Origin of the sequence: Staphylococcus sp. OJ82 (assembly GCF_000294465.1) — a bacterium.
GTDB lineage: Bacteria > Bacillota > Bacilli > Staphylococcales > Staphylococcaceae > Staphylococcus > Staphylococcus equorum.
Genome location: NZ_ALPU01000010.1, coordinates 1 through 57,671, shown reverse-complemented (window position 1 = coordinate 57,671; position 57,671 = coordinate 1). Strand labels below are relative to the sequence as shown.

Here is a 57,671-nt window from a genome sequence, read left to right as displayed (position 1 = left end):
TGTGCATGGGCTAAACTCACAGGTAAATCACTAAATAGCTCTGAGAAATAAATAAGCATCACAACAGGTTGTGGATATTTTATTATTCGAAGGATTCGATGACAGTTTGCACCATTTTTTAATTCTTCTTCAATTAATACAGTTACATTAGATGATTTAACTTTAATATGTTTTAATAAAAACCTAAAGGCTTCAGAAAGTGTAAATCCATGTTCTAGTAAATCTTTCAATCTTATTAAAAGTTCTATTTGATTTTTTTCTGCTATTATCTTTTGTTTGGGTATTTTAAATATAGCGATCAACAGTTTCTTCACAAATAACACCTGCTTTAGACATTTGCTTTAAATGAAAGGATAAATTATGAAAATGGTTTGGTAATGTGTAATCATTATTTAAAAAATAACTTATATCGTGTTGTAGTAACTGTTCATAAATTAATTTTCTTTCACTGTTATATATTGTGATTAGTCTTTGGTTTAACACACTCAAAATAGATTGTTTAATTTCTTGTTTTGTTATGCCCATTTCTAATAATCTTAATAACGCGCCCTTACAATTGTTAGCATGTATTGTAGTTAGTACTAAGTGACCACTTAAACTTGCTTGTATAACGTATTTTGCTATCGTAGGATCTCTAACTTCTCCAATAAGTATAATGTCTGGATCACACCTTAGTATTGCCTTAAAAGAACTCTCATAATTAATACCTGCCTTTTCATTGATAGAAACTTGAGTAACACCCTCAACTAATTGTTCCACCGGATCTTCTACAGTTATGATATTTAAACCTAACTTTTCCTTTGCATACATAACCATTTGATACATTAAAGTACTTTTACCAGATCCAGTTGGACCGCTAAATAGTATTAAACCTTGCTTTTTATTCATTAATGTATACAGTTTTTCAATATCATGAGTGATATTTTGCTTTTGAAAATATTGAGGAATGATTCTTACAACACAACTTTCATTACCGAGAGACAATGGTAACGTAGAGATTCTTAAATAAAATATTTGTTTTAGTTTATATATGTATCTTCCACTTTGTGCCGAATTATGTTTTGATACATCTAATCCAGCTTGATATTTCATATAAGTAAGCAGCTTTCTATAAACATGTGTCTGAATTGATTCAATAAAAGTTAAATCATCCTGAATTCTAAATTTGATATACACTTCCTTTTCAGAGGGTATAAAGTGTATATCAGTAGCATTTCTCTGAATTGCTTTCTCAATTATGTTGTTAAATAATAGCTTCAAAAAAACACCTCCTACTTATAAACACGTAGGAGGTGATAGAATTACTTTACCTATTTTATTTTCAATCGTTTTTATAACCCTTATTTACATGATGATATATTAACCATGTAAATAAGGATTTAATTGCTCATCCTCTACTGTAGTGTGCGGCCCATGACCTGGGAATAGTGGTAAATCAGCGTCTAATTTGAACAATTTATCTAATATTGAATTAACCAAAGTTTCATAATCACCTTTATATAAATCAGTTCTGCCTATACCTTGATTAAATAATGTATCACCAACAACTGCAAATTCATTAAAGACGAATGATAAACTACCTGGAGAATGTCCTGGCGTGTGAAGCACTTCGAAATTAAAGTCAGCAATTTGTGCTTTACCCTCTTTAAGTTCTGTTGGTGTCGCTTTACTTTTTATAATTGGCATGCCGTATTGTTTGAATTTTTCAGAACCATTTTTTTCTGTATTTGTTAAAAAATCAAATTCTGATTTATGCATATAAACTGGCACATCATATTTTTTTATAATATCATCTAAAGCACCAATATGATCAAAATGTGCATGTGTTAACAATACCGCTTTTAGTGATTTATTAATTTGATTTAGTTTTTTAATAATTAACTCGCTATCACTAGCAGGATCTACTAAAATGACTTGCTTATCATTTTCAATAAAATATGTGTTAGTATCAACTAAACCTAAGCTTAAACTCGAAATCCTCACCCTAGTTGCCTCCATTTTCCAAATGATTTTGGACAGCTTTTACCTTATCATTCATTTTGCGAGATTTATCACGACGATCATCAATCCTTATATTCGTACAGACACGGTCTAAACCTTTATCAAAAGGTAATTCATGAATTGCTTGAACAACCTCTAATAGATCTTTTAAGTCACCTTCGATTAATGTGTTCATAGGTGTCAATTGATAATCTATTTTGCCTTGTGCTTTATATTCTTTTAATTTTGTTTGTATTTCTGCAATATATTTACTAACACTCGGACCATCTGTACCAACTGGTATAACAACTACATCAACAATAGCCATTATTTAACACCATCCTTTTCAATTATATAAGTATAAATTAACCCGGCTGCTCCGGTAATGCCAGCATCATTTCCAAGTTGTGCTTGAACTATTTCTGTACCTTGTTGTGCTGGTGTAAATGTTAAATTATGATACTCTGTTTTAATATTTTCAATTAATATCAAACCAGCTGTCGACATGCCTCCACCTAAAACAATATATTTAGGGTTACTTGTAACGCTAATAATACTACATAAGTAGGCAATATAATTTGCTACACGTTCCGTAATGAAAATACAAAATTGATCTCCAGCCTTAGCCGCATCAAATACTGCTTTTGCACTTACTTCATTATCTTTAATTAACTGCAAAATTGATGATTTAAACGTTAATTTAGGATAATAAAAATTGACCAAATTAACTACACCAGTTGCAGACGCTACGGTTTCAATACAACCTGACTTGCCACAATTACAACGGAAACGCTGATCATGATCTACTCTAAAGTGTCCAATCTCTGCACCAGAACCGTTATGACCGTGAACAATTTCTCCATTAGAAATAATACCACCACCTAATCCGGTTCCTAGTGTTATAGCCACAACATCATCTGAACCATTTCCAGCGCCTTTATGTTTTTCACCTAAGGCTGCAACATTCGCATCATTATCAACGTAAACTGGACAATCTACAAACTGTTGGAATATATGTCGCACATTAACACTTTCAGTCCAATATAAATTAACTGCTCCATTTACTTCGCCCGTTTCGAAATTCACTGGACCTGGGACACCTATGCCGACACCAAGGACGTTTGAAAAAGTATATTCAGATTCATCTATGTAATTTACGAAAGAATCATAAACCTTTTTTAATAGTAAATAGCCAGTAGCATCAGACGTATCTGTATCAATTGACCATTTTGCTAAACGATCAAGTTTTTCGTCAAAAGCACCTAATTTACATGTTGTTCCACCAATATCTGCTGCTAATATGATTTTATTCATTAATTTATTCATCCTTCTCTGTTTTTTTGAAAGGGTATGCTATCTTTCACTGTAGTTCAAAAATGCTTATATATCAAGGGTTTTGGAGATTTTACATCAATAAGTACTTCATATTTTTTTAGTGTTTTTAAAATAATACGTCCTTTTTACCCTTAAAATATTACTAGATATTTCCTTATATACATTTTAATCTTAATCAATTATCAATTGCAATTATAATGAACAATAAACCCCTGTTTATCTAGTTAGGACTTTACTAATATTTATCTAATTTCATAAAACCTGATTATAATTTTATATTGTGGTGACTTCTAAATAGAAAAAGGCAACACACATACGTGCATCATCCAATTAAGCCCGTTAAAAAAACCGTGGCATTATTCTTAAATTATATACTTAATAACCATCGAACCTACCTAAGTTAGCGATGGTTATTTTACTAAACTAATGGTTTATAACACAACCATCAGCATTTCATAATCAGTCATGCTAGCCCTTTCTAGGAGTAAGATCTAGCATGAAATTTTGGTCTTTTTAATCCTCAAAATAAATTTCCCCTTGTAAACACAAATGTTATAAGGGGGAAATTTTATTTATTCATTCTTCTTTGATTAATAATTAATATACATTTCAAATATTCATCATTTGTTAATAATTTATAATCGTATAATGATTTTATTTCTTGTTCCATCATTTCATACATATCATTTTTGTCTTTAAAATATATAATAAAGCCAAACTTTTTTAAAAGCTGAAGTACATCATAAAAATTATTAATCTTTTGGTTCACTATTATCGCTCAATTCTTTATTTAAATTAATATAATCATTATTGCTAGGGTCTGCCTTTAACGCAGCTTTTATATATTTTTTTGCTTCATCATCATCTTCAAGAGACCTACTTGCAATCGCTAGTTGATAATTTAATAGACCAGAGTCAGGAAAATACCTTAAGCCCCTTTCCCAACTTGCTACACCTTCAGATTTTGAGTTTAAGGTTGCATTAATTAGTCCATGCAGATAATATGTTTCATCATCTGCATAGTTCTTATCTATCGTATCTTCAACCATGTCTTTAGCCTCATTATATTGACCTTGCTTCATTTCATTTGAAATAATTGTATTATATATATTATCTTCATTAATCGTGAAAATACGAATTTGTGCTGCAATAAATAATACAAGAATTAGAATTAATAAGAACCAAAATCTGTTTTTATTCGCTTTAAAATAATAGCCGATTAATGTAATTAATAGACCACCTACAAAGCCACCAATATGTGCGACAATGTTAATATTTTGCATAAATAAGGATAATCCTATCATTATTACAAGAACAATTAGCAACTGACCAATAAGTTTACGATTAAACTGTTTACCTACATACATAAATCCAAATATTGCACCAATCAAACCGAATATTGCACCGCTTGCACCTGCAGAAACAGTGTCAATATTGAATGACAATGATGCAAAATTACCAAATAATCCAGCAACAATGTATATGACAATCATTCGCCAATGACCTACGATTGATTCCACAATTTTACCAAAAATGAACAAACTCAGCATATTCATTAAAATATGTTCAAAATCGTAATGTAAAAATATAGATGAAATCAATCTATACCATTCACCATGCACAACATTAAAGTGCACAAGCCCTCCTACATCTAACATTTTCAAATCTGAAAATCGATTTAAAAACAGCACCATTGCAAGCCAGATGATAATGTTGACTGCAATTAATGTGTAGGTTATAGGAGAAAACTTTAACATATGTTTCTCAATGGGATTATTATTTAACGCACGTTGTTTATATTGATATTTTGTAAGTTTAGTATCTCGATTATAAATTTTCTTCATTATGAAATTTGGCATTATTCTTTCAGCGTGACTTGCTTCTCTAATAATTTTCACTTTAAATTTCAGTGGTTGTATTTCATTCAAATTTTCATCAGTAAAAGTTTTATCAGTGAATATATATAATTCATAATTTTTAGGTGAAAAATCTAAAAATGAAACGATATTTTCTTCGTTTTCTTGAATTCTACTTTTAGCAAATCTAACTTCTTGAGTGGAATTAGCACCAAATTCAAAGATAGCAACAGACTGTTTTTTCTTGTTTGCTAACCAAATTTCACTATCATCTTGATTACGATGAACAACATGATAATTAAAATATTTAATCCAAGTGTAGATACACTTCCAATAATGTTTTTCTGTAATCATTTTTGCCTCCATAATTAAGTTGTTGCTATTATTAATTTTTCAACGGGCTGATCATGTGATTCAACCTCAAAGTCACCAAGTTGGAAGTCATAAAGTAAACTTATCGTCGGTTGTGTATTTTGACTTAAAAACTTATCAAAATATCCCCCACCGTATCCAATGCGATATCCACTATGATTAAAGACCACGCCAGGAACAATTAATAAATCTAATTGATTTGAAATTTCTGTATCAGCTTCGACATGATTAATACCTTTATCATCTGGTCCGATATGATCAAGACTATCTACATGTTTAAATGCCATTTCTTTACTTTGATAGTTTGTTTCAGGTACAAAAACAGTCTTACCTTCATTAAGCATTTGCTCAATGATAGAATATGTATTTACTTCATGTGGCATAGATAATACAATGCCTACACGCTTTGCTGATTTATATTCACTTGTATCAAATAAATGATTTGCAAGATATTGATCTGAAAATTGTTTTTTATCATTTGACATAAAAGATTTCATTAATTCAATTTTATCATGGCGTAACGCTTTTTTACTCATAACATGCACCTTCCCGTTAATTATACTCTTATTATTATAACGTTAATGAATTACAATGTCATTAAACTGCAATTTTAAAAGATTGGTCAATTTAATTTTCATAAAAAAATAACCAGATTCTAATAAAAGAATCTGGTTCAAAATATAAATTATTTTGTTTCACGGTGCATAGTGTGTTTGTTGTCACGAGCACAATGTTTTTTCATTTCTATACGTTCAGGATTAGTACGTTTATTTTTTGTAGTAATGTAGTTTCTTTCTCCACATTCAGTACAAGCTAGAGTTACGTTTACGCGCATGCTAATTCCTCCTTACCTTTTCAAAATACGACCTACTAATCATACCATTTAGTTATAAAATTGAAAAGTATTAATTTTTCAATAAACACCACTATGTCGGTATTTTTAATAAATAGTACCTTAAAATGATTTAATCTTTGTCTTTTTCTTTAAAATAATAATTTATAACATCTTTACCTAAATCTCCGCCGTTTAACCAAGGTTCAGGTACAGGTTGGTTGGTATATACGATTGAAAATGCTAATTGTGGATTTTCAATTGGTGCATAGCCAACATATGTTGCATTTACTTTAGGATCGCCATCTTGGAATACTTCTGCTGTTCCTGTTTTACCTGCAGAAGGCACTTCAGTATCATTAAAGCTTTCATAGCCTGTTCCTTCCTCTTCATTAAAGGCCATTTCAAATCCTTCTTGCACTTGGTTAACTTCCTCTTCAGTGTTATTAACCTTATTAAGTACATCACCTTTGAATTTCTCTTTTACTGGACCAAGAGTGTCTTTATTAGTAGAATCTCTTACTTCCAAACCGATATGCGGTTGTACTCTATAGCCATCATTAGCAATGGTAGAAACGTATTGTGATAATTGTAACGGTGTATATGTGTCGTACTGACCAATTGCTAAATCTAAAAAGTTACCTGGATTATCAGTTAATGGTTCAATTTGTCCACTTGTCTCATTAGGTAAATCAATACCTGTTTTAACGCCTAATCCAACTTGGTTTAAACCTTTACGTAATTTTTGACCTGCTTCTGAAATATCTGATGGCAATGTCATATTTGGTGTATAAGCAGATCCAGCGATTTTCAATGCTGTTTTAAACATATAAACGTTAGAAGAATGCATCAATGCTTCTTTATCATCAATAGTCACTTTACCATCTTGATTAAAGTAAGAACTTTTCTTAAGTCCGCCAGCAAATTCTAATGGTTGGTCGACCATCTCATCGCCTACATCAATTGCATCGTTTTGGTATCCGGCTAACAGTGTACCACCTTTTATAGAAGAACCTACTGCATATTGTGAAGTAAATGTACCGATATCATAATCTGTTAAATCACCATTCTTATCAATTTGTTTACCTGCCATTGCTAAGATATCGCCATTGTTTGGATTTTGGACTACAATCATTGCATTATCCATATCTTTAGCACCTTCACTGCGCAATTTGTAAATTTGTTTTTCTAGATACTCTTCAGTTTTTTTCTGGAGTTCTATATCAATACTAAGAACTAAATCATCACCACGTGAGCCTGGATTTATAACTTTCGAGTCAATAACATCTCCAGATTTATCTGTAGTATATTTCATTTCTTTCTTCTTACCTTTTAGAATGTCATCATATTGATATTCTAAATAAGATTTACCTACTCGATCATTACGTGAATACCCTTTAGATAAATACTTTTCTGTTAATTCTTTTGGTATGCCTTCTTCACTTGTAGAAACGTCACCAAATATACCTCTCAAGGTATCATCATATGGGTATTTTCTATCCCAATCCATTGTAGTATTGACTCCTGGCAATTCTGATAATTTTTGAGATACTGCTGCATATTCTTCGTCACTAACGTCTTCGTTTTTAATCATTTGTGGATCTAAAGCTGATCCAGACATCATTTCTCTATAAATAGATAGTATCTGCAAATCTTCATCAGTTAATGTATCGGTTTGTTTAGCACCAATCTTTTTATATAATGCTTCATCATAGTCATCTTGAGAAATACTGCCATCTTCTAATAACGCTTGCTCTTCTTTCATCAAATCTTCAGCTTTATTAGGGTGAATTTGAATCCAATAATCTTGCTTGTCTCTATCTGTAATTTTATCTGTATCCATTTCAATTAAGCGAGACAAGTCTTTAGCAATTTTTAAAACTTCTGATTGGGATGTTTTTCTGCCTCTTGCATATGTAATCGCCTTTTTAGATGCATTATCAATGAGAACTTTACCATTTCTATCTAAAATTCGGCCTCTTGGCACAGCTTCATTAACAGTTAAATTTTCACTATTTTTAATAAGTTGCTCATAATGAGATCCTTCAGCAATTTGTAAATAGCCCAATCTTAAAACAATTACTGCGAAAATGAATACAATAACACCAAAAACAAAACTAATTCTTTTATTCATTGTATTTCTAATCTTTTCATCATTTGATTTTTCTTTTAGTCTTTTTAGCAAAACAACATACCTCTATTCAAAAGTTCTCACTACAAATGATATATGAAATCAGACAATATTTCTATTATTTTAGTTAAAAAAAATGACGACCTTCGAAAAGGCCGTCATAATCGACTGTTTAATTATTTAGCAGCGCTATATAATTCGTCAACTTTTTCCCAATTTACAACGTTCCAGAAAGCACTAATATAGTCTGGACGTTTGTTTTGGTATTTAAGGTAATAAGCATGTTCCCAAACATCTAAGCCTAGGATAGGTGTTTTACCTTCAGTTAATGGGTTATCTTGATTAGGTGTAGTAACGATTTCCAATTTACCATCGTTTACAACTAGCCATGCCCAACCTGAACCGAAACGTGCTGCAGCTTGGTTAGCAAACTCTTCTTTGAATGCATCTAAAGAACCCCATTGTTCTTTAATTTTATCAACAACAGTACCTTTTTCTTCAGAGTTTGGAGTTAATAATTCCCAGAATAATGAATGGTTTAAGTGTCCTCCACCATTATTGCGAACAGCTGTTTGAATGTTTTCTGGTACACTGTCTAAGTTTGCAACAATTTCTTCGATTGATTTAGATTCTAAATCAGTTCCTTCAACTGCTGCGTTTAATTTAGTTACATAAGTGTTATGGTGTTTGTCATGGTGAATCTCCATTGTTTGTTGATCAATGTGTGGTTCCAATGCATCAAAACCATAAGGTAAGTTTGGTAATTCAAAAGCCATAAATAATCATCCTCCTAATTAATCTTAAATAAAGCATAACAAGTTATATTAATGACAACAATTAATATGCTTGTGGAAGCAATTAATAGTCATAAAATAATATTTGTCATCTTTAGTTCCTTTATTAGTATATCTCAAATCAGACCTATTTAAACATATTTGACGAACTATTTTAAAAATTCAATTTAATTCATACTAATGACCTATGCTTAATTATCTCATTTTTAGTAGAAAGAATTATTTTGTGGTGATTTACAAGTTGTAAAGAAAGGTTTTTGTGTACTTATCTATTATACAACTTATTCATGCATGTTTACTTAGTACTTAAATAAGTAGTCCATTACATTTATATAAAACAGCTTAATCTGTTAATTTTAAACATAAAAATAAGCCAAACGTGTTTATGAACGTCGGCTTATTTTATATGTTCTGCGCTTAGTTGAAAAGAACTTAAGCTTTTTGGCATAATTCACAAACACCATAAACCTCTAATTTATGTGTATGAATATCTACTTGTGGTAGAAAAGCTTTAATTTGTTCAATTGGGCAAAAATCAATCACTTTAGTATCACCGCATGATTCGCAAATAAAATGATGATGGTGATGATCTGTACAAGCGATCCTAAATTTCATTTCTCCATCAAGTTCTGTACCTTCCACAATTCCTAAATCTTTAAAAAGGTGTAGGTTTCGATATATTGTATCAAAAGAAATACCAGGATAATTTTCATCCATTTTTTGTTGAATATGCTTTGCATTAATATATTTATCTTCAGCAACAAAAATATCTACCATTTCTCGTCTTTTGTTTGTATATTTATGACCGTTTGCTTTGATTATGTCAATAGCTTCTTCAGTTTTCATTTTTAACAGCCCCTTTTACCGCTCTTATTTTAAATTTCTGATACATCATCGTTATTGCGAGAATAAGCACTAGTAATACTACAATCACACCACCAGGAGAAATGTTCATATAAAACGCTAAGACCAATCCACTGATAACTGACAGTTCTCCAATAACAACACTTAAGATGATTAACTGTTTAAAACCTTTCGTCATGCGCATTGCGATAGCTACAGGTAATGTGATTAATGCACTTACCAATAAGATGCCTACAACACGCATTGAAGCTGATATGACCATAGCCACAATAATTATAAATAGAAACTGTATCCATTTAGGAATGCCAATGACTTTACTGTACTCCTCATCAAATGACAATATAAATAATTCTTTATAAAAAGATAATATAAAGGTAATCACAATGATCACAATAACGATAATAGTAACTAGATCACTTTCAGTTACTGCACTAATCGAACCAAAGAGTAAACCAACAATCTCTTGATTAAAACCATCGGCAAGAGATATAAAAATCGCACTCAGTGCTATACCTGCACTCATAATGATAGGAATCGCAATTTCTTGATAATTACTGTAAGAAGATCTAAGGTTTTCAATTAATAGTGCTCCTATAATAGCAAAAAGAATACCAAACCACATAGGATTTATAAATGTGAAGGCTGGTATAATTGTAATGACAAACATACCAAATGAAATACCACCTAAAGTGACATGACTTAATGCATCAGCAATAAGTGATAACCTTCGTACAACAATAAAAGCACCGATTAATGGTGCAATAAGACCAATAAGTACACCACTAATTAAGGAGTATCGCATGAAATCAAAATTAAGTAATGCTTCTATCATGATGAACAACACTCCCTACTATGCTGGTGATCTACAAATTGGATAGGGTGTCCATATATTTTCGATATTTCAACTTCATCCAGTGATTTGAAATCTTCAGTAGAACCATGAAAATGTAAATGCTTATTCAAACACGCTACTTCAGTAGCTGTATCAGCAACAACACCTATATCATGTGTCACTAAAATTATTGTTACACCTTCATGTTTAAGTGTTTCTAGTGTTTCATAAAATTCACTTACATGCTTGGCATCGATACCACTTGTAGGTTCATCTAATATCAACACTGATGGCTCGCTAATTAATGCTCTAGCTATTAATACACGTTGCTGTTGTCCTCCTGAGAGCTCAGCTATGTTTTTATCTATCAAGTGTTCAATATTCAATCTTTGTAATACTTTTTTCACTTTTCCTTCATCGATTTTATTAAACCATTGAATCATTTTTTTACGTTTAGTTAGTCCACTAATTACGACCTCTTTAACGCTTGCTGGAAACCCAGCTTTAAAAGCTTGCGCTTTCTGGGAAACATAACTGATTTTTAGCATAGATTGTTTTCCATTGTAATCTTTACCATCAACATAAATTTGTCCTTTTTGTATAGGCAATAATCCAAGTATAATTTTTAGCAAAGTTGATTTACCTGCCCCATTTGGGCCTACGATTGCTAGAAACTCCCCACGATTAATTTTGATATTTATATTTTCAAGTACTTGTTTATTGTCAAAATAATAATCAATATTTTTTAATTCGAATACTGGCGTAGACATGTTTTCACCTCGTTTTATACTATACAACGTAGATGTCATTATGTAAATAGTAATCTTTACGACTTATCAAAAAAAACGAACACTTTTTATTTATAAAAAGTGTTCGTGCTTCATATTAATTTTATTGATTTAAAAGTTTGTTTTGCAATTCAGGATCAAATTGTTGTTGCTTTAACATTTCAATCTCAAGTTTGTAAGGTGGCTTTTTACTTTTCTTATCTTCCCCTACGAAAGGCGTTTCTAAAATCTTAGGAACGTCTTTAAAAGTATCATGATGAACGATGTAATTTAAAGCGTCAAATCCGATATAACCAAAACCAATGTTTTCGTGTCTATCTTTATGAGCGCCAATATCGTTTTTACTATCATTCACGTGAACAACTTTAATTCTATCCACACCAACTATTTTATCAAATTCATTTAGTACACCATCAAAATCTTCTTTAACATTGTAACCTGCATCGTGCGTATGGCAAGTGTCAAAACACACTGATAATCTTTCATTATGATTGACGCCATCAATAATTCGAGCTATTTCTTCAAAATTTCTTCCGATTTCTGAACCCTTACCGGCCATTGTTTCTAATGCGATTCTTACATTATTATCATTAGTTAGCACTTCGTTAAGGCCTTCAATAATTTTTTTAATACCTACGTCAGCGCCTTCACCCACATGTGACCCAGGGTGAAGTACAATATCTTTTGCACCCAACGCTTGTGTACGTTCAATTTCACTTTGTAAGAATTCCACACCTAAATCAAAAACATGTGGTTTTATAGTATTAGCAATATTAATAATATATGGCGCATGAACAACAATATTTGAAAGGCCATGTTGTTCCATAATTTCATGACCTTTTTCAATATTTAATTCTTCGATGGGCTTTCTTCTAGTGTTTTGAGGCGCACCTGTGTAAATCATAAAAGTAGATTCGCCTAATTTATATGCTTCTTCTGCTGAACCTTCTAACATTTTTTTACCATTCATAGATACATGAGATCCCAATAACATAGTAGTCACCTATCCTTTTTTATTTTTCCTTTGTTGTCGACTTTGTTGTTTACTATATTGTTTACGTTCTTTTAATTTTAAATCATCTAAATCACGTTTGAATTTCTTTTTATAACCAGGTTTAACTTTTTTCTTATTACTTTTTACTTTATGTTTTAATTCATTTGTTAAATGATCATCTTTATTTCTACGTTTTCGACGGGTATTGTGTGCTTTTACAGCTTTTAATTCACCATCTTTGATGTCGACATTTTCAAATTCATAACCACGTTGTTCAATCAAAGTAACATTTTCTTCTTCATCCGGACTATATAATGTAATTGCGACACCTTTATATTGACCACGTCCAGTACGTCCAACACGATGGGTAAAGAAATCAATATCTCTTGGCACATCAAAGTTAATTACATGGCTCACGCCATCTATGTCTATACCACGTGAAGCTAAGTCACTCGCTATAACAAATTGGAATTCTAAGTTTCTAACACGTTTCATTTGTTGTTTACGTTCTCTTGGTGTTAAACCACCATGAATCATCCCTAATTTCAATCCAGACGCAGATAATTGTTTTGCTAATTCGTCTGCACTATCGCGACTATTACAGAAAATAATACATAGATAGGGATTTAAAATATCAATAAGTTTTAAGGTTTTTTCAACTTTCGCTTCACCTTTTGTTGGAATTAAATAGAACTCTATATTCTTTTTATTTTTTTGAGTATTTTCGATTTCAACATACTCGGGATTTTCTAAGTATTTGTTTAAAAATGGGTGCAATGATTTTGGTATAGTGGCACTGAAAACTGCAATATGCGCATTTTCATCTAATCTTGTAGCCACATAATCTACTTCTTCGATTAAACCTAAATCAATCATTAAATCTGCTTCATCAATAACCAAATAAGAAGCTAAATGAACATGTAAATCCCCATTTTTAGCTAAATCATTTATGCGTGTTGGCGTACCAATAACAAGTTGTGGTTGGTTTTTCGCTCTATTACGGTCTTTTTCTATATCTGTACCACCAATAAATAGCTTTACAGAGACTTCGTTTTTAAATTTGGCTAAGTGACTAGCTACATCAAATAATTGTTGTGCTAGCTCTCTTGTAGGGGCTACGATAATTGCTTGTGGTTCTTTATATTCTGTATTGATTGCATTCATTAGTGGTAATAAAAATGCATGTGACTTTCCTGTACCAGTCTGTGATTGACCTATTAAATTTACCTGCTTCATTATTTTTGGAATTACTCGACTTTGTATTTCAGTTGGTTGAGTAAAATTCAAATCCTTCACAGCGTCTAATAGACTTGGTTCTAAATTAAATTTCTCAAATGGGTGATTCGCCATGTCTTGGCCTCCTTAAATCTTCATCTTATCTATTATAAAGCATTAGCTTATAATTTTGAACTAAATTATTTAATCATATTGCATATCGCATTCATTCGTTGTAAATAATAATAACTCGAACCTACCTGTCATAAGTAAATTCGAGTTATTCACGTATTATATATATTCAAATGGGTCTGTATTTAATTGAGATGCATTTATGTTGAAATCAATTTCTTCATCGTCTAACCATGTAATTAAAAGTTGACGCAACCCATCTTTCATCACATATTCGCTATAATGGTTAATATCTAATAAATTAATACCTGCAATTTTAGCGTCTAAAGCATCATGATGCTTAATATCTCCAGTTACAAATATATCTGCGCCTTTTTTAGCTGCAGCATACTCAAAACCAATACCGGAGCCACCAATTACAGCAACCGTTTTAACCTGTGAGTTTAAGTCACCAGTAAATCGAACACTAGGCATATGCAATTGTGTTTTAACGTGCTTCACAAATGAATCTGCTGACATAGATGCTTTAAGTTCACCAATCATACCTAAACCATAATTTGATTCTTTTTCCATTTTTATAAAATCATAGACAGGTGTTTCATATGGATGATGTTGCGTGATTAATTGTTGCGTTAAATCGCGTTGATTGGCTTCTATCATAAATTCTAATTTATACTCTTCAACATGTTCTACAGAACCTAATTCTCCAATATGTGGATTTGCATGACCTACAGGTTTAAATTGTCCGTTACCTGGGCTTTCAAAGAAGCAATATTCATATTCGCCTTCTTGTGCTAATTCTGCTTCACTCAGACGTTTTTTGAAAGTCTCTAAATTTACTTTTGGAATAAATACTTGGACTTTAAAATATGGAATTGTTTCTGGGTTTAAAATATGTTGATTGTGTAATTCGATTTTATTAGCGAGCATCGCATTAACACCTTTTGGATAAACATCTAAATTTGTATGCAAGGCAATTAGATTAATGTTGTTTTGAATTAACTTACGTATGATAGCACCATAGCCATCTTGTTGTGTAATGTTTTTAACCCCTTTAAATATAAGCGGGTGATGACAAACTATTGTATTACATTGATTCGTCATTGCTTCCTCAACTACATCATCAGTACAGTCAAGCGCAGTCAAAACGCCTGTAACTGTAGAAGATGTATCACCAATAAGTAAGCCTACATTATCCCATGATTCAGCCGTATTCAATGGTACATGCTTATTAATAATGCGAAGTAATTGTTCGATATTCATTTATATCACCTCATTAATTAAATTAATTTCATTATTGATTTCATTTAAGCGTTCGGCGTGATGTTGTGGATTTAAATTCTGTTGTATTTTATATAATGCATCGCGTTCGCGTTCCCATTTTTTGAAAAATAAATTATTTTTATTTTTCAATAATTCAGGACCAAATTTTAATGCTTGTGATGATAACGGTTCAACATCTTCTAAATAATCTGCAACAATAATTTCATATATATGACCTTTTTCTTCTAATATATCCTCAGCTATAATATTGTAATTCATTTTCACAAGTTGTTTTCGTATGGCACCAGATTGGATGTTACTTTGCAAAATCAGTCTTGGTTGATTTGTTAATTTTTCAGAACCCTCATCCAGTATTTTAGCAATTAAAGGCCCGCCCATACCACAAATAGTAATCGATGAAATATCATCACTATTTTGTATGACAGATAAACCATCACCGAATCTAACATCAATAACTGAATTTAGTTGTTGATCAATGACATTGCGCTTTGATGCTTCAAAAGGTCCTTTGATCACTTCACCAGCAATTGCCTTTTGCGTTAAGTTGTTTTCAATTGCAAAAATTGGTAAATATGCATGGTCCGAACCGATGTCCGCTAGACAATCGCCTTGTATATAAGTACTTACTTTTTTTAATCTTTGATTTAATGTAATCATAAAAAGTTCTCCTCTATATATATGTAAAAAGCTCTTTTGTACATCGTTGTACAAAAGAGCTAAAAAGTTAGTCCATAAAGTCTTTTAGACGTTTACTTCTGCTTGGGTGTCTTAATTTTCTAAGTGCCTTAGCTTCGATTTGACGAATACGTTCTCTAGTTACACCAAACACTTTACCAACTTCTTCTAATGTACGAGTTCTACCGTCATCTAATCCAAAACGTAAACGTAATACATTTTCTTCACGGTCAGTTAGTGTATCTAATACATCTTCTAACTGTTCTTTTAACAACTCATAAGCTGCATGATCTGATGGGCTTTGGGCTTCTTGGTCTTCTATGAAGTCACCTAAATGACTGTCATCTTCTTCACCAATAGGTGTTTCTAAGGAAACTGGCTCTTGAGCTATTTTCAGTATTTCTCTTACTTTTTCAGGTGGTAAATCCATTTCTTCACCAATTTCTTCTGGTGCTGGATCACGGCCTAAATCTTGTAATAATTGTCTTTGCACACGAATTAATTTATTAATTGTTTCAACCATGTGAACCGGAATACGAATCGTACGTGCTTGGTCAGCAATCGCACGCGTGATAGCTTGACGTATCCACCATGTTGCATATGTTGAGAATTTGAAGCCTTTATTGAAATCGAATTTTTCCACGGCTTTAATAAGTCCCATATTACCTTCTTGTATCAGGTCAAGAAACAGCATACCGCGTCCTACGTATCTTTTGGCTATACTTACTACAAGACGTAAATTCGCTTCAGCTAAACGTGATTTAGCAACTTCATCGCCTTTTTCAATTCTTTTAGCCAATTCAACTTCTTCTTGTGCGTTTAATAAATTTACTCGTCCGATTTCTTTTAAATACATACGGACTGGATCATTTATTTTGACACCTGGAGGTGCACTTAAATCATTTGGATTTAATTTTGAATCTTTGTCTGAACTATCTTTTTCATTAACTAAACTTATATCATTATCTGTTAATTGGTCAAAAAGTTCGTCCATTTGATCAGAATCCATTTCGAAGTTTTGCATTTTTTCAGCAATTTCTTCATGACTCAAGTGTCCTTGCTTTTTACCTTTTTCAATCAATTGTTTTTTTACATCTTCTAAAGTTAGAGATGGGTCGATGGTTTGCTTTTTAACTTTAACTTTATTTCCAGACATGAAAAGGCCTCCCGAATATATAATATCAACTTGATACCAAAATATTTTATAGTCAAAATTTATAAAACTGAATTAAAATAACATTCTAGTATACAGGCTGTTAATCCTATTAATATACACATACATTCATTATTGAATTAATTCATCCTATTTTTATTATGATTTACAATTTTTTCTAAATAATATTTTTGCAATTCTAAATCACCTAACCTCGAAGCCTCCCGTAGCTTATGATTAAGCGATTCTATCGTTTCTTCATTTCTATTAGATGTTAGTGTATTTACATAGTCATCAATTTCATATTCAAATGGTTCTTCATTTATCATATAGTTATCTAATGATATAAATGCTTCCTTGATTTCATTGGAATCAATGTACTGTAAAACGTCACTAATATTAAATGTATCATGCTCAGAGTAAAACTGGTGTAAAACATTAAATATACGCTTAAAATACTCATTTGTAAAGTCTTCTACTTGAAGTAATTTGTGATAATTCAAGAAAGTGTCTTTATCATTCATAAAATGTTTTAATAAAGCACGTTCTGCTTTTTCGTTTTTGTTTAAGTTATTAAATTGTGGGACTGTTGGTAATTGGTAGGATTGAGGTTGATAATAATCTTGTTGGTGTCCTACTTCATTATTTAGACTATCCAAGCTAACTTTAAACAATTCCGATACTTCTTGCAATATCTTTTTACGAAGTATTGATGACTTCATGAGTGATATATCATTCGTTATCTCTTTTAAATATCTTTCATAAGATAAATCATTATTGTCTATTTCATCTTGATGTATATGCACTTTATATAAAATATATGATTTCTTTTCATGTTCTACATAATAGTTAAATGCATCGGCGCCGTGTTTACCAATATATTCATCTGGATCCATATCTTTTGGGAGTTGGACCACAAATACATTAAATCCTTGTTCCAATAATGCTTGGCCTGATTTTAATGTTGCTTCACTACCTGCAAAGTCACCATCAAACATTAAAGTTACATTAGATGTGAGTTTCTTGATGAAGGCAATATGTTCTTGTGAAATTTGTGTACCCATGCTGGCAACGACTTGTTTGATTCCAGCTTGATCAACTTTAATGACATCCATAAATCCTTCTAATAATATAATTTCATCATTTTTTCTTATCGATTTTCGCGCCTTATCAACATTGTATAACAATCTTCGTTTCTGAAAGATGGGCGTTTCAGGACTATTAAGATATTTGGGCTCTTGATTTGTATAAGTTCTACCGGAATACCCTACAGTTCTACCTTGAGCGTTCATCAGTGGAAACATAACTCGATCTCGAAAGCGATCATAGTAACTAAAGTTCTCTTCATTTCTTGACAATAAACCCGCTTCATAGGCTAATTGAATGTCGTACCCTTTCTTTTGTAAAAAATCATGGCAAAAATGAGAATTCTTTGGTGCATAACCAATTTTTCTGGCATCAATTAATGCATCTGTAAAGCCACGTTCTTTTAAATAAGTTAAAGCTGCTTCACCTTCAACTGTTTTCTTCAATGCATAGTGATAATATTCTTGCATAAGTTCATGCATTTCAATCATTTGCAAATCTTCAGATGCGACTTGGTGTGTATCATCTTGCCCTGAAGCACTTTGGTCAGTTTCAACTTCAATATTTACACGTTCACCTAATTCTTTTACTGCTTCTGTAAAAGATATATCTTTTATTTCTTGAGTAAACTGAAAAACATTACCACCTTTTTTACAACCAAAGCAATGACAAATTTGTTTATCTTCTGACACTGTAAATGACGGTGTTTTTTCATCATGAAAAGGACACAAACCAATATAATTGCGTCCCCTTTTTTCTAATTTGACATACTCGCTAACTAAGTCGAGTATGTCAGTCTTATCTTTTATTTCATTTATTGTGGATTGTTCTATTCGCAACTTAATCACCTATTAGACATTAATTACAATATTATAGCTTTTTTCATTGATTTTTGAAACTATTTTGCTCAATAATGCTAATAATATCATTTGCAGTTTCTTCTATCGCTTTATCAGAAACATCAATAACTGGACAACCTATCTTATCCACAAGTTCATGGAAGTAATTTAATTCTTCTTCAATACGTTGTTCAGTCGCATATCTTGCACTGTCACCTAAACCGAGTTGTTTCAAACGTTCTTTACGAATACGGTTTAGCTTTTCTTCACTTATTTTTAAGGCAATGCATTTTGATGGATCAACACCAAATAAGTCGTCTGGTGGTGTTACTTCTGGGACAATAGGTATATTCATCACTTTATAACTTTTATGTGCAAGATATTGTGAAAGTGGGGTTTTTGACGTTCTAGAAATCCCTAGTAATACGATATCTGCTTTTGATAAGCCTTTAGGATCTTTACCATCATCGTATTTTACGGCAAATTCAATTGCATCAATTTTTTTGAAGTAAGCCTCATCTAATTGATGTACTAAACCTGGTTCGAAATAAGGCTGTTCATCAATTTTATCTAAGAGAATATTCATCAATGGTCCCATGATATCTACAGATTTGATTTCATACTCTTTAATTTTTGCTTCCATATATTTTCTTATTTCCGGTTTAACTAGTGTGTAAACAACAATAGCTTCTGTATCTTTAGCTACTTGGATAACTTCATCTACGTTTTCTAAAGCCTCAATATATGGATATCTATTAATTTCACTATCGCATTGATTTGGATTAAATTGTGAAATACATGCTCTTGCAACAAGTTCGGCTGTTTCTCCTACCGAGTCTGATGCGACTATAATTTTTATATTTTCCATAAGTTAAATACCACCTATTCGTTTAATAATGAGACAAAGATTTTTGTAATTGTAGTTTTTGATATCCGTCCTTTGACTTCATACTTGCCATTTTCTTTTTTTGTTACGATGGGTAACGAATCAATCTCTTTTTCAATCATTAAATTCGCTGCAAAAACGACTCTTTCATCTTCAAGAATAAAGCTTAAATTCGGCATGCGTGTCATAATAATATTTACAGGCATAGTGTGTATATCCTCACCAATCATAGATGCTCGTAATAAATCCTTACGTGAACAAACACCAATAAAATCTCCATTACTATTGATTACGAATAATGTACTGACATCTTCTAAAAATATTGTACATATTGCATCATAAACTGACATTTCATTTTTGACCACAACAGGATGTGATGCATAATCTTTTACTATATATTGTTTTAATTGATCAGCTAATAATTTATTCTTTGGTTTACCAGAATAATAATAACCTACACGTGGCCTAGCTTCTAAAATACCGGACATTGTTAAAATAGCTAAGTCAGGTCTTAATGTGGCACGTGTCAAACTAAGTCTTTCTGCTATATGCTCGCCAGTTATAGGACCGTTGTTTTTGACAATTTCAACTATTTGCTGTTGTCTTTTACTTAGTTCTATTGGACTTCACCCCTTCACTCATTCTTCTTAATTATACATGGAATTTTTAATTGCTACAAATACATATAATTACTTGCTAATAAACGCACAATACATTAATATTGAAATTAAAGCGAGTTGGGGATAGTGAAAGCCTAACAAGAACTATTGGCCACAACTAAATGATAGACAAAAGCGAGTGTACACACTAAGTTGGGTGGAACCGCGGGTTATCAAGAATAATTTAAATAAGCACGTATTTTTTATATGTGATTAAAATGATTAACTCGTCCCAAGACAATGATTAAGTTTTTTTGGCTTTTTCTTTGTCTTGGGGCGTTTTTATGTTAAAAAGGAGAGTTTTTTATGACAAAAGATATGGAAACAATTGTCTCATTAGCGAAACATAGAGGTTTCGTATTCCCTGGTAGCGATATTTATGGTGGTTTATCAAATACATGGGATTACGGTCCACTTGGTGTAGAATTAAAAAATAATATTAAAAAAGCTTGGTGGCAAAAATTCATTACTCAATCACCCTATAACGTTGGTATTGATGCAGCTATTTTAATGAATCCAAAAACTTGGGAAGCTTCAGGTCACTTAGGTAACTTTAATGATCCTATGATTGATAACAAAGACAGCAAGATTCGTTATCGTGCTGACAAAATTATTGAAGATCACATGGCAAATGTTAAAGGCGACGAAAACTTTGTAGCTGATGGCTTAAGTTTTGACGAAATGAAACGTATTATCGATGAAGAAGGTATTGTTTGTTCTGTAAGTGGTACAGCCAATTGGACTGATATTCGTCAATTTAACTTAATGTTCAAAACGTTCCAAGGTGTAACAGAAAGTTCTACAAATGAAATTTTCCTACGTCCAGAAACTGCACAAGGTATTTTCGTTAACTATAAAAATGTACAACGTACAATGCGTAAGAAATTACCATTTGGTATTGGCCAAGTTGGTAAATCATTCCGTAACGAAATCACACCTGGTAACTTCATTTTCAGAACACGTGAATTTGAACAAATGGAATTAGAATTCTTCTGTAAGCCTGGTGAAGAAATTGAATGGTATAACTACTGGAAAACATTTGCAAGTCAATGGTTAAAAGATTTAAACTTAAGCGAAGAAGCTACACGTTTACGTGATCATGACGCAGATGAATTATCTCACTATTCTAATGCTACAACAGATATTGAATATCGTTTCCCATTTGGTTGGGGTGAATTATGGGGAATTGCAAGTCGTACAGACTTCGACTTGAAACAACACAGTGAACATTCAGGTGAAGATTTCCAATACCACGATCAAGAATCAGGCGAAAAATATATTCCATATTGTATCGAACCTTCATTAGGTGCTGACCGTGTTACATTAGCTTTCTTATGTGATGCATACAACGAGGAAGGCGTTGAAGGAAGTAAAGATTCTAGAACTGTACTACACTTCCACCCTGCTCTAGCGCCATATAAAGCGGCAATCTTACCTTTAAGCAAAAAATTATCTGGCGAAGCTATCAAAATATTTGAAGAACTAAGTGCTAACTTTGCAATAGATTTCGACGAATCACAATCTATTGGTAAACGTTACCGTCGTCAAGATGAAATCGGCACACCTTATTGTATTACATTTGACTTTGATTCATTAGAAGATCAACAAGTTACAGTACGTGACCGTGATTCAATGGAACAAGTACGTATGCCAATTTCAGAACTAGAAGCATTTTTAACTGAAAAAGTAAAATTCTAATCTTTTCTTAAAATATACATCTACGATTTAACTAATAATTAAGGCTGAGACAAAATACATGTCTCAGCCTTAATTATTAAAATTGAAATAATCCATATTATTAATATAAAAAGAGTGCACCTTGAATTTAAAATCCAAGATGCACTCTTTTTTTGAAATATACATTATTCTATTACCCTATTACCCCAAATCATTAAAGATTACTATCTAACCTATGTAGTTGGTTAATTAACTTTTGACTTTTAAAAAACATACCTGCATATTCACTATATAACATAATCATTAACTCTGACATTTCATCTACCACATCATCATGAATACTCAAAGAACTCATTTGACTAATTGGCAATTTTTGCAATATATCCAATAGAAAAAGAGTTTTATTCATTAAAATGAATGCATGTGGATCTTGATGTCTCACATTCGCAGAAATAGCACCATCAAATTTAAAACTATAACCAATTAAACGAGATTGATCGTCATTATCTGTGATTACACATTTATCAAAAATTGCATTAAAGCCAAACTTTGTCATACATTTCAATAAAACAACGACTGACATGAGTTGGGCAGATACACCGTCTTTAATTTTCGACAATACAAAATGTAATAAATCATAACTATATTGAGAAATTTCATCACTTTCAATCGAGCGGTCAATTGTTTCAGCACTTAAACTCGCAAAACTACTTTCATAAATGTCTAAACGAAGGTTGTAATTTTGGTCTATTACATCCACAGAACTCAGTGTTCCCATACCCTTCCATTTAGAATAAATAAATAAGCCATACACAAATAATTGTGTATTAGCTTGTAAACCACTTTTGCTTTTTTTAGCTCTTCGTACCATAAGCGGCACTTTTGCACCATGTTCATTTAAAATTGTGATAATTTTATCGGATTCGCCATAATCAACCGTTTTAATAATAATACCTTTTTGCTTGATTAACACATTAGCTCACCGACTCCCAAATTAATCTCTATCTTCTAAATAACCCATTTGACGAATAAAGTTAACTTTATTTCGCCAATCTTTTTGGACTTTTACCCAAAGTTCTAGGTATACTTTAGATCCTAGTAACATTTCGATATCTTGACGCGCACGTTTACCAACTTCTTTAAGCTTTTTACCGCCTTTGCCAATAACAATACCTTTTTGTGAATCTCGTTCAACAAATATTGTTGCTTCAATTCGAACTCTGTCTTCATCTTCTTTAACCATGCGATCTACATTTACACCAATAGCATGAGGGATTTCTTCACTCGTTAAATGTAAAATCTTTTCACGAATTAACTCGCCTACAACAAATTGTTCTGGGTGATCAGAGATTTGGTCGTCTGGATAGTATTTCGGTCCTTCTGGTAGATAAGATTTTATTACATTTATAAAATGATCTACATTTAAGCCTTCCAGTGCTGAAATCGGTACAATTTCAGTGAAATCCATATATTTTTTGTATTTTTCAATTCTTGGCATAAGTTCATCTGGGTGTACTAAATCAATTTTATTTAATACTAAAAAGACAGGTGTTTTAATTGTTTTAAGCATATCCATAATATACTCATCACCACGACCTATATCTTCATTTACATTTACCATGAACATAATAGCATCTATTTCAGATAACGTGTTCGTAGCGACACGCATCATGTAGTCGCCTAATTTATGTTTAGGTTTATGAATACCAGGTGTATCTAAGAAAATGATTTGAGCATCTTCTTGTGTCATAACGCCTTGAATTTTGTTTCTTGTCGTTTGTGCTTTATCAGACATAATAGCTATCTTATGTCCGATTACACGGTTAACAAATGTAGATTTCCCAACATTGGGTCTACCTATAATTGATATAAATCCTGATTTATGTCCTGTCATTAATTTAAATCCTTTCCAGAAAATCCTAATGGTAATAAGTCTTTTACGGTTGATTCTATCATATCGCCCTTATGATTAGTCATATATACTGGCATATCATCATCGCATAGTTCTTTTAACACCTGACGACATTCGCCACAGGGTGAAGATGGCGCATCTGCATCAACAGTAACTGTAATTGATTCAAAATCACCTGGTTTATAACCATCTGATATTGCGGCAACCAAACTTGATCTCTCTGCACAAATAGCCATTGAGTATGCTGCGTTTTCAACATTTGCTCCATGATAAACTTTACCGTCTTTCGTTCTTAAATATGCACCAACTTTAAAATTACTATATGGTGAATATGAATTGGCTTGAGCATTTCTTACTTCTTTAAAATAGTGTGGTTGATAAGCCATAGTTAACACGCTCCTATTCAATATTAAGTGTTATTAAAAAAATCCACTTTATTATCTGTTTAATTACTTTGTTCTTTAAGTATAAACAAATTCTATAAAATTGCACTACAATTTAGAACACATATGGTAAAAAAACCACGAGTCCAATTGCAAATGCTGTAATAGAAGCTAGCACAACACTAAAAGCAGCGATATCTTTAGCCTTTTTGGCTAATATATGATAATCACCTGTAACTAAATCAACCACATATTCTACTGCTGTATTGATAGCTTCAAAAGCAAGTACAATACCTATCGCTATAATAATAAAAAGCCATTCTAATTGACTAATACCAAAAACAACGCCACAAATAACAGTGGCAAGTCCTAATAAAAGATGCATTAAAAATTTGCTGTCTTTATTTAGTAATACTAACATACCTTGAAAAGCGTATTTAAAACGTTTCATGACTACCTCTAATCTCTTGTTAAACCATAAGCATTTAGAATTTGATCTTGTCGCCCAAACATTTCTTTTTCGTCTTGTTCATCTATATGATCATAACCTAATAAATGTAAGAAACCATGGAGCGCAAGGAAGCCTAATTCTCTTTCAAAAGAATGACCATAAGAATCAGCTTGTTCCTGAGCTACGTCAGTACAAATAATAATGTCGCCTAATACTCTTGGCATATCAAGTCCAATAATTTCTGGTTCATCTTCTTCTAAAGCAAATGATATAACATCTGTTACTTTATCTTTATCGCGATACATTTTATTAATTTCTTGTATTTCAGTTTTATCTACAAAAGTTACAGATAACTCCGCATCGCTAGCAATTTGTTCTTGTTCTTTTGCAAAAGTGAGGAGTTTGTCAATCTGAGTTAACCATTCACTTTTAACTATCTCAGTATGATCACTAAAGTCTATTGTAAACATTTACTCTTCTCCTTCATAACGGTCAATAATTTTACTTACTAATGGGTGACGGACAACATCACTTTGATCCAGATAATGCACACTTAAGCCTTTAACTTCTTTTAACTTTTTAACAGCTTCTTTAAGACCACTTTTAACTCCTTTTGGTAAGTCTACTTGAGTTTGGTCTCCAGTAACTACCATTTTCGAATCAAAACCTAGTCGAGTTAAGAACATTTTCATTTGTGCTTGTGTAGTATTTTGTGCTTCATCTAATATAACAAAAGCATCATCTAATGTTCTACCGCGCATATAAGCTAGAGGCGCAATTTCTATGATACCTCTTTCTATAAAGCGAGCTGTTTGTTCTCTTCCTAGAACAGTATTTAAACCGTCATACAGAGGTCTTAAGTATGGATCTACCTTTTCCTTTAAATCTCCTGGCAAGAAGCCTAGTGACTCTCCTGCTTCCACTGCAGGTCTTGTTAGCACAATACGCTTAACATTGCCTTTTCTTAACTGTTTCGCAGCATACACAACAGCTAAGAAGGTTTTACCAGTACCAGCTGGCCCTACGCCAAATACTAAATCATTATGATACATAGCATTTACATACATACGTTGACCCATTGTTTTTGCACGGATGGTCTTTCCGTATGCATCTTTAGTTATTTCTTCATCATATAAATCTAATAAGTATTGAATCGTACCATTATTTGCCATTTTCACTGCTGCTTCAACATCTTTTGAAGAGATTGAAATACCTTGTTGAATGACTTTCAAAAGGTTAATGAGTACTGATTCTGCTTTTTTAACATGCTCTACTTGCTCTCCTTTTACGGAGATTTCTTGACCTCGAGCATGTACAATGACATCAAACCCTTCCTCAACTAATTTAAGGTGTTCATCGTTATTTCCAATGAGCGCTTGAGCTTCATTGATGTCATCTATTTGAATAATTCCAGGCATATAGGTGCTCCTTTACAAATATATTCGTTTCATCTTATTTTATCCTATTAGATTTTAACTTACAAAAATTATTATCGTTCATTAAATTATTTTAAGCATTTAACAAATCAATCATATAATGATGATTACACCATCATTATATCACGAATTAACTATATATTATTTCAAAGTGTATTAAATAGAGACTCATTTATCAAATTTTACATGATGTTTACATTCTTATTAGTCGTAAACTATTAGTTTAATTTATTATGGTTATTTATTCATTGAAATTATTGCAAAAGAAACACAAAAACGCCTTACAGAGTCATTATATATCGACTCCATAAGGCGTTTAATTCATAGACTATACTGCGCTATAATCTTTTGGGTCTTTCTAATACTTCTGACCAAATAATACCATTTACAACTTCATCTTCTGCAAACCTGTATTTTTCATTACCAACTGGACTCTGAATTGCCTGTGCGTCCATTAACTGTTTTAAACGGAAACGTTTTGTTCTCTCAGATAAATATTTATCTGAAATAATAGCACGTGCTCTTCTTTCAGTTCTCTTCAGTTTTTTCTCGTTTTCACGATCTATTTCTGTACGCACATCTTGTAACTCGCTCATTAAATCTGCTTCAAGTTCTTTCTGCAGTTTATTCTCTTCTTGCTCTTGCGAACGTTTTAATTTTTCTGCTTCAGTCTCGTTGTCTGTACGCATTGTTCGAGTCGATTGTTGAGGATTAGGCGATTCCATTTTTTCAGCTCTAGTTTCAACTGGTCTTGCAGGTTCTGTAGTTTTTTGCGGTTGCTGTTCAATATCTTTCCTCGTTGGTCCTTCATTCATTTGTTGTTCTATTTCTTTGAATGCTTTACCAATTTCATCTAGGAAACCGCCTCTTTTAGGTTGCTCACCATTTCGGTTAGGTTGATTGTTTATTGGTGGTTTTTGGTTTTTTCTATCTTTATGGCTATTATCGCTAATAGCGCTGACTATTGTAACAATCACAGATGTTACAAAGATAATAATAGCTATATTCATTTAATCACCCCTAATTAATTTTCCGGTGATTCATCATCTTTTTGGTTCGTACGTTCATTGATTGAATTTCTCATACCTGTATCTGCTTCAACATTTTTAAGATTATAATAATCCTTAACGCCTAAGTTACCAGAACGTAAAGCTTCTGCCATAGCAAGTGGAACTTCTGCTTCTGCTTCAACAACTTTAGAACGCATTTCTTGAACTTTAGCTTTCATTTCTTGTTCTTGAGCTACAGCCATTGCTCTACGTTCTTCTGCTTTAGCTTGTGCAATGTTTTTGTCAGCAAGCGCTTGTTCAGTTTGTAAGTCTGCACCAATGTTTTTGCTAATATCAACGTCAGCAATATCGATTGATAAGATTTCAAACGCTGTACCAGAATCTAAACCTTTGCTAAGTACTGTTTTAGAAATATTATCTGGATTTTCTAGAACTTGTGTATGGTGTTCACTAGAACCAATTGTTGAAACGATACCTTCACCAACACGTGCAATAATTGTTTCTTCACCAGCACCACCTACTAAACGAGCGATGTTAGCACGAACAGTAATACGCGCTTTAGCTTTTACTTCGATACCGTTCATCGCAACACCTGCGATAAATGGTGTTTCTATTACTTTAGGATTAACAGACATTTGAACAGCTTCTAATACATCACGGCCAGCTAAATCAATAGCTGCACCACGTTCAAATGGTAAGTTGATGTCCGCTCTTTGTGCTGCAATGTTAGCATCAACTACACGGTCAACGTTTCCTCCTGCTAAGTAATGTGATTCAAGTTGGTTTGTTGTTAAATTCAAACCAGCTTTATGTGCCTTAATTAATGGTGAGATAACTTTTCGTGGTGAAACTCTACGAAGTCTCATACCAACTAATGTACCAATACCTACTTTAACACCAGCAGCTATTGCTGAAATCCATAATCCGACTGGAACAAATGAAAATAGTAATAATAAAGCTATTACTACTATGACGACGATAACAACTAATCCGATCATACTTTCTCTCCTTTATGATTCGTTTTCTCTAACAACAACTCTAGTACCTTCAACTTCTAAAATGGTTACTGCTTTATTTCGCAAAATAAATGATCCATCAGAAACTGCGTCGATACGTTCATTGTTGAGTGTAATGATTCCTGCTGGTCTTAAATCTGTTAACGTAGTAGCAGTAAGACCAACTAAATGAGAGCGATCTTCATGTGAAGTGTAGCCTGCCTCTGCATTTGTAGAATCCTTCAAAACTACTTTATCTAAAAACGGTATCTTACGTTTGAAAATTTTCACTAGTATCACCCACTCTATGATTGATAATATCAATGCTACAACTACACTAGCAATCATATAAATTAAATTGTCACCTAAAGTAATAATACTAAAAATTATTAGCCCCATACCGATAATACCGATAATCGCACCAACAACAAAAAGTTCTATTATTACCAATATGACACCGATTCCAAATAAGATGATTGAATACAAGTTGACATCGCCTTTTACAAAAAACCCTAAAAAGAGTATTAATAAGGCTAATGTGGCAACGATACCCACAATATTTATCTTATTAGAGTATAATTGATATAAAAATCCTAGGAAGATAATACAAGTTAAAATTAAAGCTCCAAACGGACTGACGATAACGCTTGCAACATTATCAATCCAATTTCCTTGTTCAACAAAGTTGACTGAAAATATTGTATGTATACTACTCGAAGGAATCACTCTATCACCTCGCTCTCAACTTGATTATACATGAAATGAATGTATGATTATAGCGTTTATAGCATAAATGTTAATTATATTAATTTTTTTCAAATCATGAACCTGAATTTATAAAAAAATAATAGTCTTAGCTGTTGAACAACTAAGACTATTACTATTTATAATTAATGTTGGTGTTGAGGGAGTCAACGACACAATTAATTATTAGAATATTCGTTTACGTGCAAGCTACTGTTAGTAAATACTATTTACGTTTACGCGCAGCTTCTGATTTTTTCTTACGTTTAACACTAGGTTTTTCGTAATATTCACGCTTACGAACTTCTTGAATTGTACCGCTTTTAGAAACTGTACGTTTGAAACGACGTAACGCATCTTCAAGTGATTCATTACTCTTAACTGTTGTTTTAGACATGTGTATTTCCCTCCCTCCAAATATCAACGAAACTTTATTATCATTTCATGGTTATGACCATGTATTGATCAGTATAATATATCTGATTAAAGTGGTCAATTAGTAAAATTTACATTTTTTTAATTTAAAGCATAAATTTGTACTGAAATGTAGACATCGTATAATTTAATACATGATAATTTTTAATATTAATCTAATAAATCTTTTTCAAAACTTACAGCACTTAATACATAAAGTGGTGCAGTTTCTGCTCTTAAAATCCTTGGCCCTAGACCAATTTGATACGCCTTACCATCGAACAATGCCACTTCTTCTTCTGATAAACCACCTTCTGGCCCAAATATAACTAATACATGGTCACCAGATTTCATTTCACGAACTACAGACTTAAAATTGTGTGTTTCACCTGTTTTCGCAGCATTTTCATAAGCGATGAGTACATAATCGTATTCATCGATATAATCATAAACTACTTTTAAACTCGCTTCATAAGTTATGGATGGTATTGCTAAACGGTAGCTTTGTTCAGCTGCTTCTTTAATAATCTTTTGCCAGCGCTCTAATTTTTTATCAATCTTACTATCATTTAATTTAACCACTGAACGTTTCATACCAGCAGCTATGAAATGGTTTGCGCCTAACTCTGTCGATTTTTGGAGCATCCACTCATATTTATCAGCTTTAATTAAACCACTACAAATCGTAATATGTTGAGGTAATTCAGTATCAATATCAATTTTTTCTACTAATGAAAGTTCAATACCTTCAGTAGCTATATCGATAATTTCACATTTATAAACATTCTGATCCACAAATGTAATAATTATTTTTTCACCAGTTTGATGACGCATCACATTGGATATATGATGTATGTCACCTTTATCAGTAATGAAAAAACGCTGATTTACATCAGCGTTTTGGTCAATAAAGTATCTTTGCATTGTTATTCGCTCACTTTCTGTCCAACGATACAAACCCAACTGTTATCGTGATTAATAGAAACAATTTCAAAACCACTACGCTTCATATGATTTACAATAGATTCATGTTTTTCTTCTATAATACCAGAAGTTATAAAATAACCATCTTTATTTAAAACGTTATAAGCATCTTCGATCATTTCTTCAATAATATGAGCTAAAATATTGGCGACAACAACATCAAATTTTTCAGTTTCCTCTGTTAGTAAATTTCCAGGAACTGCTTCAATTGCCTTATCACAATTATTTTTCATAAAATTTTCTTTAGCAACTTTCACTGCCATTTCATCAACGTCTAATGCTTTAATACGTTTAACACCTAAAAGATGTGCAGCAATACTTAATATCCCTGAACCTGTACCAACATCTATAACTGAATCACTCGGCTCCACATAAGTTTCAATTGCTTTTAAACACATGCTCGTTGTAGGATGATCGCCTGTACCGAATGCCATACCTGGGTCCAATTCTATGCACAATTCACTATCATCTTCTTTTTGATATGTTTCCCAACTAGGGACTATCGTAAATTGTTTTGATGCACGAAATGGATGAAAATAATTTTTCCATTCATTTTCCCAATCTTGTTCTTGAAGCATTTGCTCTTCGTAGTTAAAACTAGAGTTATCTAGAGATTCAACTTGCGAAATTTCATTTAAAAGCGCTTTTCTAAACGTTTCAGTATATTTCAGTTCATTGAAATACGCTTTAAGCCTGACCCCTTGCTTAGGATAATCATTAGCATTAAGGGCATATAGCTCGCCATATTTATCCTCAAAGTCGTGATTTAAGTCGTGAGAGTCCTCTATAACGACACCATTTGAACCAAAATCTTCCAATATATTAGTAATTATAGGCGTTGCTTCATGATTAGCAATGATTGATATCTCGGTCCAATTCATATTCTAATCTCCTTTAAAGAATCTTTTAGCTTTGTCTCTAAAATTTGATGCTTGTTCAGAAATTTCTTCACCATCAATTTCTGCAAATTCTCTTAATAATTCTTTTTGTCGATCACTCATTTTACTTGGTGTTACGACATTTATATTGATAAATAGGTCACCATAGCCGTAGCCATGAACATTCTTAATTCCTTTTTCTTTTAGACGGAATTGTTTTCCAGTTTGCGTACCTGCTGGAATTGTTAACATCACGCTACTATTAAGCGTCGGCACTTTAACCTCGTCACCTAGTGATGCTTGAGCGATACTAATATCAAGTGAATAATAAATATCATCGCCATCTCTTTCAAATTTTTCTGAAGGTTTAACTCTAAATACAATATACAAATCACCTTGAGGGCCACCATTTTCTCCAGGAGCACCTTCACCAGCTAATCTAATTTGTTGTTCATTATCTACACCTTCAGGGATTGTGACACTGATTTTAACATTTTTATTCTCAGTACCTTTACCTTTACATGTTGGACATGGTTCTTCAAACTCTTGACCAGAACCACTACATACTGGACAAACTTTTTCAGTTCTAACTCTACCAAGTATTGTATTTTGTTCTACAGACACATGTCCAGCGCCACTACAGTATTGACAAGTTTTCTTTTTAGTTCCTGGTTTAGCACCTGCACCATCACAAGTGTGACAAGACACATCTTTACGGATTGAAATTTCTTTTTCACTACCGAAAACAGCTTCATCAAACGTAACTGTCATCGTATACTGTAAGTCATCGCCCTTTCTTGGAGCGTTAGGATCACGTTGTTGACGTCCGCCACCAAAGAATGAACTGAATATATCTTCGAAACCGCCGCCACCAAAGCCACTAAAGTCTTGGCCACCGAATCCTTGGCCGCCAAAGCCACCTTGAGGACCATCATGTCCAAATTGGTCATAATTTGCGCGTTTATTTTCATCACTTAATGTTTCATAGGCTTCAGAGATTTCTTTAAACTTCTCATCAGAACCTTCTTCTTGATTAATATCTGGGTGATACTTCTTTGATAATTTACGATAAGCCTTTTTAATTTCATCTTTAGAAGCGCCTTTGCTGACACCTAAGACTTCATAATAATCTTTTTTGGCCACTAATATCTCTCCTTTTACAGTTTTATTAAATCATTTTAAAAAAAGGAAAAAGTCAAAGCCAATGTTCAATTGACTTTGACTTAATTTGGCTAAGCAATTGTGTCATATTTTTCTATTAATAACAATTAATTAGTCAATGACTCTACTTATTTTTGGTTGTCTTGGTTGTCGTCGTCTTTTACTTCTTTGAAATCAGCATCTTCAACATCACTATCTTGAGAAGCATTTGCTTCTTCACCTTGTGCTTGTTGTTGAGCTTGAGCAGCTTGTTCGTATACTTTTGTTGATAAGTCTTGAACTACTTTTTCTAATTCTTCTTTTTTAGCTTTGATATCTTCAATATCTTCGCCTTCAAGTGCTGATTTTAATGCTTCTTTTTTATCTTCAGCATTTTGTTTGTCTTCTTCGCTGATGTTTTCACCTAAATCAGTGATCGTTTTTTCAACTTGGAATACTAAGCTGTCTGCTTCGTTTCTTGTATCACTTTCTTCGCGACGTTTTTGGTCAGCGTCAGCGTTTTCTTCAGCATCTTTAACCATACGATCGATTTCATCATCTGATAGTGAAGAGCTAGATTGGATTGTGATATTTTGCTCTTTATTTGTTCCTAAGTCCTTAGCAGTAACGTTTACAATACCATTTTTATCGATATCGAAAGTAACTTCGATTTGAGGTACACCACGTGGAGCTGCTGGAATATCAGTTAATTGGAATCTACCAAGTGTTTTATTGTCTGATGCCATTGGACGTTCACCTTGTAACACGTGAATATCAACTGCTGGTTGGTTATCTGCTGCTGTGGAGTATACTTGTGATTTAGATGTTGGGATTGTCGTATTTCTTTCGATAAGTGTGTTCATACGTCCACCCATGATTTCAATACCTAATGATAATGGTGTAACGTCTAATAATACTACGTCTTTAACATCACCAGTGATTACGCCACCTTGGATTGCTGCACCCATAGCAACAACTTCATCAGGGTTAACGCCTTTATTAGGTTCTTTACCTACTTCTTTTTTAACAGCTTCTTGAACTGCTGGGATTCTTGTAGAACCACCAACTAAGATAACTTCATCAATGTCTGAACTTGATAAACCTGCATCGCTCATTGCTTGGCGAGTTGGTACCATAGTTCTTCTGATTAAATCATCAGCCAATTCTTCAAATTTAGCACGAGTTAAATTAATTTCTAAGTGTAATGGACCATTTTCTCCAGCTGAAATAAATGGTAGTGAAATTTGAGTTTGAGAAACGCCAGATAAATCTTTTTTAGCTTTTTCAGCAGCGTCTTTAAGACGTTGTAAAGCCATTTTATCTTTTGATAAATCTACGCCGTTTTCTTTTTTGAATTCAGAAACTAAATAGTTAATGATTACTTCATCAAAGTCATCTCCGCCTAGTTTGTTGTCACCTGCAGTAGAAAGCACTTCGAATACGCCGTCACCTAATTCAAGGATTGAAACGTCAAATGTACCGCCACCTAAGTCAAAAACTAATACTTTTTCTTCTTGTTCTGTTTTGTCTAAACCGTATGCTAAAGCTGCTGCAGTTGGTTCGTTAATAATACGTTCTACTTCTAACCCAGCGATTTTACCAGCATCTTTAGTTGCTTGACGTTCACTGTCGTTGAAATATGCAGGAACAGTAATAACTGCTTTTTCTACTTTTTCACCAAGATAATCTTCAGCTGTACCTTTAAGGTTTTGTAATACCATTGCTGAGATTTCTTGAGGTGTGTATGATTTACCTTCAACATCAACTTTGTAATTCGTACCCATGTGACGTTTAATTGATTGGATTGTATTAGGGTTTGTGATTGCTTGACGTTTAGCAACTTCACCTACTTGAGTTTCATCATTTTTAAATGCAACTACTGATGGTGTAGTTCTTGCACCTTCAGGGTTTTGAATTACTTTTGGCTCATCGCCTTCTAAAATTGAAACACATGAATTTGTTGTACCTAAGTCAATACCTATTACTTTACTCATAAATAATTTCCTCCTGTTTGTTTGTATAAATTGGTGTTTTCATCAACATTAAAACCTATTGATTTACTTTAACCATTGAAGGTCTTAATACACGTTCTTTTAGTTTATAACCTTTTTGTAGCTCTTGAGTGATTTCGCCTGATTCAAAATCAGGGTTGTCATCTTGAACTACAGCTTGATGAACGTTCGGGTCAAATTGATGACCTTCAGTTTCAATTAATTCTAAACCATTTTCTTTTAATGCATTAATTAAGCTTTCATGAATCATTTCTACACCTTTTTTAAGTGATTGGAATTGTTCATTTTCGCCTTCGATTTGTAGCGCACGCTCAATGTTATCTATTGTTGGTAAAATATCATTAAGCACATCTTGCGCTTTATATGCTTTCATTGTTTGGTTTTCTTTTTGGATTCTACGCTTGTAATTTTCAAACTCTGCGTATAATCTTAAATACTTTTCTTCATTTTCTTGAACATCTTGTTTTAATTGTTGAATTTCTTCATCTTTAGGATCCACATCTTCAGTAGTTTCTTGTGAATCGTCCTCCTGCAGATTATCTTGTGATGCATCTGTAGTTTCATCAGTATTTACAGAAGATGTATTTTGCTCGTTATCAGTTACATCTTCATTTGCTTCTTGATCAAATACTGATTCATTTTTTTCTGTCATTTTCCGCCCTCCAATACAATACTTAATTACCAAATCGTATTTAGTAATCGTATTACGTTCTGATAATTCATTGCTGTTGGTCCGATAACCGCAATTTGGCCTTTTAATCTATCGTCAATGTGATACTGACTTGTGACGATAGAAATACCACTCAAACTTGATTCTATTTCATGTCCAATTTTGACGTTTATTGTCGAATTAGACATATCATCAAGTAATTGTGTAATTTTATTCGATTCTATATATTGCAAAATAGGTTGAATCGATGACACGTTCGTTTCATTCAACGCATCAATTAGTTTAACCTTTCCGCCCATAAAAATGCCATTACTTTGATTATCAAAATGAATCTCGATCGTACTTAGCATATCTTTGATAAAATGCTTCTCTAATTCAGAATTAACAAAAGCATCTAACTCATTTTCAAAACGATGATGATTCCATTCATTATATTTAGCAGTAACAAAATTCGAAATTTTTGTTAGTTCGTCATTAGATAACGGAACATCGGATGCTAAATGCAGATGTTCTACATGACCAGATGTGAACACGACTACCATTATAACCAAATAGGCATTTGCTCGAATCAAATGAATGTTATTAATTATATCTTTTTTGTGATTTGGACGCATTACCAACGTTGTATATTGAGATGCAATTGAAAGTTCATTTGCAAATTCGCTCAGTGCTGAGGAAATGTCATAATGATTATCAACTAGTAAATCACTCAAACGTTGAATTTTTGTTTGCTGTTGATGAGATGTTTGTTGCAATAATTGATTCACATAATATCTGATGCCTGACTGTGATGGTGATCGCCCTGATGAAGTATGTGTCTTCTCAATCAATTCAAGGTCTTCGAGATGCTTCATCTCGTTTCGAATAGTTGCAGGACTAAAATTCAATTTGTGTCGTTCAATCAGCGTTTTTGAACCAATTGGATGACCTAAATCAACATAATCTTCAACAATTGCATTAAGTATGCTCAATTGTCTATCGCTAATCATGTTTTCACCTCATTAGCACTCTTTTGTCCCAAGTGCTAATTATAATTTATCAAATTGGTCAAAGTAAGTCAATGTTAAAGCATTCAATTTTAATTTTTTTTATACATTTAATAAAAATGCTTCAAAGACAATATTTCCAATGACTTTTCCACGTTCAGTCATCGTGATATGTCCGTTTTGATCAATTAAAAGTTCACGTTGAATTAAGTCTTCTATAGTTTGACCATAGACTTCTTCTAATGTTTTTCCAAATTTCTGTGAAAACTTGTCTTTATCCACACCTATATTCATCCGTAAGCCTAAAAACATTTCTTCTTCTATTTGCTCTGTTTCGGTAGGAAATGTTGAATCTAATAAGGGCCGTTCATTGTTTTGTACTTTTTTAATGTAATGGTTTACTGGATTTACATTATTATAACGCTCTCCATTTACATAACCACTTGCGCCAGCACCAAAGCCATAATAGCCTTCATTTTTCCAATACACTTTATTGTGTTCGGATTCATGTCCAACTTTACCAAAATTAGATATTTCATATTGATGCATCTCTGATTGTTCCATTCTTTCTAGTAGATATTCGTACATTTCTTCACCAATATCTTCATTAGGAACTTTCAATTGGCCTTTTCTATACATATTATAAAATTTTGTTTTAGGTTCTAATATCAAACCGTAACTCGATATATGATCAATATCCATCGACAAAGCCTTTTCTAGACTATCTTGAAAATCTTCTAGAGTTTGGTTCGGTAAATGATACATTAAATCTAAACTAATAGATGGAATGCCAACTTGACGAGCATTAGCAACCGATTGATAAATATCTTCTGTTTTGTGTGTTCTACCGAGTATGTCTAATAATTCTGGTTTAAATGTTTGAACACCCATAGACAACCTATTAACACCATAATCTTTAAGCAATTGAACTTTTTCAATTGTTAATTCATCGGGGTTTGCTTCAAAGCTAAATTCGCCTTTTATTTCAAAAGTATCTGTAATAGCTACTAATAATTTTTCGAGTTGTTGATAATCAAGTGCTGTAGGCGTACCGCCGCCAACAAAAACTGTTTCTAATTTTCTGACTTCACTTTGCTGCATTTCAGTGATTAAACAATCTAAATACGTATCAACTGGTTGGTTTTGTATAAAGTACTTGTTGAAATCACAATACGTACAAATCCTCACGCAAAAAGGAATATGCATATAAGCACTTTTCACTTCCATATTGCGTTCACCTACTTTCATTTTTTGAAGATGTGAGAACACAACAAAAAACTGGGGCATAAATCGAATGGATTTAAGGCCCCAATGTTTAATTTATATTAATCTTCATCCATCTTAAGAACTGCTAGGAATGCATCTTGAGGAATCTCAACGTTACCTACAGATTTCATTTTAGCTTTTCCGGCTTTTTGTTTTTCTAATAATTTTTTCTTACGGCTGATATCTCCGCCGTAACATTTAGACAATACGTTTTTACCCATCGATTTAATATTCGTACGCGCAACAATCTTTTGGCCAACTGCTGCTTGAACAGGAACCTCAAATTGTTGCCTTGGAATTAGTGTTTTTAATTTTTCAACTAACATTTTACCACGGTCATATGCGAATTCTTTATGTACTATAAAGCTTAAAGCATCTACTTTTTCGCCATTTAGCAATATGTCCATTTTTACTAAGTCACTTTCTTTGTTATCAATAAATTCATAATCAAAAGAAGCATAACCTTTAGTATTAGATTTAAGTTGGTCGAAGAAATCAAAAACCACTTCTGATAATGGAATTTCGTAAATAATATTTACGCGAATATCATCCATGTATTCCATATTTACAAATTGTCCACGTTTACTCTGACATAATTCCATTACAGCACCAACATAATCATTGGGTACCATCATAGTAGCTCTAACAAATGGTTCATAAATCGTATCAATTTTATCTCTTTCAGGCATATTAGCTGGATTATCAACAGTAACTTCTTCGCCTGTTTTCATAATACATTGATAGATTACTGACGGTGCTGTTGCAATAAGTGCAATACCAAATTCACGTTCAATACGTTCTTGAATAATTTCCATATGAAGCATACCTAAGAAACCAGTACGATAACCAAAGCCTAATGCTTGTGATGATTCAGGTTCGAATTCTAATGAGGCATCATTTAATTGTAATTTTTCTAATGACTCACGCAAGTCATTGTAATCTTTGTTATCTATAGGGAATAAACCACAGAATACCATCGGGTTCATTTTTTTATAACCTTGTAGTGCTTGTTCTGCAGGACGTCTGACATGCGTGATTGTATCACCAACACGTGAGTCGTCAACATTTTTAATACTAGCTATAATGTACCCTACATCACCAACAGTAAGTTCTTCTACAGCTAATTGTTTTGGCGTATTAATACCAACTTCAGTAACTTCGAAATCCTTACCTGTAGCCATCATTTTAATGCGATCTCCAGGTTTAACCGTACCTTCCACAACTCTTATAGATGAAATAACGCCTCTATAAGGATCATACTCAGAATCAAAGATAAGTGCTTTCAACGGTGCTTCAGGATCGCCTTGTGGTGGAGGAACAACTTCAACAATTTTTTCGAGTATATCTTCTATACCAATATTAGATTTTGCACTTGCTAGCACAACCTCGTCTTTATCGATACCGATGACATCTTCTAATTCCTGCTTCACACGTTCTGGCTCTGCTGCAGGTAAATCTATCTTGTTAATTACAGGTAATAACTCCAATTCGTTATCTAGAGCTAAGTAAACGTTAGCTAATGTTTGTGCTTCAATTCCTTGCGCTGCATCAACTACTAAGATTGCTCCTTCACAAGCAGCTAATGATCTAGACACTTCGTATGTAAAATCTACGTGTCCAGGTGTGTCAATAAGATGGAATGTGTATATTTCACCATCTTTAGCTTCATACTTTAAGCGAACAGCATTTAATTTAATTGTAATACCACGTTCTTGTTCTAAATCCATGGAATCTAGCAATTGCGCGTGCATATCTCTCGATTCAACTGATTTCGTGTTTTCTAAAATCCTATCAGCTAACGTAGATTTACCATGGTCTATATGTGCGATAATAGAAAAGTTTCTAATATTTTCGCGTTTATTGAAACGGTCTTGTTTATCCATGTATTATCCTTCTCACTTTCATAATTCTAGCCCGTAAATATGTATGACATTCTTTGATATAATAACGTTTTTAGTAGGTAATTGCAAATTTACTACGATTTTTTACTATTTTCCGTAAATAATTGATATACTTGATATTGTATTCTACTTTGCATTATAGAGTGAATGTTCTTCTTTTCCAAATAGTATTGTACCATTTTCATCGATTCTATGCGCCTGCGATAAATAAATGATTGCAGAAAGGCGCTCATTTTGATAAAATATTTCTTGTTGTAATCAAATTCATTTTGATAGCGAAATCATTATTAGGAGGTGACACACATGCCAAACATCAAATCTGCAATTAAACGTGTTAATACAAACCGTACTGCTGAAGAGCGTAACATTTCACAAAAAAATGAAATGCGTACAGCAGTTAAAAGAGCACACACAGCAATTGAATCAAATGCTGACAACAAAGCTGACTTAGTAAACTTCGCTTTGAAAAAAGTAGATAAAGCTGCTCAACGCAACTTAATCCACTCAAACAAAGCTGATCGTATCAAATCTTCACTTATGACAGCTGCTAAATAATAAAAAAGTTCAAGCCATGGCTTGAACTTTTTATTTGCGTAAATAAATATACGAATAACAAAGAAGTCTGAGCCACTGTGGCTTCAGGCTTTTTTGTATTATTAAAGAATTTAAACTTGTATTAACTTTCAAATAATATTAGCTCAAACATTTAAAATTAAAGTGATAGAATAAATAATTCTAATATTAAATGTTTATCCATATAAGAAGATTTTAATTTATAGTCTGTCTCCGCACAATTATCAATAATATTCAATAAACCTTCTAATTGATAATGTCTTGCCTGATTTAATGCTAATTTCACTCTATAAGGGTGTACATTTATTGTTTTTGCAATTTGTTGTCCACTATAACCCTTTTGACTCAATATTTTACTTTGATAAAATAAACGATAATTACTCGTAATAAGTGCTAATAATTTAATAGGTTCTTCCTTCATTGCAATTAAATCTTTTACTAATCGTATTGCTTTGGCCTTATTATTTTTTTGGATGTATTCTGTCAGTAAAAACACATTCTGTTCAAGACTCCTGTTTACAATTTGTTGGACATCTTGTTTGTTTATCGTTGGTCTATCTCCTAGAAAAAGAATCAATTTTTCAATTTCTTGCTTTACTATATTGAAATTAATACCAGTTAATTCTATAAATAAATCTAAAGCATCTTGTTTTATATCTTTATAATTTCCATGCAATTCATTTTTAATCCAATTTTTAATTTCATCTTCAGACATTTGTTCAATTTTCTTTAATTGAGCATGCTTCTTCAGAGACTTCACTAATTTTTTTCGTTCATCAAGTTTAGAATGATAAACTTCGAAGACAATCATGCTCTCACCATCGTATTTTTCTATAAATTCCATGAGTTGATCTATATTATGATTTACATCTTTAGGCGCTTTTTCACCAGTAAATACATATGCATTTTGAACTAATACTGCCTTTTTATCTGAGAAAAATGGCATCGTTAAAGCTTCTTCTATAATTGGCGATAAATCACTTTCATATAGGTTATATTTAACAAAATTGAAATCATCTTTTGGAGTATCTAAATATTTTTCAATTACTTCTGTAGATTTCTTTTCAATTAATTCAGGCACTTCTCCGTATATTGTAATTATATTATTGCTCATATGTAGCACCCTTTCATCACTATTACACATTTAATCATTATATCATGCAGTGCTTTATCTCTCTACATAAAATCATTGTTTCAGATTAGCACTAAGTTCAAAATTAGGATTTAATGTAATAGAAATTTCTCCATTTTCACTTGTTTGTAGAACTTGAGAATTAATGCTTTTTAAGCGTTCTACTATTTCTTTGTTGGGTAATTTATATCTATTATTTTGACCAACAGAAATCAGACTTATTTTCGGCTGAAGTGTATCAATAAAAGATGCGCTAGAACTTGTTTTACTACCATGGTGTCCTACTTTTAAAATATCAATATTTTCAAGGTGATACTTATTTAACAATAATTGTTCGTTATTTTTTGAAGCATCACCCATAAGTAAAATCTTGAATTTATCATATTCAATTAATGTAATAATTGATTGTTCATTTAGATCATTCGATGTTGTAATTGTGGCATCTAATAATTTAATTTTCGCTTTGTTAAGTGAAAAACTTTGCATTGATTTAAAGTCCAATAATTTTATGTTAAAGCTTTTGCATATATTAACTAATGATTTTAGTTCTTTCAAATGGTAACTATTTTTATTAATTATTATATTTTTTACAGGGTATTTTTCAATCAAAAAATTAAGTTCTCCCATATGATCTATATGTGGGTGAGTAACAATTAAATAATCTATTTTTTTAATACCATGTTTTTTCAAAGTCGGTAGTATATGAAACTTTGAGATATTGTGTTGGCTTGACTCTCCTTCTTGCAATAACTTGCCACCCGTATCAATCAATAAACTCTCTTGTCTATTTGTCTCAAATAAAATAGCATCTCCCTGCCCAACATCAAGCATTGTCAATTTATAATCATTAGATAATGGCAATATCGTAACGACTATATACAATAAAACAAATGAACAAATAAATAGACTATAAAATCTATGTGCAAATAATATTAAACACGCAAATATGAGCACAAATCCTAAAGTGATATTTAAATCATTTAACTCTGGTATATACCATTTGTATGAACTTAAATTAATAAATATTTCCAAAAGAAAATCATGTAACTTTAAAATTAAATTAAGCAAATAAGTTAAAGCCATTATTTCAAATGGAAAGTGGCTTATAATAAAAAAGAAAATTACAAGTGGAAATAGTACAATGGTGTAAAAAGGAACAAAAATAAGATTTGCTAAAAAACCAAGCCATTGAATCTGGTTAAAATAAATAGCACTAATCATAAATGAGGCTAACTGAGCTATTATAGTAATAATTAGTAGCGATTTTATCGGTGAGGATTGAGCTATTAATGGCAATGTAAAAAGTATGAAGAATGTAATTAAAAAAGAAAATTGGAAGCCTATATTATAGGCATAAGCAGGAGAAATAATCGTTAAGATTATAAATAAAAGTGCGAGTACATTCATTGGATTTTTTATAATTGCTTTAGGAATTATAATGATTATTAAGGCTGCTAAAATTGATCTTACAGCACTAGGAGCTAAATCAGTATAAAGGGCATATATCGGGAGAAAAATAAATAATATCATCTTGATATAGGCTAACGGACACTTAAAAATATTTAATACGTATATTAAAATGCCTATGATCGCTGCAATATGAGTGCCACTTACTGCTAATAAATGATATATACCAATTTCTTTGAATTTATCTAATTCATTATTATTAATTTTTGAGGTATCTCCACTAATTAATGCAATAATTTTCTCTGGATGTTTGATTTTGGTGTGACTTAAGCGTTCGAAAATATATTGTTTATGCCTATCTAAAATAGCATGATTATTCGAATTGTTTACTTTGCAACTTTCGAAATCAATTGTATTAATAAAAAGTGAAACCGGGCTATATGAGTACTGATTTAATGGTTTTAATATTGCTTTCACGTTACATGTCTTTTGATATAGCTGTATGTATTTATTACTGTTAAAGTTGTTGTTAACATAAAAGTAATAGTTATATTTTTTATTATTAATTTTAGCTTTACCATGTAGCTTTTGATGTTCCAGAATAGGTTTAGTCACAAATTGTGCATCTACTTCGATATTTTGATTTAAGTAGGCTGCACGTGCTTTATTCTCACTTATTAAATTACTCTGAAACATCATATAACTAATGAATGGTATGATTAAAACAAATAAAATTTGAAACCACTTTAACCTTTTAAGTATCACTAAAAAAATTAAGATACCACATAAAAATATCGATAATAATTTAACATGTAGCCATAAAAGACCAACTAAATAAGCAATTGCATAGTAAATCAGTGCTTATTTATTGGTAAGGTATTGTGCTACATGCTCTTGATTAAATGCTATTTTTTTATAATCGATACCTGATTGGTCTAGTAACTTTAATGCATATGAATGGTTGTGATAGTCTTCAGCGTAATAAATTGTTTGAATACCAGCTTGGATGATTGATTTCGTACAATTTAGGCAAGGGAAATGTGTGACATATATCGTTGCTCCGTCTGTTGACACCCCTTGTTTTGCACATTGTAGTAATGCATTCATTTCAGCATGTATTGTACGTATACAATGACCATCCTCTAACAAACAATCCTCATCAATACAATGAACTTCGCCCGAAACTGAGCCATTGTAACCACCAGCAATGATTCTATTATCTTTAACAATTGTTGCGCCAACAGATAAACGTTGACAAGTGGAACGTAACGCCAATAAATGACTTTGAGCCATAAAGTATTCTTCCCATTTAATGCGATCCATGATGTTATACCTCCGTTAATAGTAATTATTTATTTTATGAGTAACTATAGGTTAATTTGTATTGAGTTATATTGCAATAAAAATCTATGTTGTAAAATATGAGCCTAATTTTTCAAGCGTCTTTGCTCCAATTCCTTTAACTTCTGTTAATTGTTCGATAGATTCAAAAGCACCATTTTGCTCTCTATATTCTAAAATAGATTTAGCTTTTGAAGGACCGATGCCAGGAACTGTTAATAGCTCTGGTTCTGAAGCAGTGTTAATATTTATTTTTTCCTGATTAGCGCTATTGTCAGTAACTTTTGTTGAATTTGAACTTACATTTTTATTTGTGGTATTAGTTTCATTGATTTGTTGATTTGAATTTATCGTTTCCTCTTTTTTTGGAATATAAATCAACTTTTGATCTACCAACTTTTCAGCTAAATTTATTTTTGACAAATCAGCATCCTCAGTAACGATTGCTCTATCTAAAAGTTGCTTAATTCTATCTGAAGATTTCATCATATAAATATCAGGATGCTTCACAGCACCTTTGATGTCCACAAAAATATCTTCTGTTTTAATCTTTTTAGCTTGTTCAGTACTATTTTTTGTATGCTTTGCATTGGTTTCTAGTTGTGTTTCTGTAGTTGTAGTAATATCATCATTCGAATTTACTATTTTATGATCATTTTCGTTTGTAAAAGTACTTTGTAGCAACCAAGCGATTAAAATGACCACGATAATTAAAATTGCTATAGCTACTGCTTTGTATTTACAAATGATTTCTTTTAGATTGTTCCACTGATCTAGCAATAAAAAATCACTCCTTTATACTATACACGTATAAAGGAGTGATTTTACTTTTATTTTTTGACAATGAAAAACAATCGATGTCCTTCATGACTATTATTCTTAATATCAAAATCGACAAACGTAGTAATTTGGCTAAACCCTACATTATTAAGCATTTCAATATAATCTGCTTCTGCGTAAGTGCGTTGATAATGAGATTCATCGAACCTTGCATATTGATTGTCGTCTTGTTTAATAAAGAATGACATATCATGCCAAACGCTCAGTGGTTCCTCACCTTGTACAGCTTCCCAAGCAAGAAAAACCTTTTCAGATTCATCGATATAACTTTGGTTATTAAATAATGTATTCATTTTAAAAGATGTATGAACATCAAACATAAACACACCTTCTGTTTCTAAATGGTTAAAAACATGACTAAATGTGGTGAAGACATTATCTTTTTCAGGTAAATAATTTAAAGAATCACAAAAAATCGTAATTACATCAAATTTCTGATTCAATTCAAATTCAGTCATATCACCTTCTATCCAATTCACTTTGTTAGATTTCTGAGTTGCTATTGAAAGCATATCAACACTTAAATCCATACCTGTGATTTGGTCAAAGTCTGTTAGCAATGATGTTAAGCTGCCTGTGCCACAACCTATATCTAATATAGACGTCCTATTTTCAGCAAAATGGTTTACAATTTCTAACCAGGATTCATAGGGTTGATCTAACGTTAGTTGATCATAGAACAAGCTCATTTCTTCATATTGCACCATAATTAATAAACAACCTGTCTATAACTCTCAAGAGGCGCATCACGATATAATTTCTCAATATTATAGTAATCACGTTCATCTTTATGGAATACGTGAACAACTACATTAGATAGATCAATAAGAATCCATCTGGCATCATTAAAGCCTTCCATTCGTTTTACTTCGATTTCAGCTTCGCTTGCTGCATCTTTTACCGAACGAGCTATAGCTTGAACTTGTTTTTCGTTATTACCATGACAAACTACAAAATAATCAGTCATGTCACTAATGCCTTTCATTTTTAAAGAAATAATATCTTCTGCTTTTTTATTCTCTGTTGCTTCGACAGCAATGTTTAATAATTGATCTGAATTCATTTAATCATCCTTTACTCTTTCGTCACTGTAATTGTAATAATTCAAGCATGCAATCGTGGCATCATAAACATTAATATCTTTATTAATTAAATATAGAACTGTTCGCTTAGAAATTTCATAAATGGTTTTATCTAAGCTACCTTGATTGTATGCTAAATCTCTAATTTCTTCAACGCCTGGGGTCTGACGACCTGGCTCTATATAATCAGCTATGAATATCAATTTCTCAGTTTTTGTCATTTGAGCGCGTCCAGTTGTATGATTTTTAATCGCTAATAAGACTTCTTCATCAGTGACATCAAACTGTTGATTCATTATTATAGCTGCTACTGGGCCATGTAATATTTCAGAGCCATAACTCAGTAAATTACTATCTAATTCATTCTGTGTAACGATTTGATACATTGACCCTAAATCATCATATTTACAGTAATCATGTAATATACCTGCAAGTTCAGCCTTGTCTTTGTCGCCATCATAGATTTCTGCTAATTTCACAGCTGTTTCAGCAACTCTCAATGAATGGTTAAACCTTTTCTCGGGTAATTTATCTTTAACTAAACTAACTGCTTGATCAATTTTCATATAAACCTTCCTCTCGGATATATTGTTCTACACTAGGAGGAACTAAAACTTGAATATTTTCGTCGTTTTTAATTCTATCTCTGATTAATGTTGAACTAATATCAATACGCGGTATATTTATCGCTAACATACCAGGCTCTACTTCTTGAGCTGATTTATCTCTATTAACAATTACAAAAGTAATTAATGATTTTAACTCATCAATTTTATACCACTTTTCAAGTTGATTGTATTGGTCAGTACCTATAACAAAGTATAGCTTAGATTGAGGATGCTGCTTTAAAATATGCTCTACTGTATCATAAGTGTAGCTTTGCCCTTTTCGTTCAATTTCATCAAGACAAATTGTTCCAAATCCAAGTTCATTAATCGCACACTGAATCATATCTATTCTATACTGCACGTCTAAAAAATCATTATGCTCTTTTAATGGAGACATATAGCTCGGTATAAAATAGAACTTTTCCGGTTTTATTACGTTATTCACTTCACTTGCAACAACCATGTGAGCTGTATGAATCGGGTTAAACTGCCCACCATATAATACAATTGACTTAGTCATTATGGTAATTGTATTTGTTTGTTATCTTGAGATTCTTTGTACAATACAATCATAGACCCGATTACTTGTACGACATCACTTCTCGTCGCATCACTTAAGCTTTGTGCTAAATCATTTTTATCTTCATAATTATTTTGTAAAACATGTACTTTAATTAACTCTCTATTTTCTAAAATATCGTTAATTTGACTAACCATGTTATCATTTATACCTGATTTCCCAATTTGGAAAGTTGGGTCTACGTTATTTGCTTTACTTCTTAAAAATCTTTTTTGTTTACCTGTTAGCATAATATGCTCCTTTTATAAATGTTTTAGTACTGCTTCTTTCATTACTTGAATGTCTGGTGTTTGTTCGGTCCAAATCTCAAAACTTTCTGCGCCTTGGTAAACAAACATGTCCAATCCATTGTGTATAGGATTGCCTTTTTCTTCTGCTATTTCTAAAATTGGCGTTTTAAAAGGAATATAAACAATATCACTCACTAATGTATGTGAAGCTAATTGGTCGAGACTTATGGCTACATCTTTGTTTTGATTCATACCTGCAGGTGTAGTATTAATAATAATATCAAATTCAGCTAATGATTTTTCTGCGTCTGATAAACTAATCTTATTGATATCTAAATCCCAGTTATCAAAGCGACTCATAGTTCTATTAGCAACGGTTAATTTAGGTCGAACGTGTTTATTCAGTTCGTTTACAATACCTTTACTGGCACCGCCTGCACCTAAAATGAGTATATACGCATTTTGTAAATCCGGATAAGCCTGTTTAAGTCCTGTAACATAGCCTATGCCATCTGTATTGTAGCCTATCCATTTTCCGCCTTCAATTTTCACTGTATTAACTGCACCAACTGTTTTAGATTGGTCATCAATTTCATCTAAATAAGGTAAAATACGTTCTTTATGAGGTATTGTAACATTAAATCCAGAGAGCCCTTTGTCTTCTATGATTTCTTTAATAAGATGAAAATGTGCTTCAGGAATATTAATCGCTTCATATGTTGAATCATCATTTAAAGTCTCAAAGTTCGCATTATGCATAACTGGTGACAAAGAATGATCAATAGGATTGCCTATTACTGCATATTTCATACTAAACACACCTTACATTATTGAATTTCTTAATACAACATCTACATTTTTAGGTACTCGAACTATAACTTTGGCACCTTCATCAATCGTGATAAAACCTAATCCAGAAATCATCACATCTCGCTTCTCTTTACCTGTTTCTAATCTTACTGCTTTAACATTTTGTAAATCAAAATTATCAGGATTATGAGGTGGTGACAATAATGCACCTAACTGATTTTTCCACAATTCATTAGCATTTTCAGTTTTAGTTCTATGAATATTGAGTTCGTTTGAAAAATGACATACTAATGAACGTCTGCCACCACTAACATAGTCAATACGCGCTATCCCACCAAAGAATAAAGTTTGACCTTCATTCAATTGATATACACGTTGCTTAACTTCTTTTTTAGGCATAATCGTTTTAAGTTCATCGTCCGTTACCACATGTGTCATTTGATGTTCTTGAATCACGCCTGGAGTATCAAACATAAATGATGTATCATCTAACGGTATGTCAATCATGTCTAGCGTTGTTCCTGGGAATCTAGATGTAGTAACAACATCTTTTTCACCAACACTGCGTTCAATTAATTTATTTATAAGCGTAGATTTACCAACATTTGTAGTTCCTACAATATAAACATTGTCGTTATTACGTAATGTGTTAATAGATGCTAATAAATCATCTATTCCTTCATTTTTTTCTGCAGATATCAATACAACATCTTCAGTTTCTAAACCATATTTTCTTGCTGTTTTCTTCAACCATTCTTTAACTCGACGTTTATTAATCTGTTTAGGCAACAAATCTAACTTATTGGCTACTAAAATGATTTTTTTATTACCTACAATACGTTTGATTGCATTAATGAAAGATCCTTCAAAATCAAAGACATCTACAACATTTACTACAATTCCTTTTTCATCTGCTAAACCATTCAATAAATTTAAAAAGTCTTCACTATCTAAACCAACATCTTGAACTTCATTGTAATTTTTTAGTCTAAAGCATCTCTTACATATGACATCTTCACGATGTAAATTATGTTCTGGCACATAGCCTGCCGCATCTGGATCTTCAGATTGAAGTGGCGCACCGCATCCGATACATTTTAAAATTTCAGTCAATCAATTTTCCTCCCATTTGATATAGCCTTTTTTTCTAAAGTGTTGTAATAATCTTCGCTCTATCATTCGGTTGAATTTCGTAATAAAACCATCCGTTTGTTTCACGGGTACCACCATAATTGTGAAGAGGCCACGTCTATTACCTCCAAATACATCTGTAAGCATTTGGTCACCAATCACAACAATTTCAGCAGGTTTTAAGTGCATTAATTGTGCGGCTTGATTAAAAGCACGACCTCTTGGTTTTTTTGCTTTGAAAATATAATCAACATTCAATGATTTTGAAAAACTACCAACACGTTTTTCATTATTATTAGAAACAATCGTAATTGTGATACCTAATGCATTTGCTTTCTCAAACCATTGTTTTACTGCTGCAGTCGGGTCTGCTTCGTCCCATCCTACAAGTGTATTATCTAAATCTGTAATAATTCCTTTCACGCCAGATGCTGCTAGTTTATCAATATCTATTTGAAAAACGGACTGCACATATTCATTTGGCATAAAATAGCTTTTTATTATACCCATTATTTATTTTCACCTTTTTATATAGTTTTAATTAAACGCTCAACAATTTCACTAGAAGATATTGCTGCTTTTTCTAAAAATACATCGAACGTAATACCAGCATCGCCGTCAGCTAAATCTGAAATTGCACGCGTAATTATGAATGGCAAATTAAATTGATAGCAGGTTTGTGCAATTGCAGTAGCTTCCATTTCTGCAGCCATTGCTTGTGGGAAGTTCGTTTTAATCGTCGTACGTTGTTCAGTTGTACCAATAAAGCTATCTCCACTCACAATTAACCCAGTTTTAGCTACAAGTTGTTGTTCATTTATTGCATCTGTTGCCTTTTTAATTAAATGCTCATCAGCAATAAATTGTACTGGCATTTGCGGTATTTGTCCTAACTGATAACCAAACGCTCTTGCATCTGCATCATGATAAGCAACCATATCACTGACAACAACATCACCAACATTTAATGTTTTGTCTAAAGCTCCTGCAGAGCCTGTATTAATAATTACATCAGGTTTAAATTTCTCAATTAATAATGTCGTAGAAATTGCAACATTCACTTTACCAATACCACTTTGTGTAAGTACTATCTCTTTATCATGTAGACGACCTTTATAGAATATTACATGCGCAATTTTTATTTCTTCTAATGTTTCAAGTTTATCTTTTAAGATTGCTACTTCTTCTTCCATAGCACCTATAATACCTATCATTATAATTCACCTCATATTAAAATCCTAGCCTTAGTTATTCTACCACATTTATGTTCAGAGCTCGATCATTGTTCAACTTTTTATATTAAATTCTATATGTTATTTTCCATATTTTTAAGTTAGTAATATTAATTTTTTTATACATTTGAATTCTTTATTTTTTTCCATATAAAAACTCTGAACAATACATTAGCAGTATGTATCGTTCAGAGTATTAAAATATTGATATATTAACTACCAAATAAACCTGATAAGCTTTGTAGAGAGAATAATGCTGCAGCAATTGTAACTATTACTGCCAATATACCAAAGAGTAACATCCACGTAGGATGATGATAATCTCCGACAATTGATTTTCGTTTACTAGCTATTAAAATCGTACCTAACGTAATTGGTAGAATAAAACCGTTAAGTGCGCCAGCAACAATTAATAAAGTGACTGGTTGACCTATGAATAAAAATACTACTGAAGAAACAACAATAAAACTAATTACGATTATATTGGTTTTATTGTATATCGATTTATGTAGTGTTTTTAAAAATGTCGCACTCGTATAAGCAGAACCAATTACAGATGACATTGCAGCTGCGAATAATACGACACCAAAGATACTACGTCCAACTGGTCCAAGTACATGTTCAAAGACTGAAGCTGGTGGGTTTTCTGAACTTAAAGTAACACCTGTAACAACTACACCCAGTACCGCTAAGAATAATAAAGCTCTTAAAACGCCGGTAGTCAATATGCCAGAGATGGCGGCTTTGTTAATAAATGGTAAATATTCTTTGCCTTTAATTCCAGAGTCTAAAATTCTATGCGCCCCTGCAAAAGTAATATAACCACCAACTGTACCACCTACCAAAGTAATAATCGGTAATACAAGCGCCAATGGTTGTTCTGGCATAACTAAATGTTTAGCCGCTTCTGCATATGGCGGATTGGCCTTGAACATTACGAATGCTATGACTACAATCATGAGCATACCTAAACACATTGTGACAAAGTCCATAATCTTTTGACCACTTTTACTAATAAAGATACCGATCGCTAGAACTGCTGTAATCGCAGCACCAATCTTCACATCTAAACCGAAAATAGCATTTAAACCAAGCCCAGCGCCTGCTATATTACCGATATTGAAAGCTAATCCTCCAATGGCTATCAGTATTGAAATAATTGTACCTAGCCCATTGAATATCTCATTTGCTACTTCTTGACCACGTTTACCGGTAACTACTAATACTCTCCAAATATTTATTTGCGCTCCAATGTCTATAATAATAGATAATAGAATAGCAAATGCGAAACTTGAGGTAAATTGTGCAGTAAATACTGCGGTTTGAGTTAAAAATGCTGGTCCTATAGCAGATGTTGCCATTAAAAATACCGAACCTAATAATAACCGGCACTGAACCCTTAAAATGGGAACTTAATAAAAACACTATTTTCTAGGATGCTAATTTCCTGAACTCTATAGGAGATAAGTAGCCTAGTTTTTGTTGAATTCTTACTTTATTATAGTTTTCAATGTAATTTTCGACAATATCTATTACAATGTTATTAGAGCTCTTGAGCTCTTTATTTAAGTAGAATGTTTCACACTTTAGCGAGGAATGGAAACATTCAATTGGGGCATTATCAGCTGGCGTTCCCTTACGGGACATGCTTCTGGTAATGCTTTTTTCTTCGCATAATTTATAATATTCATACGATGTGTAAACACTTCCTTGATCGCTATGAAGTATACAACTATCTGGAATTTCTAATTGGTTCAAAGTCTCGTTCACTAAATTTTGATTCTGGTGATTATCTATAGTATAAGCAACTATTTCCCCGTTATAGACATCCATAATTGACGATAGATACAACATTGTATTACCGAAAGGTAAATAAGTAATATCTGTTACAAGTACTTCTAATGGACGATTTGCATTAAAATTCCTCTGTAACAAATTGCCTGTTTTATAGAATGGATTACCTGGTTTTTTAGATTTTTTAGGTTTAACCCTACAATTCAATTCGTTTTCTTGCATAAGCCTTTGCACTTTCTTGTGATTAATTTTTTCCTTACTAAATTTATTTAATTCAGCAGTCACTTTTCTATAACCATAGGTATATTTGTGCTTATGACAAATCGATTTAATTGCTTCTAATTCCGAATTTGTTTCATGTTTTTTACATTTCCAGCGATAATAGGTAGATTTGGGTATGTTAAATACCTCTAATATCATTTTAACTGTATATTTTGATTCTAATGCTTCAACCACTTGTATTATTATTTTGGGCGACACTCCCTTTCCAATTCCTTGTACTTTTTTAAAATTTCTAATTCTGCGTTTTTTCTTTTATTCTCCAATTTTAATTGTTCAATTTCTGAAAGTTCTTCTAATCCCTTTCCGTAGGAATATTGTTTTCCAACTTGTTGATGAAATCTATAATGTTCACCATTTTGGTACCATTTCCACCAAGTTTTCACTTGTGATCTATTTCTAATGTTTAATGTATTCATAATTTCTTTTGCACTATATCCCTCAATTTTCATTTCAATAGCTTTATTTTTGGTTTCTAGTGAATAAGTAACTCTTTTCATAGAAAAACACCTCCGTATAAATTCATTTTAGTATGAATTCAACGAAAGTGTTTTTATTTTATTCCCACAATTGGGGGTCAGTTCATAACCTTTTATGGGTTTTTGTGAACTCAAAATCTTTTTCTTTAGAACTTAATCTTTCTCTAATTTGTGTTACAAACTCGAGAGCATGTGCACCATCTCCATGCACACAAATTGTATCAGCTTCTATGCTGATGGTCTTTTGGCTTTTTGCGACAACGGTTTGCGATTTCACCATGTTAACTACTTGCTCAATTGCTTCATTTGTATCCGTAATTAGTGCATCGTGTTCTTTCCTACTTACAAGTTGGCCATCGTCTTCGTAACGTCTATCTGCAAAGACTTCTGAAGCTGTTGTTAAACCAACTAATTTAGCTTCAGAAATTAATGACGTGTTAGATAATCCCACATATATTAGGGTCTTGTCAATATCAAATACTGCTTGTGCGATTGCACGAGCTATATCTTTATTTCTAGCTCCCATTTGATAAAGGGCACCATGCGGTTTTACGTGATTAATCTTCACGTTATGAATTTTGCAAAATCCACTTAATGCGCCAATTTGATAAACAACAATATCATAAATTTCATTTGGTGATAAATCCATATTTCTACGTCCAAATCCTTGTAAATCTGGCAATCCTGGATGAGCACCGATTCCTACACCATGTGCTTTGGCTAATTTAATTGTTTCATTCATTACATGTTGGTCACCAGCGTGAAAACCACAAGCGATATTTGCTGAAGTAATTAGTGGGATAATTTGTTCATCCCCTCCAAATGAGTAATTACCGAATGCTTCACCGAGATCACAATTTAAGTCTACTTGCATTAAGATACCCCCTTGATAATTTGATGTCTATCTAAAAATTTTATATCTACTTCTTTTGCATCTCCATCTGCATACAATGGATATGATAATACTGCGTATAAAAAGTCAGCAGTTGTTGTAAAACCGTCTATCACCATTTCATCTAAAGTGACTTTTAATTTATTGATTGCACGTTGTCTGTCGGGTGCTTTTACAATCACTTTTGCTACTAAAGAATCATAGTAAGGAGACACAGTATAACCTTGATAAAGTAAACTATCTACACGTACGTTAAATCCTTGTGGTAAGTGTAATGCTTCTACTTTGCCTGGTGAAGGTTGGAATTGTCGTTCTGGGTTCTCTGCATTAATTCGTGCTTCGATTACATGTCCATCAAAAACTATATCTTCCTGTGTAAAAGGCAATTCACCATTTATCATCAAGTATAGTTGAGCTTGTAGTAAATCCCTATTCGCTCTCATTTCAGTCACCGTATGTTCTACTTGAATACGCGCATTCATTTCAATGAAATAATATGCTTCGTCTGTTACTAAAAATTCGATTGTGCCTGCACTTCTATAGTTAGAAGCATTTGCGACTTTGACAGCATCAGTACACATTGCATTTCTAGTCTCATCTGTTATTGCTGCACATGGTGATTCTTCAATTAATTTTTGGTTTTTTCTTTGTACAGAACAATCTCTTTCCCCTAAATGTATGTAATTATCCTTACCATCACCAATGACTTGAACTTCTACATGTTTCGCTACGGGAATGAACGATTCAACATAAATACGATCATCACCAAAATACTTTTCTCCCTCACTCTTGGCTTCTTTAAAAGCTTTAGCTAATTCACCAACTGTTTTAACGATTCTAATACCTTTACCACCGCCACCGCTAGCAGCTTTTAAAACTAGAGGGAAACCAATATCTTTTGATATTTTCTTCACTTCTTCAATTGACTCCACAGCATTCGTAGAACCAGGAATAATTGGCACGCCCGCATCATCAACTGTTTGACGAGCGGTGATTTTATCACCCATCATTTCCATCGTCAATTGTGTTGGGCCAATGAAATCAATATTATTTTCTTCTACTTTTTGTGCAAAAGAAGTACTCTCTGATAAAAAACCATACCCTGGATGTATTGCAGTAGCGCCACTGATTTTGGCGGCGCTAATAATTCGATCTTGATTCAAATAACTCTCTAGTGGATTTGCTTCACCTATACAAATAGCTTGATCAGCTAAACTCACATGTAAACTCGTTTCATCCCCTAATGCATATATAGCTACTGTTTCAACATCCATCTCTCTACATGCTCGGATAATTCTAACAGCTATCTCTCCTCTGTTTGCTATTAAACAACGATACACAGCAAACGCCCCTTTCTTTCACTTATTTTATTTTAATAATCGTCTGATCATATTCGACATTCTCACCATGTGCTACTACGATTTCCTCCACTACACCATCTATGTCACTTTTCACTTCATTCATTACTTTCATCGCTTCAATAAAACCAATCGTATCACCTTTATTTATTTCATCACCAACACGAATGATTGGCTCAGTAAGCTCTTTTTCATCTTGTTGGAAAAACGTACCTACCATTGGTGATTTAACTTCTTTAAAGTTGTCAGCCTCCTTTGTTTGGCCGTCCGCTACACTTTGATTTTGATTGAATGCTTGGTTGGCTAAAGTTTGTGAATTATGATCGGAAGTAAATGAATGTAATTTATTATCATTAAAATCTATAGATATTTCACTTTTACTATCTTTGTATTCAAATTTTTTAACTTCGTTTTCTTTTACTAATTTTATTAATTGCTCGATTTTTTCAAGATTCATTTTAATTCCCCTTTTAATAATTTTTTGATACGTGAAGCCGTTGGTCTGAATTGCGCCGTATTATAAATAGGTGTATCGATTGTATTTTCTAATACTTTCTTGAAATCTAATTCTTGTTGTTTTAATTTATTTGTTGCTTCTTCAATCGTTGTCCATTCAAAATGTAGCACGTCCCCCGGTTGTTTCTGTGCTAAAATATGTAAATCTGAAGCACATACAGTAGCAATTTTTGTATAACCACCAACTGTTTGTTTATCATTCAATAGAATAATTGGATTGCCATCGTTCGGAACTTGAATGCTACCTAAAGCTACTGGTTCAGAAATGATATCCGCAGAATCTATTGGTGAAATTATCTCACCTTGTAATCGATATCCCATGCGGTCTGATTTTTCTGAAATTTTAAAATCAACTGTTGTTAATTTATCTTGCGCATCTTGAGTGAATCGATTTATTTGTGGTCCTTCGATTATTTGAATTGTATCTTTATTAAATGATTCAGTATTTAATTCTAAACTGTATCCTATTTGGGAAAGGTATGTATCGTCTTGTTTACACAAAATTACATCGTATCCTTTTAAGGCACGTCCTTTATATCCTCCGATATGACTACGTGTATGCGTTGCATAACTACCAGCTACAATTGGGACATCTATCGGTTTACCAAACAAAATATAACCTCTTGCACCATTAACTACAGCACCTAGTTCCAATACATCCCCTTTTTTCACTGAAGTTACTGTTTGAACATCAATCACTTCATCATTTATCTTGGCATTAAATTGCGCACCAGTGATAACAAAAGAATTATCTTCTAAAAATTGAAGTGTTGGTCCAATAATTGTGCATTCAATTGCAGGTCCATTATTTCCAATAAGTGTTTGACATAATCTATATGCATATTGATCTAACACGCCTGCATTTGAAAAGCCTTGATTTTGAAAACCAATTCTACCTTGATCTTGTATTGTGCTAAATAGTCCAGGATTTAAAATTTTTATAGACATATTAAATTTTCACCCACTTTTCTATATCAAAATCGTCATATTGTTGTTCATCTAATATACGATGGTATGTTTCTTCTTCAATAGCATAAAATTTTATATAGTCTCCTGCGCCATATAAACACATAGGTTCTCTATGAATATCAAACACTCTAATAGGCGTACGTCCTATAATTTGCCAACCACCAGGCGATTGTTTTGGATAGAGACCTGTTTGATTATTAGCAATACCTACAGAACCTGCATGAATGCTTGTCCTCGGTTCTTGACGTCTTGGCGTATGTAATTGCGTATCTAATCCTCCTAAAAAAGGAAAGCCAGGCATAAAACCTAGCATATAAATTAAATAAGTATTTTCAGTATGTATTCGTATAACCTCTTTAGTAGTTAAATTATTATGCGATGCTACCTCTTGAATATCTTGACCATAACTTCCACCATATAACACTGGTATATTAATTGTTTGTGTTGGTGTAGCTGTATCATTAAATTTTGTTATGTCCATTTGATTTAAATTAAGCGCTTTAATTATATAGGTTAAATCACTTTTAGTGATATCAATGGTTAACATAATTGCGCGATACGAAGAGACTACTTCAATAATCGCTGGATTGTTTTGTGCTTTAATATATTGTTCAACGCGTTGTACCTTTTGAAACGTATCAGGATCAATACGCTCTTCAAAATATATCATAATCGTTTGTTCATTAATTAATTTATAATTCAAAGATTATGCCCCCTTTATTACATTTACAATATAGTTTATCTTCAAATAAACTATATTGTGCACATGCTATTGATAGTATATCATTTATTTTAAAATTGTGTTTAATACAAAAAGTTATTACTAATAATAAGTAAACGTTTATTAAACAA

General features: G+C 32.3%; 62 protein-coding genes (1 of these 62 running past the window's edge). 2 read left to right on the top strand and 60 right to left on the bottom strand.

The window, feature by feature from the left end; all coding sequences use genetic code 11:
• The 22 genes from comGB to SOJ_RS07600 all read right to left on the bottom strand — a co-directional run.
• On the bottom strand, nucleotides 1-314 hold the beginning of the coding sequence (gene comGB / locus SOJ_RS07705; protein ID WP_002507504.1) for a competence type IV pilus assembly protein ComGB. It extends 754 nt beyond the left edge of the window; 314 of the gene's 1,068 nt are visible here — the first part of the coding sequence; it begins with the start codon at nucleotides 312-314; its stop codon lies off the left edge, out of view.
• Entirely contained in the window at nucleotides 286-1,260 is a 975-nt protein-coding gene (comGA, locus tag SOJ_RS07700; RefSeq protein ID WP_002507503.1) for a competence type IV pilus ATPase ComGA, read from the bottom strand. The genes comGB and comGA overlap by 29 nt, the downstream gene beginning before the upstream one ends.
• 99 nt (nucleotides 1,261-1,359) lie before the next feature.
• Entirely contained in the window at nucleotides 1,360-1,983 is a 624-nt protein-coding gene (locus SOJ_RS07695) for an MBL fold metallo-hydrolase (protein ID WP_002507502.1), read from the bottom strand.
• Between the two features lies 1 nt (nucleotide 1,984).
• On the bottom strand, nucleotides 1,985-2,308 hold the full coding sequence (locus SOJ_RS07690; protein WP_002507501.1) for an MTH1187 family thiamine-binding protein: 324 nt from the start codon (nucleotides 2,306-2,308) through the stop codon (nucleotides 1,985-1,987).
• Nucleotides 2,308-3,294 carry a glucokinase gene (locus SOJ_RS07685; RefSeq protein WP_002507500.1) on the bottom strand — a complete coding sequence of 329 codons (987 nt, stop codon included), beginning with the start codon at nucleotides 3,292-3,294 and terminating at the stop codon, nucleotides 2,308-2,310. Before SOJ_RS07685 ends, SOJ_RS07690 begins: the two co-directional genes overlap by 1 nt.
• A gap of 589 nt (nucleotides 3,295-3,883) precedes the next feature.
• Complete coding sequence (locus SOJ_RS07680; RefSeq protein WP_002512453.1) at nucleotides 3,884-4,084, bottom strand: YqgQ family protein; 201 nt, start codon at nucleotides 4,082-4,084, stop codon at nucleotides 3,884-3,886.
• On the bottom strand, nucleotides 4,068-5,525 hold the full coding sequence (locus SOJ_RS07675) for a rhomboid family protein (protein WP_002507498.1): 1,458 nt from the start codon (nucleotides 5,523-5,525) through the stop codon (nucleotides 4,068-4,070). The genes SOJ_RS07680 and SOJ_RS07675 overlap by 17 nt, the downstream gene beginning before the upstream one ends.
• A 14-nt stretch (nucleotides 5,526-5,539) precedes the next feature.
• Nucleotides 5,540-6,079, bottom strand: coding sequence for a 5-formyltetrahydrofolate cyclo-ligase (locus SOJ_RS07670; RefSeq protein WP_002507497.1), 540 nt, complete (start codon nucleotides 6,077-6,079; stop codon nucleotides 5,540-5,542).
• Between the two features lie 149 nt (nucleotides 6,080-6,228).
• On the bottom strand, nucleotides 6,229-6,378 hold the full coding sequence (gene rpmG, locus SOJ_RS07665; RefSeq protein WP_002483181.1) for a 50S ribosomal protein L33: 150 nt from the start codon (nucleotides 6,376-6,378) through the stop codon (nucleotides 6,229-6,231).
• A 130-nt stretch (nucleotides 6,379-6,508) separates the two neighbouring features.
• Nucleotides 6,509-8,560, bottom strand: a complete 2,052-nt coding sequence (locus SOJ_RS07660) for a peptidoglycan D,D-transpeptidase FtsI family protein (protein ID WP_002507496.1) — start codon at nucleotides 8,558-8,560, stop codon at nucleotides 6,509-6,511.
• Between the two features lie 122 nt (nucleotides 8,561-8,682).
• Nucleotides 8,683-9,282 (bottom strand): superoxide dismutase, encoded by a 600-nt coding sequence (locus SOJ_RS07655; protein ID WP_002507495.1) that lies wholly within the window; start codon nucleotides 9,280-9,282, stop codon nucleotides 8,683-8,685.
• A 450-nt stretch (nucleotides 9,283-9,732) separates the two neighbouring features.
• Nucleotides 9,733-10,146 carry a Fur family transcriptional regulator gene (locus SOJ_RS07650; RefSeq protein WP_002507494.1) on the bottom strand — a complete coding sequence of 138 codons (414 nt, stop codon included), beginning with the start codon at nucleotides 10,144-10,146 and terminating at the stop codon, nucleotides 9,733-9,735.
• The gene (locus tag SOJ_RS07645; RefSeq protein WP_002507493.1) at nucleotides 10,136-10,996 is read right to left on the bottom strand and encodes a metal ABC transporter permease; all 861 of its coding nucleotides are present in this window, start codon (nucleotides 10,994-10,996) and stop codon (nucleotides 10,136-10,138) included. Before SOJ_RS07645 ends, SOJ_RS07650 begins: the two co-directional genes overlap by 11 nt.
• The gene (locus SOJ_RS07640; RefSeq protein ID WP_002507492.1) at nucleotides 10,993-11,766 is read right to left on the bottom strand and encodes a metal ABC transporter ATP-binding protein; all 774 of its coding nucleotides are present in this window, start codon (nucleotides 11,764-11,766) and stop codon (nucleotides 10,993-10,995) included. The genes SOJ_RS07645 and SOJ_RS07640 overlap by 4 nt, the downstream gene beginning before the upstream one ends.
• Before the next feature lie 121 nt (nucleotides 11,767-11,887).
• A complete protein-coding gene (locus SOJ_RS07635) occupies nucleotides 11,888-12,778 on the bottom strand; it encodes a deoxyribonuclease IV (RefSeq protein WP_002507491.1) in 891 nt (296 codons plus the stop codon).
• A gap of 9 nt (nucleotides 12,779-12,787) precedes the next feature.
• Nucleotides 12,788-14,128 (bottom strand): DEAD/DEAH box helicase, encoded by a 1,341-nt coding sequence (locus SOJ_RS07630; RefSeq protein WP_002507490.1) that lies wholly within the window; start codon nucleotides 14,126-14,128, stop codon nucleotides 12,788-12,790.
• Nucleotides 14,129-14,284: 156 nt separating this feature from the next.
• On the bottom strand, nucleotides 14,285-15,388 hold the full coding sequence (locus tag SOJ_RS07625; RefSeq protein ID WP_002507489.1) for a Nif3-like dinuclear metal center hexameric protein: 1,104 nt from the start codon (nucleotides 15,386-15,388) through the stop codon (nucleotides 14,285-14,287).
• Nucleotides 15,389-16,066: a tRNA (adenine(22)-N(1))-methyltransferase gene (locus SOJ_RS07620; RefSeq protein ID WP_002507488.1), complete on the bottom strand. Its 678-nt coding sequence runs from the start codon at nucleotides 16,064-16,066 to the stop codon at nucleotides 15,389-15,391.
• A 67-nt stretch (nucleotides 16,067-16,133) separates the two neighbouring features.
• On the bottom strand, nucleotides 16,134-17,240 hold the full coding sequence (rpoD, locus tag SOJ_RS07615; protein WP_002507487.1) for an RNA polymerase sigma factor RpoD: 1,107 nt from the start codon (nucleotides 17,238-17,240) through the stop codon (nucleotides 16,134-16,136).
• 137 nt (nucleotides 17,241-17,377) lie between these two features.
• Nucleotides 17,378-19,162 (bottom strand): DNA primase, encoded by a 1,785-nt coding sequence (gene dnaG, locus SOJ_RS07610; RefSeq protein ID WP_002507486.1) that lies wholly within the window; start codon nucleotides 19,160-19,162, stop codon nucleotides 17,378-17,380.
• 43 nt (nucleotides 19,163-19,205) lie between these two features.
• Complete coding sequence (locus tag SOJ_RS07605; RefSeq protein ID WP_002507485.1) at nucleotides 19,206-20,030, bottom strand: pyruvate, water dikinase regulatory protein; 825 nt, start codon at nucleotides 20,028-20,030, stop codon at nucleotides 19,206-19,208.
• Between the two features lie 14 nt (nucleotides 20,031-20,044).
• Nucleotides 20,045-20,668, bottom strand: a complete 624-nt coding sequence (locus tag SOJ_RS07600; protein ID WP_071561808.1) for a helix-turn-helix transcriptional regulator — start codon at nucleotides 20,666-20,668, stop codon at nucleotides 20,045-20,047.
• Between the two features lie 345 nt (nucleotides 20,669-21,013).
• Here SOJ_RS07600 and SOJ_RS07595 point away from each other — a divergent pair, with 345 nt between their 5' ends.
• On the top strand, nucleotides 21,014-22,405 hold the full coding sequence (locus SOJ_RS07595; RefSeq protein WP_002507483.1) for a glycine--tRNA ligase: 1,392 nt from the start codon (nucleotides 21,014-21,016) through the stop codon (nucleotides 22,403-22,405).
• A gap of 193 nt (nucleotides 22,406-22,598) precedes the next feature.
• Here SOJ_RS07595 and recO read toward each other — a convergent pair whose 3' ends face one another.
• From recO to lepA, 18 genes are all read right to left on the bottom strand, one after another.
• Complete coding sequence (recO, locus tag SOJ_RS07590; protein WP_002507482.1) at nucleotides 22,599-23,357, bottom strand: DNA repair protein RecO; 759 nt, start codon at nucleotides 23,355-23,357, stop codon at nucleotides 22,599-22,601.
• A gap of 21 nt (nucleotides 23,358-23,378) precedes the next feature.
• Entirely contained in the window at nucleotides 23,379-24,278 is a 900-nt protein-coding gene (gene era / locus SOJ_RS07585) for a GTPase Era (RefSeq protein ID WP_002507481.1), read from the bottom strand.
• A complete protein-coding gene (cdd, locus tag SOJ_RS07580) occupies nucleotides 24,278-24,682 on the bottom strand; it encodes a cytidine deaminase (protein ID WP_002507480.1) in 405 nt (134 codons plus the stop codon). Before cdd ends, era begins: the two co-directional genes overlap by 1 nt.
• 112 nt (nucleotides 24,683-24,794) lie before the next feature.
• On the bottom strand, nucleotides 24,795-25,130 hold the full coding sequence (locus tag SOJ_RS07575) for a diacylglycerol kinase family protein (RefSeq protein WP_002507479.1): 336 nt from the start codon (nucleotides 25,128-25,130) through the stop codon (nucleotides 24,795-24,797).
• 8 nt (nucleotides 25,131-25,138) lie between these two features.
• Complete coding sequence (gene ybeY / locus SOJ_RS07570; RefSeq protein WP_002507478.1) at nucleotides 25,139-25,600, bottom strand: rRNA maturation RNase YbeY; 462 nt, start codon at nucleotides 25,598-25,600, stop codon at nucleotides 25,139-25,141.
• Nucleotides 25,601-26,548, bottom strand: coding sequence for a PhoH family protein (locus tag SOJ_RS07565; RefSeq protein ID WP_002507477.1), 948 nt, complete (start codon nucleotides 26,546-26,548; stop codon nucleotides 25,601-25,603).
• A 356-nt stretch (nucleotides 26,549-26,904) separates the two neighbouring features.
• Nucleotides 26,905-27,576 carry a hypothetical protein gene (locus tag SOJ_RS07560; protein ID WP_002507476.1) on the bottom strand — a complete coding sequence of 224 codons (672 nt, stop codon included), beginning with the start codon at nucleotides 27,574-27,576 and terminating at the stop codon, nucleotides 26,905-26,907.
• 14 nt (nucleotides 27,577-27,590) lie between these two features.
• Complete coding sequence (floA, locus tag SOJ_RS07555; protein ID WP_002507475.1) at nucleotides 27,591-28,574, bottom strand: flotillin-like protein FloA; 984 nt, start codon at nucleotides 28,572-28,574, stop codon at nucleotides 27,591-27,593.
• A gap of 12 nt (nucleotides 28,575-28,586) precedes the next feature.
• Nucleotides 28,587-29,297, bottom strand: coding sequence for an NfeD family protein (locus SOJ_RS07550; protein ID WP_002507474.1), 711 nt, complete (start codon nucleotides 29,295-29,297; stop codon nucleotides 28,587-28,589).
• Between the two features lie 244 nt (nucleotides 29,298-29,541).
• On the bottom strand, nucleotides 29,542-29,712 hold the full coding sequence (rpsU, locus tag SOJ_RS07545) for a 30S ribosomal protein S21 (RefSeq protein ID WP_002507473.1): 171 nt from the start codon (nucleotides 29,710-29,712) through the stop codon (nucleotides 29,542-29,544).
• A 188-nt stretch (nucleotides 29,713-29,900) separates the two neighbouring features.
• Nucleotides 29,901-30,653, bottom strand: coding sequence for a 16S rRNA (uracil(1498)-N(3))-methyltransferase (locus SOJ_RS07540; protein WP_002507472.1), 753 nt, complete (start codon nucleotides 30,651-30,653; stop codon nucleotides 29,901-29,903).
• A 2-nt stretch (nucleotides 30,654-30,655) separates the two neighbouring features.
• Nucleotides 30,656-31,594 carry a 50S ribosomal protein L11 methyltransferase gene (gene prmA / locus SOJ_RS07535; protein WP_002507471.1) on the bottom strand — a complete coding sequence of 313 codons (939 nt, stop codon included), beginning with the start codon at nucleotides 31,592-31,594 and terminating at the stop codon, nucleotides 30,656-30,658.
• A 3-nt stretch (nucleotides 31,595-31,597) separates the two neighbouring features.
• On the bottom strand, nucleotides 31,598-32,734 hold the full coding sequence (gene dnaJ / locus SOJ_RS07530) for a molecular chaperone DnaJ (RefSeq protein ID WP_002507470.1): 1,137 nt from the start codon (nucleotides 32,732-32,734) through the stop codon (nucleotides 31,598-31,600).
• 146 nt (nucleotides 32,735-32,880) lie between these two features.
• Nucleotides 32,881-34,725 carry a molecular chaperone DnaK gene (dnaK, locus tag SOJ_RS07525; protein ID WP_002507469.1) on the bottom strand — a complete coding sequence of 615 codons (1,845 nt, stop codon included), beginning with the start codon at nucleotides 34,723-34,725 and terminating at the stop codon, nucleotides 32,881-32,883.
• A gap of 55 nt (nucleotides 34,726-34,780) precedes the next feature.
• Nucleotides 34,781-35,395, bottom strand: a complete 615-nt coding sequence (gene grpE / locus SOJ_RS07520) for a nucleotide exchange factor GrpE (protein WP_002507468.1) — start codon at nucleotides 35,393-35,395, stop codon at nucleotides 34,781-34,783.
• Between the two features lie 26 nt (nucleotides 35,396-35,421).
• On the bottom strand, nucleotides 35,422-36,402 hold the full coding sequence (hrcA, locus tag SOJ_RS07515; protein ID WP_002507467.1) for a heat-inducible transcriptional repressor HrcA: 981 nt from the start codon (nucleotides 36,400-36,402) through the stop codon (nucleotides 35,422-35,424).
• A 99-nt stretch (nucleotides 36,403-36,501) separates the two neighbouring features.
• Nucleotides 36,502-37,626: a radical SAM family heme chaperone HemW gene (gene hemW / locus SOJ_RS07510; protein ID WP_002507466.1), complete on the bottom strand. Its 1,125-nt coding sequence runs from the start codon at nucleotides 37,624-37,626 to the stop codon at nucleotides 36,502-36,504.
• A 98-nt stretch (nucleotides 37,627-37,724) separates the two neighbouring features.
• Nucleotides 37,725-39,548, bottom strand: a complete 1,824-nt coding sequence (gene lepA / locus SOJ_RS07505) for a translation elongation factor 4 (RefSeq protein WP_002507465.1) — start codon at nucleotides 39,546-39,548, stop codon at nucleotides 37,725-37,727.
• A 321-nt stretch (nucleotides 39,549-39,869) separates the two neighbouring features.
• Here lepA and rpsT point away from each other — a divergent pair, with 321 nt between their 5' ends.
• Nucleotides 39,870-40,121, top strand: coding sequence for a 30S ribosomal protein S20 (gene rpsT / locus SOJ_RS07500; RefSeq protein ID WP_002507464.1), 252 nt, complete (start codon nucleotides 39,870-39,872; stop codon nucleotides 40,119-40,121).
• 157 nt (nucleotides 40,122-40,278) lie between these two features.
• On the opposite strand, the gene holA is transcribed toward rpsT, so the two are convergent.
• The 20 genes from holA to pxpB form a co-directional block, all read right to left on the bottom strand.
• On the bottom strand, nucleotides 40,279-41,253 hold the full coding sequence (gene holA / locus SOJ_RS07495; protein WP_002507463.1) for a DNA polymerase III subunit delta: 975 nt from the start codon (nucleotides 41,251-41,253) through the stop codon (nucleotides 40,279-40,281).
• 72 nt (nucleotides 41,254-41,325) lie between these two features.
• On the bottom strand, nucleotides 41,326-43,374 hold the full coding sequence (locus SOJ_RS07490; RefSeq protein ID WP_230456627.1) for a DNA internalization-related competence protein ComEC/Rec2: 2,049 nt from the start codon (nucleotides 43,372-43,374) through the stop codon (nucleotides 41,326-41,328).
• A gap of 165 nt (nucleotides 43,375-43,539) precedes the next feature.
• On the bottom strand, nucleotides 43,540-44,001 hold the full coding sequence (locus SOJ_RS07485) for a ComE operon protein 2 (RefSeq protein WP_002507461.1): 462 nt from the start codon (nucleotides 43,999-44,001) through the stop codon (nucleotides 43,540-43,542).
• Between the two features lie 84 nt (nucleotides 44,002-44,085).
• Nucleotides 44,086-44,799 carry a helix-hairpin-helix domain-containing protein gene (locus SOJ_RS07480; RefSeq protein WP_002507460.1) on the bottom strand — a complete coding sequence of 238 codons (714 nt, stop codon included), beginning with the start codon at nucleotides 44,797-44,799 and terminating at the stop codon, nucleotides 44,086-44,088.
• Nucleotides 44,800-44,849: 50 nt separating this feature from the next.
• Entirely contained in the window at nucleotides 44,850-45,566 is a 717-nt protein-coding gene (locus tag SOJ_RS07475; RefSeq protein WP_002507459.1) for a class I SAM-dependent DNA methyltransferase, read from the bottom strand.
• Between the two features lie 2 nt (nucleotides 45,567-45,568).
• A complete protein-coding gene (gene rsfS / locus SOJ_RS07470) occupies nucleotides 45,569-45,922 on the bottom strand; it encodes a ribosome silencing factor (protein WP_002507458.1) in 354 nt (117 codons plus the stop codon).
• Nucleotides 45,923-46,507, bottom strand: a complete 585-nt coding sequence (gene yqeK / locus SOJ_RS07465) for a bis(5'-nucleosyl)-tetraphosphatase (symmetrical) YqeK (RefSeq protein ID WP_002507457.1) — start codon at nucleotides 46,505-46,507, stop codon at nucleotides 45,923-45,925.
• Nucleotides 46,497-47,069 (bottom strand): nicotinate-nucleotide adenylyltransferase, encoded by a 573-nt coding sequence (locus tag SOJ_RS07460; protein ID WP_002507456.1) that lies wholly within the window; start codon nucleotides 47,067-47,069, stop codon nucleotides 46,497-46,499. The genes yqeK and SOJ_RS07460 overlap by 11 nt, the downstream gene beginning before the upstream one ends.
• Nucleotides 47,069-47,359, bottom strand: a complete 291-nt coding sequence (gene yhbY, locus SOJ_RS07455; protein ID WP_002507455.1) for a ribosome assembly RNA-binding protein YhbY — start codon at nucleotides 47,357-47,359, stop codon at nucleotides 47,069-47,071. The genes SOJ_RS07460 and yhbY overlap by 1 nt, the downstream gene beginning before the upstream one ends.
• Nucleotides 47,360-47,371: 12 nt before the next feature.
• A complete protein-coding gene (aroE, locus tag SOJ_RS07450; protein ID WP_002507454.1) occupies nucleotides 47,372-48,169 on the bottom strand; it encodes a shikimate dehydrogenase in 798 nt (265 codons plus the stop codon).
• A 12-nt stretch (nucleotides 48,170-48,181) separates the two neighbouring features.
• The gene (gene yqeH / locus SOJ_RS07445) at nucleotides 48,182-49,282 is read right to left on the bottom strand and encodes a ribosome biogenesis GTPase YqeH (protein WP_002507453.1); all 1,101 of its coding nucleotides are present in this window, start codon (nucleotides 49,280-49,282) and stop codon (nucleotides 48,182-48,184) included.
• Nucleotides 49,283-49,810, bottom strand: a complete 528-nt coding sequence (locus SOJ_RS07440; protein ID WP_002507452.1) for a YqeG family HAD IIIA-type phosphatase — start codon at nucleotides 49,808-49,810, stop codon at nucleotides 49,283-49,285.
• A gap of 17 nt (nucleotides 49,811-49,827) precedes the next feature.
• Nucleotides 49,828-50,514, bottom strand: a complete 687-nt coding sequence (mtnN, locus tag SOJ_RS07435) for a 5'-methylthioadenosine/S-adenosylhomocysteine nucleosidase (RefSeq protein WP_002507451.1) — start codon at nucleotides 50,512-50,514, stop codon at nucleotides 49,828-49,830.
• Between the two features lie 230 nt (nucleotides 50,515-50,744).
• A complete protein-coding gene (locus tag SOJ_RS07430; RefSeq protein WP_162129932.1) occupies nucleotides 50,745-51,938 on the bottom strand; it encodes an NRAMP family divalent metal transporter in 1,194 nt (397 codons plus the stop codon).
• A gap of 25 nt (nucleotides 51,939-51,963) precedes the next feature.
• Nucleotides 51,964-53,105, bottom strand: a protein-coding gene (locus SOJ_RS07425) for an IS3 family transposase (protein ID WP_156789159.1) whose coding sequence is annotated in 2 segments (ribosomal slippage) — nucleotides 51,964-52,835 and nucleotides 52,835-53,105 — 1,143 coding nt in all. Because the reading frame shifts where the segments join, the coding sequence is not laid out codon by codon here.
• 82 nt (nucleotides 53,106-53,187) lie between these two features.
• Nucleotides 53,188-53,958, bottom strand: coding sequence for a 5-oxoprolinase subunit PxpA (pxpA, locus tag SOJ_RS07415; protein ID WP_002507449.1), 771 nt, complete (start codon nucleotides 53,956-53,958; stop codon nucleotides 53,188-53,190).
• Entirely contained in the window at nucleotides 53,958-55,316 is a 1,359-nt protein-coding gene (locus SOJ_RS07410; RefSeq protein WP_037539514.1) for an acetyl-CoA carboxylase biotin carboxylase subunit, read from the bottom strand. The genes pxpA and SOJ_RS07410 overlap by 1 nt, the downstream gene beginning before the upstream one ends.
• A gap of 22 nt (nucleotides 55,317-55,338) precedes the next feature.
• Nucleotides 55,339-55,791, bottom strand: a complete 453-nt coding sequence (locus SOJ_RS07405; protein WP_002507447.1) for an acetyl-CoA carboxylase biotin carboxyl carrier protein — start codon at nucleotides 55,789-55,791, stop codon at nucleotides 55,339-55,341.
• Nucleotides 55,788-56,798: a biotin-dependent carboxyltransferase family protein gene (locus SOJ_RS07400; RefSeq protein WP_002507446.1), complete on the bottom strand. Its 1,011-nt coding sequence runs from the start codon at nucleotides 56,796-56,798 to the stop codon at nucleotides 55,788-55,790. Before SOJ_RS07400 ends, SOJ_RS07405 begins: the two co-directional genes overlap by 4 nt.
• A gap of 1 nt (nucleotide 56,799) precedes the next feature.
• Complete coding sequence (pxpB, locus tag SOJ_RS07395; RefSeq protein ID WP_002507445.1) at nucleotides 56,800-57,522, bottom strand: 5-oxoprolinase subunit PxpB; 723 nt, start codon at nucleotides 57,520-57,522, stop codon at nucleotides 56,800-56,802.
• Between the last annotated feature and the right edge of the window lie 149 nt (nucleotides 57,523-57,671).

Bases quoted from the DNA above. Each gene is read 5' to 3' on its own strand.
- SOJ_RS07630 (WP_002507490.1), bottom strand. From the start codon at position 14,128: ATGGCGAATCACCCATTTGAGAAATTTAATTTAGAACCAAGTCTATTA.
- SOJ_RS07690 (WP_002507501.1), bottom strand. From the start codon at position 2,308: ATGGCTATTGTTGATGTAGTTGTTATACCAGTTGGTACAGATGGTCCG.
- SOJ_RS07565 (WP_002507477.1), bottom strand. From the start codon at position 26,548: ATGCCTGGAATTATTCAAATAGATGACATCAATGAAGCTCAAGCGCTC.
- floA (WP_002507475.1), bottom strand. From the start codon at position 28,574: ATGATCGGATTAGTTGTTATCGTCGTCATAGTAGTAATAGCTTTATTA.
- hemW (WP_002507466.1), bottom strand. From the start codon at position 37,626: ATGGAAGTGAAAAGTGCTTATATGCATATTCCTTTTTGCGTGAGGATT.
- rpoD (WP_002507487.1), bottom strand. From the start codon at position 17,240: ATGTCTGGAAATAAAGTTAAAGTTAAAAAGCAAACCATCGACCCATCT.
- SOJ_RS07595 (WP_002507483.1), top strand. From the start codon at position 21,014: ATGACAAAAGATATGGAAACAATTGTCTCATTAGCGAAACATAGAGGT.
- SOJ_RS07655 (WP_002507495.1), bottom strand. From the start codon at position 9,282: ATGGCTTTTGAATTACCAAACTTACCTTATGGTTTTGATGCATTGGAA.
- SOJ_RS07685 (WP_002507500.1), bottom strand. From the start codon at position 3,294: ATGAATAAAATCATATTAGCAGCAGATATTGGTGGAACAACATGTAAA.
- era (WP_002507481.1), bottom strand. From the start codon at position 24,278: ATGACAGGACATAAATCAGGATTTATATCAATTATAGGTAGACCCAAT.
- SOJ_RS07400 (WP_002507446.1), bottom strand. From the start codon at position 56,798: ATGTCTATAAAAATTTTAAATCCTGGACTATTTAGCACAATACAAGAT.
- yqeK (WP_002507457.1), bottom strand. From the start codon at position 46,507: ATGAAAATTGATCAAGCAGTTAGTTTAGTTAAAGATAAATTACCCGAG.
- dnaK (WP_002507469.1), bottom strand. From the start codon at position 34,725: ATGAGTAAAGTAATAGGTATTGACTTAGGTACAACAAATTCATGTGTT.
- SOJ_RS07640 (WP_002507492.1), bottom strand. From the start codon at position 11,766: ATGTCTACGCCAGTATTCGAATTAAAAAATATTGATTATTATTTTGAC.
- SOJ_RS07650 (WP_002507494.1), bottom strand. From the start codon at position 10,146: ATGAAAACTGAAGAAGCTATTGACATAATCAAAGCAAACGGTCATAAA.
- rpsT (WP_002507464.1), top strand. From the start codon at position 39,870: ATGCCAAACATCAAATCTGCAATTAAACGTGTTAATACAAACCGTACT.
- SOJ_RS07635 (WP_002507491.1), bottom strand. From the start codon at position 12,778: ATGTTATTGGGATCTCATGTATCTATGAATGGTAAAAAAATGTTAGAA.
- SOJ_RS07540 (WP_002507472.1), bottom strand. From the start codon at position 30,653: ATGCAAAGATACTTTATTGACCAAAACGCTGATGTAAATCAGCGTTTT.
- yhbY (WP_002507455.1), bottom strand. From the start codon at position 47,359: ATGCTAACAGGTAAACAAAAAAGATTTTTAAGAAGTAAAGCAAATAAC.
- SOJ_RS07460 (WP_002507456.1), bottom strand. From the start codon at position 47,069: ATGACTAAGTCAATTGTATTATATGGTGGGCAGTTTAACCCGATTCAT.
- cdd (WP_002507480.1), bottom strand. From the start codon at position 24,682: ATGGCTTATCAACCACACTATTTTAAAGAAGTAAGAAATGCTCAAGCC.
- hrcA (WP_002507467.1), bottom strand. From the start codon at position 36,402: ATGATTAGCGATAGACAATTGAGCATACTTAATGCAATTGTTGAAGAT.
- lepA (WP_002507465.1), bottom strand. From the start codon at position 39,548: ATGGATAAACAAGACCGTTTCAATAAACGCGAAAATATTAGAAACTTT.
- SOJ_RS07485 (WP_002507461.1), bottom strand. From the start codon at position 44,001: ATGGATCGCATTAAATGGGAAGAATACTTTATGGCTCAAAGTCATTTA.
- SOJ_RS07475 (WP_002507459.1), bottom strand. From the start codon at position 45,566: ATGGTGCAATATGAAGAAATGAGCTTGTTCTATGATCAACTAACGTTA.
- SOJ_RS07620 (WP_002507488.1), bottom strand. From the start codon at position 16,066: ATGATTACATTAAATCAAAGATTAAAAAAAGTAAGTACTTATATACAA.
- prmA (WP_002507471.1), bottom strand. From the start codon at position 31,594: ATGAATTGGACCGAGATATCAATCATTGCTAATCATGAAGCAACGCCT.
- SOJ_RS07575 (WP_002507479.1), bottom strand. From the start codon at position 25,130: ATGAAACGTTTTAAATACGCTTTTCAAGGTATGTTAGTATTACTAAAT.
- SOJ_RS07560 (WP_002507476.1), bottom strand. From the start codon at position 27,576: ATGAATATAGCTATTATTATCTTTGTAACATCTGTGATTGTTACAATA.
- grpE (WP_002507468.1), bottom strand. From the start codon at position 35,395: ATGACAGAAAAAAATGAATCAGTATTTGATCAAGAAGCAAATGAAGAT.
- mtnN (WP_002507451.1), bottom strand. From the start codon at position 50,514: ATGATAGGTATTATAGGTGCTATGGAAGAAGAAGTAGCAATCTTAAAA.
- SOJ_RS07405 (WP_002507447.1), bottom strand. From the start codon at position 55,791: ATGAATCTTGAAAAAATCGAGCAATTAATAAAATTAGTAAAAGAAAAC.
- SOJ_RS07670 (WP_002507497.1), bottom strand. From the start codon at position 6,079: ATGAGTAAAAAAGCGTTACGCCATGATAAAATTGAATTAATGAAATCT.
- rpmG (WP_002483181.1), bottom strand. From the start codon at position 6,378: ATGCGCGTAAACGTAACTCTAGCTTGTACTGAATGTGGAGAAAGAAAC.
- aroE (WP_002507454.1), bottom strand. From the start codon at position 48,169: ATGAAATATGCAGTAATAGGCAATCCTATTGATCATTCTTTGTCACCA.
- SOJ_RS07675 (WP_002507498.1), bottom strand. From the start codon at position 5,525: ATGATTACAGAAAAACATTATTGGAAGTGTATCTACACTTGGATTAAA.
- rpsU (WP_002507473.1), bottom strand. From the start codon at position 29,712: ATGTCTAAAACAACAGTTAAGAGTAATGAATCACTTGAAGATGCGTTA.
- SOJ_RS07625 (WP_002507489.1), bottom strand. From the start codon at position 15,388: ATGAATATCGAACAATTACTTCGCATTATTAATAAGCATGTACCATTG.
- rsfS (WP_002507458.1), bottom strand. From the start codon at position 45,922: ATGAATTCAGATCAATTATTAAACATTGCTGTCGAAGCAACAGAGAAT.
- SOJ_RS07490 (WP_230456627.1), bottom strand. From the start codon at position 43,374: ATGTTTCAGAGTAATTTAATAAGTGAGAATAAAGCACGTGCAGCCTAC.
- holA (WP_002507463.1), bottom strand. From the start codon at position 41,253: ATGAGCAATAATATAATTACAATATACGGAGAAGTGCCTGAATTAATT.
- SOJ_RS07440 (WP_002507452.1), bottom strand. From the start codon at position 49,810: ATGGGTATAATAAAAAGCTATTTTATGCCAAATGAATATGTGCAGTCC.
- pxpA (WP_002507449.1), bottom strand. From the start codon at position 53,958: ATGCAAGTAGACTTAAATTGTGATCTCGGTGAAGCATTCGGTAATTAC.
- SOJ_RS07605 (WP_002507485.1), bottom strand. From the start codon at position 20,030: ATGGAAAATATAAAAATTATAGTCGCATCAGACTCGGTAGGAGAAACA.
- ybeY (WP_002507478.1), bottom strand. From the start codon at position 25,600: ATGTTTACAATAGACTTTAGTGATCATACTGAGATAGTTAAAAGTGAA.
- SOJ_RS07645 (WP_002507493.1), bottom strand. From the start codon at position 10,996: ATGATAGAAGCATTACTTAATTTTGATTTCATGCGATACTCCTTAATT.